Here is a 55,813-nt window from a genome sequence, read left to right as displayed (position 1 = left end):
GAAGTTTCGTCTTTCCGCCAACAGGCCCGGTGGTCGGCCGCGGCCGGTTGCTCCTTCTGTACAGACAGGCGCCAGCTACCGAAATGTCTGGGGTGGCTCCGGAACTGCTGTTGCTGCGGTCACTCAGGCAGGGGAAAAGGCCCCGCCGGTCAAGAAGCCCAATGGAAAGCCCCCGATGGTCACTTAAAGCCGTAAGCAGGGTCCGTACCAGTCGCCGGCTTGAAGCCAAGTAACTGAAAGAAAAGAGAAAACTCAAATGCGGCTGGCTATGTGCAACCAGCAGAATGCACGACCCGGCTTTCAGCCGGTTGCAATACGCCTTGCCGCTGCGCTTCGCGGGGTGGGTTGTGTTGGCTCTGATCTACGGATCATCGGGGGAACTCGTCCGTTCAGCGCGCCGAGAGATTCGCGAGGAACTCGCCGAAGCCGCCGGAGGCCCGGTAATCGGCGCGCGCGCTGGTAGTGACGCAGGTCTGATGGGTCCAGACGATCCGCGCGCCGCTTCGCTCCAGGTCACGAACCAGGCAGACATCCTCGTTGCAGGGCAGGGGACGGAATCCCCCGGCCCGCTGATAAGCTCGGGCGCAGATGCCGAGGTTGGCTCCGTGGATGTGGCGATGGTCCTCGCGGCACTGGTAATGCTCTTCATGGCGAAGGCGCACCTGCTCGTCGTGGCCCGACCAATCCGATACCTGCACCGTGCCGCAGACGGCCTCGGCGCCGAAGGCCAGCTGGCGAACCAGCCAGTCATCGCTGACGCAGGTGTCGGCATCGGTGCAGGCGAGCCAGCGTGCGCCCTGGGCGAGCAGCCACGCGGCGCCGGCCCTGCGCGCATGACCGACATTGCGCTCGTGGACTTGCAGCACGGCGACGCCCAGCGAGGCGGCGACGGATTCGCTATCGTCGGAACAGGCGTCCAGCACCGCGAGGATGCACACCGGCTCGCCCTCCAGGCCGGGATGCAAGGCTGCCTGGTGCAGGGAGCGCAGGCAGGTTCCCAGCAGTGCGGCCTCGTTGTGCGCCGGTACGAGAATGCCAATCATCCGGGGGCCTCGTTGGCCCAGAGTTCCAGGCGGAAGTCGGTCTCCAGATGCTGCACACTGGGCGCAAACCCCATCGCCAGGGTGATCGCCTCATGGACCTCGTCGCCGGTCAGCGTGCAGCCTTCGATCGGGTGCCGCCAGTGACAGGCCAGCAGTACGCCGCCCTGCGCCAGGCTCGCCGCCGCTTTCCGGCAAGTCCGCTGCCAGGCTTGCCCTCCCAGGTAGTAGCCCAGCTCACCCAGCACGATGAGTTCGAACCTCGCCTGCGGCCATTGCTCGGGCAGTGCCTGCCGCACCACGCGCACATTGCCTAGTCCAGCAAGGCGCTGGCGAGCCAGCGCGACAGCCTCCCCGCTGTAATCGGCGCACAGCAGATGGTCGACCCGCCGGGCCAGCTCGAAACTGGTTTCGCCGTTGGCACAGGCCGGTTCGTAGCCGCTGCGAAATCGCATGCGGGGGAGACAGGCGAGCAGCAGGTCGCGCTTGCGCTTCTCGTACCAGGAGGTTCGGAATGACCAGGGGTCCGGGTCATCGCGGTACAGCCGGTCGAAATGCTCGGGCGGCAGGGGGCGTTTCTCGGCGTTCACAGGAAATACACCTCGAAGGGCTGCAGTAGGGTCTCCAGCAACCGGGCGCTGAGGATCGGCGTGCTGCCTTGCAGTTGGCTGGCGTGGGCTTCGAGAGCCTGGCGCTTGCGTCGCAGCGCTTCGTCGTCAAGGTCCAGGCGCCGTGCGCGGCCCCAGGGCAGGCGCGGGTCACCGGGAAAGGCCCAGTGCCACGCCCAGATCGGAGTTTCGAAATGCCGGGCGCCGCACTCTGCCGCCAATTGCGCACAGGCGAGCCCGACCTGTTCGTGATCGCAATGGCCGTCCTCTCGCCAGGTACTGACCAGTCGATCGCCCGGGCGCAGCAGGGCGCGCAACGGGTCGCGAAGCGCTGCTGCGGTGACGCCGCCATCGGGCAATCGCAAGCGTCGCCACTGCCATTGGCCGAGATCGATGCCGAGGCGGGCGAGGGCGCTGCGGCTTTCGACGATTCGTGTCTGCCGCAGCGTGTCTGCTGTCCAGTGTGAGGAACCGGGATGGCTGGCTTCGCCATCCGTCACGGAAACCAGCAGGCCCGCGGAGTCCTGTGCCGCCAGGCTGGCAAGAAGCCCTCCGCAGCCCAGTACTTCATCGTCAGGATGCGGGGCGACGACGACCAATCGGCGCCCCGGCGGCACCAGTTCTTCGCAGCGGAGGCGCGGCAGTCGTTCGAGCTGGATGCATGAGCGCCACAGCGAAGGTGGCGTGCCCTGGGTTCCGGCTATGAGGTTCTGCGCCTGGCTCATAGTGCCCAGGACTCGATTTCGAGACGCTTCAGGTGCCTGCCCAGGTGGGCCAGGTCGCGCTCTCCGTGGCTCTGCCGGAGGAAGACCGGCAGGTCTGCGGCCAACTGAGCGAAGCGTCGGTCGCGGCAGAACGGCGTTGCCCCGAGTGCCCGGCCGACATGCCATTGCACGGCTTCGACAGCGCCTTCGACCTGGGCGCGAACCCGGCGGGCGGCCAGCTCCGAGGGAGCGGCGGGGTTCTCGTCAATCCACCCGGCGCATTCGCGAAGTGCCCCGGCGGCCCCGGCCAGGGCTGCATCGACCGCTCCCAGGTGCGCCATGGCATGGGGATCCTCGCTACGGCCCTGGCGAAGATAATCCGCCAGGCGACCCGCGGCGCCATACCAGCAAGCGGCGATGCCTGCGCCGCCATGCCAGAAGCCTGGACGTTCCAGGTACTCCTGCGGGCCGCCGACGCAGCGGGCCAGCGCCTGGTCGAAGGTCACCGCCACACTGCCCGTGGCTGCCATTCCCACGGCGTTCCAACCGCTGCTTCCGACGCTTACGCTGGGCTGGGCGAGGGGGACGGCGACCAGCTGGGTACGCTGCTGCTCATCTTTCACCGTGACCAATGCGTGCTCCGCCACGGCTGCGCCGGAACACCAGGGTTTGCTCCCGCTGATGCGTACATGGCCCGCCTCGCGAGCCACCACCTCGACACAGGGACTGGGCGGATCTGCCGCCCAGACGGCCCAGATTCCGCACTGGGGCTCGCCATCCAGCTCTGCCAGAATGGCCAGGGCGTCGGTGTGTCCCTCGTAGAGCTTGAGCAGGGATAGATCGCTGCCCGCCACAGCCGCCAGGGCTTGCCACCGCTCGAGGGTTGCGCCACTGGCGGGCAAGGGCAAACGATCAAGTCCGTCGTCGATCAACTGGCGCAGCGCGGCGCCGACAAAGGGCACCTGCTGAGAAGCATCCTGCGGCAGTTCGAAGTCGCGCAGCAGACGAGACAGGGCGTGCGAGCGGTCGTGTTTCATGGCATTCCCCCTTTCGGAGCCTCTATGCCATGCCGACCTCGCGTTGCGGTTTGCGGTTCAAACCGATTTGTCCTGTGCTTTGCGGCCAATTCGGCGGCGCGCGGCCGGTATAGCGATGGCTGCCAAAACGCGCCCAGCAATCCGTACCGCTCGGGTGTTTTGCACAGGCCGCAAGGGCGGATCGGGCGTTCTGCTGATTGCACCGTGCGATCAATTCCTGGCCCAGCCGCTCTATCGCGTCCTCCTACGCTCAGGGACGAACCGGGCGTGGAACTTGCTGAATCAGTCTGGCACTTCACCCGAAGCTGCCGGAACCGGGCCACCCCCGGTCCCGCGCTGGATGCGCACGGCCCAAATCGTTCCGTGCGCACCTGGAGCAGAGTCGACCGCCCCGGTGCGAAGCTGCTCCAGCCTTCCGTGGCCAATGGCCAGGAGCACTCCATGAACTACGAAGATCGCGATACCTATGGCATGTACAAGAATCGCCCCGTCGCCGTCGAGGCCGACTCCAGTCGTGGGCCGGGCCCGCGCCTGATGGGCGCCGACACCCTGATCGGCAACGATGTCTACAACACCCGCGACGAAGACCTGGGCGGCATCAAGGAGATCATGCTGGATACGCAGAGTGGCCGTGTCGCCTATGCGGTGCTGTCCTACGGCGGGTTCCTCGGCATGGGCGAGAAACTCTTTGCGGTGCCCTGGAGCGCGCTGCGCCTGGACACCGTCAACAAGCGCTTCGTTCTGGACGTCGACAAGGAACGCCTGTCCAGTGCGCCAGGGTTCGATAAACACGACTGGCCGGACATGCAGGATCCGACCTGGAGCCAGCAGATCCACGACTATTACGGCACCAAACCCACCGACGACCCGCGTTTCTGACGTTTGTCGCCTGGCCGATGCGCGGTGTTTCGCATCGGCCGGGAACAATGGCAACGCAGAGCTTCAAGACCGATCGCTACACCACTGGCAGTGCGGGCTCAGAGCAGATTTCTGAACTCCCCAGGCTGCCACGTCTCTACCCGGCCAGGCCCCACTTCAGCGGAGTGCATGCCATGATCGGACCAGGATCGCGCGGTGATTTGCCTGCCCACTCTCAGCCCCAGCGGGGCGCCCCCTCAGCGGCGGGTCAACGGAAAGCAGTTCCCCCTTCGCACGACCCCACGCAACCAGCAGCAGGGAAGAAGGGCGGGGCGGGCTTTTCACGCTTTGCCCAGGCCCTTTCGCAATGGGCCGGCCGCCCACTGACCTTCGCCCTGGCCTGCGTGCTGCTGGTGGCCTGGGCACTCAGCGGGCCGTTCTTTCACTTCAACGATACGTGGCAGCTGGTCATCAATACCTCGACCACCATCATCACCTTCCTCATGGTCTTCCTTATCCAGAGCACCCAGAACCGAGACACCGACGCGCTGCACATCAAGATCGACGAGTTGCTGCGTACCACCCACCACGCCCACCGCGTGCTGATGGGGTTGGACGACATGGGCAGCGAGGAATTGCAGAAGCTGCGCAAGACCTACGAGGAGATCGGTGAGGAGAATGTGCAGGACGGTTCGCCACAGAGGGTGGCCGAGCATGAGGAAGAGGATCCGCGTGGGCCGGGCAGTTCTTGAAGCCGGTGAGTCGCCTTCAGCCCTTGGCTGTCGTCGTCATTTGTTGAGTGAGTCAATAGATGGCGGAGCGGCGCTTCGGCAGATCACCTCAAGTCTGCTCAGACCTGGGTCAACGCCATGAACCGTTGTGAAGACATGGCAGCCGATACCGTGGTCAGCCTAAGAGTGGGGTTGGCGTTCTGATTGAGCAGACAGAGAGAACGCCTGGAGTACTGCGAGTATCCACATATCGAATTTAACATAATATACATTATGCGAAGTTACCTATGGCGCTACCGGGCTCGAGTGTCACGAATTTCAATCCGCAAAATCCCCCGCCTGGACAGTTCTGCTGCCTTTCTTTCGATTCCGGCTCAATCCATGTCGGTTCACGCCGATGCGACTCGATTCTCTTGTTCCTGCGCTTCGCGTGTCACTGATGTCGATGCTCATGCTGCCTCTTGCCAAGCCGCATCTGATTTTCAATGCACAGGTATCCGTTCAGGGTTTGCAAATCATTCGAGCAGACGCTCAGGCAGCGAAAGTCTGATGCGAGTATTAAAGCCGCCTCCGGATCATGCCGCACGAGTCAGGCGCCACCCATTCCACTGCAGCCGACTTCGTCTTGCCAGTCGTCAGTAACGCGTTACCGAATCTCCTTGCTCATTCTGGTAACGCGTTACCTGTCCTTTTGCAGAGCCTATCCAGCCAGCGCCGCCAAAACCCCGCGCAGCCTTTCCAGCGTCGCCGGCGTGCACGCCTGCGTCGGCTCGCGCACCTCGTTGGCAATCAATCCTTGCAGTGCCAGCGCGCCCTTGACGGCTGACGGATTGGGCTCAGCGAAAGCGGCCTGCATCCAGGGCAGCAAGCGGTAGAAAATGGCTCGGGCAGCGATGACATTTCCTTCCTCCATCTGCCGGAACATCTGCATGTAGAGCTCGGCACCCACATGGGCCGACGCCGAGATCGCGCCGGCACCGCCCAGGCACAGGTTGGAGAATATCTGCAGGTCCTCGCCTGTGAGCACGTCGACGTGTCCGTCGGCGATCAGCGCCATGGTGGTTTCCGGGTCACCGCCGCAGTCCTTGATCGCGGCAATGTTGGGATGGCGGACGATGCGGCGCAGCGTTTCGCGCTCGATGCGCACACCGGTGCGGTACGGAATGTCGTAGAGCACAACGGGCACGCTGGCTGCGTCGGCGATGGTGTGGAAGAAGGATTCCAGGCCGGCCTGCGACGGACGAATGTAGTACGGCGCCGGCACCAGTACAGCAGCCACCGGGCGGCGCTGGATGTCCTCCAGGCAGGCCAGGAGCTCAGGCTGATTGTTGCCTGCCAACCCCATGACCACCTGCCGCGACGGTACCCATTGCAGTACCGCGTCGAGGATTTCCAGCTGCTCCGAGTGGCTCAAGGCGGCCGCCTCGCCGGTGGTGCCGCAGACGACGAAACCGCTGACGCCCTCCTCCAGCAGCTTCGCTACCAGACGCTGCAGGGCCGGAAAATCGACGGCGCCGCCACGAAAAGGCGTGGCCAGTGCCACCCAGACTCCACGAAAACTCGACATGCAAAAAACTCCTGTTGGCTGACCGTCGGGTCGCCGTCAGGGAGGGTGCGGAAATCAAGCGGGAGGGAGGTTCGACCTTGCGCCTTGTGTCCTGTCAGCCCATCTGACGGGACAGCGCCCCGGTCAAATGAGCGACTGTTTCTTCGATTTCTTCGCAACGACGACGCACGCGCCAGCCTGGGCAAGGAAGCCCGAAGCGGAAAGCGAATGATCGTGAGTGGGAAGCATGGAAATGCCGTTGCGCTAAATGTCTGGCAGATACTGCTGAAGGAGCGAGGGAGCTGTCAACTCCCCCGCCCCGTTTCCATCGCATCAATCCTTGCCGCAGCGACTCTCGTCGTGCTGCAGGCTGGCTTGGCTCACCTGGCTGCCTGGCGGCACGCTGCGAGTCAGCCAGACGTTGCCGCCGATGGTCGAGCCCTTGCCGATGGTGACGCGCCCCAGGATGGTGGCGCCGGCGTAGATGACCACTTCGTCTTCGACGATCGGGTGGCGTGGTTCGCCCTTGTGCAACTGGCCGCTTTCGTCAGCGGTGAAGCGCTTCGCACCCAGGGTTACCGCCTGGTAGATGCGCACCTGTTTGCCGATGATCGCGGTTTCTCCGATTACCACGCCGGTGCCATGGTCGATGAAGAAACTGCTGCCGATCTGCGCGCCGGGATGGATGTCGATGCCGGTGGCCGAGTGCGCCAGCTCCGAGATGATCCGGGCCAGCAATGGCAAGCCGGCGTTGTACAGGTGATGCGCAAGGCGGTGGTGGATAATCGCGACGACGCCCGGGTAGCACAGCAGAACCTCGTCGACGCTGCGCGCGGCAGGGTCGCCCTGATAGGCGGCGAGCACGTCGGCATCCAGCAATTTGCGCATTTCCGGGAGCGCACGGGCGAAGTCGCGTACCAGCAGCACGGCATGCTCGTCGATCCGACCATCTACTACGTCACCGCGCTGCCGCGCGCTGTAGCGCAGTTCCAGGCGGGCCTGCACCAACAGTGCATTGAGGGCCGCGTCCAACGTATGGCCGACAAAGAAGTCTTCGCTTTCCTCGCGCAGGTCGTTCGGGCCGAGGCGCATGGGAAACAATGCGCTCGCCAGGCGTTCGACCACTTCCTCGATGGAGTGCCGCGAAGGCAGTTCACGACCGCCCTGTTCCGGATGTCGCCCAGTGCGGGATCGCCACTCGTTACGGGCTCCGCGCAGGTCCTCGACGATCTGCGCCAGTTGCCAGTTCACCGGGCCATTCTCGTTCAGTCGATTGGCGTCGTTCATCGCTTGCTGTGTTCCTTGGTATTCAGAGGCTTCGATCACGAATGCCTATCCTGATCGGTCGCGCCTCCGAGGACAAATCGCCGGAAGGCATAACCTAATGCCTTTTTCGCAGCACCAAGTGCTGGCACAGCAACAGTCGATCAACAGTACTGCTGCCGCAGCAACACCTACCCGGCGGCGAATCCCCCGGAATCCGCGGGGCGCAGCGCTGGCACAAGCCTTGCTGCCCCGCAGGACCGCAGCGCAGCCGCCCTCGTACCTTCCTGCCCGAATCGAGCGCACCAACCGTGCCGGCTGCCGGGTCGCATTCCAATGAAGACTTGCCACGCGTGCACCGACAGGGCGACGCCCTACTTCGATGATGGCAACGAGGACACCCCTATGAGTCTGGATATTTTCTGGTTCCTGCCGACTTCCGGCGACACCCGCTACCTGGGTCATTCCGGCAGCGGCCGCCCGGCGACCAACGAGTACATGCGGCAGATCGCGGTCGCCGCCGACCAACTCGGTTACGACGGTCTGTTGATTCCCACGGGCAGCAGTTGCCTGGACCCCTGGGTCACTGCGGCCAGCCTGGTGCCGGTCACGCAGCGGATCAAGCTGCTGGTGGCGCTGCGCACCTCGCTGGGCAACCCGACAGCCTCCGCGCGCCAGGCCGCCTCCCTGGACCAGGCCAGTGGCGGTCGGCTGCTGCTCAACGTCGTCCCTGGCGGAGACAGCACTGAGTTGGAGGCGGATGGCGTTTTCCTCGGCCACGACGAACGCTACGCCGCCTCGGATGAATTCCTCACCATCTGGCGTCGCCTGCTGTCGGGCGAGACGGTGGACTTCGAAGGCCGGCACCTGAAGGTAAAGGGTGCGCAGAACTTCTTCCCTCCCGTGCAGAAGCCCTACCCGCCCCTGTACTTCGGCGGCTCCTCCCCTGCCGCCCATGAACTGGCCGCCAGGCATGTGGATGCCTACCTGACCTGGGGCGAGCCACCCGCCGCCGTGGCCGAGAAGATTGCCGACGTGCGCGAACGGGCAGCACGCCTGGGGCGCACGGTGAGATTCGGCGTGCGCTTGCATGTGATCGTGCGGGAAACCAACGAGAAGGCCTGGGCCGCCGCCGACGAACTGATCAGTCACCTGGATGACGCCACCATCGCGGCCGCGCAGTCGAACTACGCGAAGATGGATTCGGTCGGCCAGCAGCGCATGGCCGCGCTGCATGGTGGCGACCGCAACAAGCTGGAGGTTGCGCCAAACCTCTGGGCCGGCGTCGGCCTGGTCCGAGGCGGTGCCGGCACCGCACTGGTAGGCGACCCGCAAACCGTCGCGGCACGCCTGCTGGAATATGCCGCGCTGGGAGTCGACAGCTTCGTGCTGTCGGGCTACCCGCACCTGGAGGAAGCCTACCGTTTTGCCGAGCTGGTATTCCCGCTGCTGCCTGGCAAGGGGCGTGTAACGGTGGATGGCGTGCTCACCGGGGGCGCCTTCGACGTACGCGCCGGGCGCGAGGAGGCCAAGGACGCTGCCGCCTGATCGGTCAGCTCAAGTGTCGGTCCGATGACCAGTATTGCCCCTGAGCGATCAGGGGCTACTCTTGTCAGCCATTCCACAGATCGACCCTGCCAGGGAAGCCGCACGACCATGCAATGGCTGATCGAGTATCAACTCAACGGCAAGGACCGCCACCTGCTCATGCGCGCGCGGAGCATTCCCCATATCAAGGCGATCGCCTTCTCCATCTATGTTCGTGAATTCCCCGAGCAGCCCCGCCCGCTGCACTCCTCCGCCGAGGTCGAGTCCTGGCTGGGCGCCCGCGGCATTACCATCTGCGACGTCCGCCTGGTCTCGGCGCGGACCTGAGGCGGCGGCCTAGTCTCCCGCCCTGGCAACACGGTAGGTAACGTCCTGCACGTTGTGGGCTTCCACATTGCGGCGGATGGTGTGGTAGCGCTTCTGGTAGCCGCGCAGATCGTGGATCGGGATATGCAGATGGCGCGCCACGTGGCTCCATGCCCGCGCTTCGCTCATGGACTCGTCCTCGGCTTCGAACTCGAATTCCCGCCCGTCTCGCACAAAGCAGACGTGATAACGCCTGGTCAGGGATTCGTCCTGCATGGTGCCTCCGGATTCTGGCTCTCTCCCAAGCACTGACCGGGCGACCGTAGCGGCGGTTCAAATCGATCGTTCGAGCTGGATCAGTCCATGACCACCCATGAAATGGTGCCTCCCTCGCCGGACGCATGGTGCAGCACGAGATCGATCCGGTGGGCGGCGTGAAGCAGGGTTTCCGCGTCGTGTTCCAGCAACTGCGCCGCGGCCATCAGCGCCGATGCTGTATCGGCAGTGCCGGCCTTGAGCGCGGCCTCGCGCAGCACCTGGACAACGCAGGTCTCGTTGAAAGCCGAGGCCATTAGCACCTTCCGCAGTCGTTCCACGTCAGCCTCCCTTGGCCCTGTGCGCCTGTGAGGAATAGCTCCATTTGACCCAGTGCGTCGCCTCGGCCGACGATTGGCGCGGCTTGCGAGCTCGGCTATTATTGGTAACGCGTTACCATGAAAGGCGGATCAATACGGTAACGCGTTACCAACCCCCTGACGAGGCCCGCATGAAAGACGCCAAGGACAGAGCCACTCGCGACGCTTTCGAAGCCCCGAGCAGAGGCCGCCCCCGCAGGGAAGGCGCCATGACCAACGCCGAAAAGCAGGCCGCCTACCGCAAGCGCCGCGCGGAATCCGGCGGCGGTGCGGTCATGCTCAACAACGAAGAAATCTGGCTGATCTGCCACGCCCTCGATGGCAAGGTCTGGGAGGCGGACGCCGAACAGCGGCAGAAGCTCATCGCCCGGCTTCGCAAACGCGTGGTGTGAGCGGTGTGCCAGCAGGCGAACTCCGCTCGGCCGTGCTCCCCCATATAACGAGCGGCCGCCCGATTCATGCCTGATCGTTCTTAAAATCAGTCGAACACCGCTGATCGATTTGTTTCGGATGAAGTGAATGCACCGCATTCGCCCATTCACTTCCCACGGAGTAGTTCCCCATGGCCGAACACAGAGGTGGTAAAGGCAACTTTGCGGAAGACCCCCAGCGGGCATCCGAGGCCGGCAGGAAAGGCGGCCAGCATAGCGGCGGCAATTTCAAGAATGACCCGGCGCGTGCATCCGAGGCGGGTCGCAAGGGAGGCCAGCGCAGCCGCGCTGATCACTGACTGGCAGAGGGTGGTCTCCGGCGCTCGCCGGCACGATGAATCCACCCTGCTCTCTTCAACGAAAATGGCGCCCAGGGACGGGCGCCGTTTTCGCTGGCCGCCATCGGTGCGGCGGGACCCCGGTCACTGAGTGCAGAGCACCTCGCTGACCTGGATATCGGAGCGCGAATCGCGCCCGATCGGCCCATGCAGTGCGCGGACGAATTGTTGCGCCTGCTGGCGGCTCAGGCTCTCCTGCACCAGCACAGTGCTCATGGGTTGGCCGTTGCGGCGGTAGCGGATCAGGTACGCGTGCATGGCGATCTCTCCTCGGTTGGCTGGTGGCGGACGAAACTCGCAGGAGCAACTATAGGCACAGCTCCGGCAAAGAGCGGGATCGGTACCGTTTCGGCATGGACCTGATACTGGGAGTCGCAATACTGGCAGTCGTTCAAGGTGTGTGGCAGACGCTCCCGATAGGGCCGTCCGCGCGCAATTCCTGAACCTTCGATGGGACTGCCGCTCACAATTCACGGCAGCCCCTTGCAGGCTCAGTCGGTACGAATCTGCCAGGCGCCATCGATTTCCGGCGGCTCGCAGTCGCAGCGAGGTCCGTCTGGCCCGGACCGGCAAACGCACCCGCAAATGGCGCCGGGCACGGGCCAGGCTGCTGTGATTCGCGAAAGGAGGTTCAGATGCCCTCAGTTCGATAGACCAACCGTCGCCATGCCGGCGTGGCGCTGGCGATGGTCCTGCGCGACATGCCGCTGGAAAACCCGCTGATCCTCGCTCTGCCCCGCGGTGGCGTGCCCGTCGCCAAGGAGGTCGCCCGAGCGCTGGGCGCGCCGCTGGATGTACTGCTGGTGCGCAAGATCGGCGCACCCGGCAACGAGGAGTACGCCCTGGGCGCCATTGTCGACGGCCCCGAGCCAAACTGGGTGGTGGACGAACAGATGCTCGAGCAGCTTGATCCGCCGCCGGAATGGTTTGAACAGCAGGTGCTGGAGCAGATCCGCGAACTGGAGCGGCGCCGTTTGCTGTACCGCGGCGCGAAGGCGCCAGCGCAACTCGAGGATCGCGACCTGATCGTCGTCGATGACGGCCTGGCGACTGGCAGCAGTGTGCGCGCCGCGCTCAAGTGCCTGCGTGCGCAGCACCCGCACAAGGTGGTGCTCGCCGTTCCGGTGGGCCCGGCGGAAACCGTGCAGAAGCTGCGTGACGAGGTGGATACCCTGATCTGCCTGGACACGCCGTCACCGTTCCGCGCAATGGGTGATCACTACCGGGACTTCCACCCGCTCAGTGACCAGGAAGTGATCGACCTGTTGGCCAAGTAGGCGCGTTAGAGCTTGCTCGCGAACCGTTCAAGCGCGGAGCCGCCGGGATACTCGTTCACGAGCCGGCTCGCTCCTGCAGTGGATGGACAGGCTGAAGGGCTCAGGCGCTTTCGCGCTCCAGCACCCGGCAGCCGAGCAGGTTCAGGCGTTCCACCTCGCCATCCAGTGGCACCACACCGATGGACTGCAGCACGCGCAGCGCTGCGATCTCGCCGATCTCGCGGGCTGGCGGCTTGATGGTGGACAGGTTGGGCAGCAGCATCGGCGCGAAGGGATAGTCACCGAACCCCAGCACCGCGCACTCATCAGGAATCTTCAGCCCTGCGCGCTGCCCCGCGAGCAGGCCACCGGCAGCGAGATTGTCGTTGGCGAAGACGATCGCCTCGGGACGTTGCGACCCTCGTGCCATCAATGCTTCCATGGCCTGCCGCCCAGCCTCGAAAGGCGCGCTCTCGGTGGGTACGAACATCCAGGGCTCGCCACCCATTTCGCGCAAGGAATCGGCATAGCCGTCGCGGCGGTCCAGGGCGCTGAAGTCTCCTGGCGCGCTGTTCTGCACGAAGGCGATTCGCCGGTAGCCCTTGCCGTGCAGGTAGTGCACGGCATCCACGCCGACCTGGTAATGGGAAAAACCGACCTGGATCGGCGCGCGCCCAGCCTGGTAATCCCACACCTCCACCACTGGCATGTCCGCCGCTGCAATGAGCTTTTCGGTGGCCGGCGTATGGAAATGGCTGGTCAGCACCAGCGCCGCCGGGTTCCAGCCGAGAAAGGCGCGTACGGCGTTTTCCTCCCTGTCTTCGGAGAAGTAGCTGGACGCCAGCAGCAGTTGGTAACCGTGCGCGGCCAGGGTGTCGCTGAAGGCCTGGATGGTGTCGGCGAAGATCGGCCCGGAAATGTTCGGCACCACCATCCCCACTACCCTGCCCCGCGCCGAGGCCAGCCCGCCGGCAACCTGGTTGGGCACGTAACCCAGCTCCCCCACTGCCGCGGCGATGCGCTCGCGCAGGTCATCCGACAGCTGCGCCGGCTGGTTGAAGTAGCGCGACACGCTGATGGCGGAAACCCTCGCCAGCTCCGCCACGGCGGTGAGCGTCACGCGCCCTGCCCCACGGCGTTTGCGCGGTATCTGGTTGGCCAATTCGGCGCTCCTGTTTCTTTAAGTCAGGAATATAAACGTAATTTTTAATTATTTGACGATCTATCTAGTGATTCAGGATACTCGCCAATGTTAGCGCTAACAATACAAACTGTCCGCAACGATTCCAGCCACTCGCACGAGCGAGCGCTCGTGACAGTCCCGTAGAGAAAAGCGCCCCGAAATGAGAAACGAGGGCGGACCAGGGCACGAAGGAGTGGCTATGCAATCGCAACAATGGGGGACGCTCGGCCGTCCGCAATTCACCGGCCGACGCAGCGCGCTGGCCCTGGGCATCGCCAGTGTGATCGGCGCGCTGGCCTGCAGCGTGCAGGCAGCCGAAACCACGAGCAGCGACACCCAGTCCGCCGACTCGGCGCCGACGCTCAAGGCAGTGACCGTCACCGCGACCCGTCGCGAAGAGTCGCTGCAGAAGGTCCCCGTCGCGGTCTCGGTGATCGACGGCGAACAGCTGGAGCGCGACAACCGCAACAACGTGTCGAGCATCGTCCAACAGGTGCCGACCCTGAATTTCCGCACCGGCGCCTCGAACAAGGACACCTCGCTGTTCGTGCGTGGCGTGGGCACCATTTCCACCTCCCCCGGCGTCGAGCCGAGCGTGTCGACGGTGATCGACGGCGTAGCGCTCGGCCGGCCCGGCCAGGCGACCCTGGACCTGCTTGACGTCGAGCGCATCGAAGTGCTGCGCGGCCCACAGGGCACGCTGTTCGGCAAGAACGCCTCGGCCGGCGTGCTCTGGGATTGAGCGGGCCGTTCTACCTGTCCAGCCGTGAGTACGCTGGAGCGAATCCCGAGTTCATCCGCCAGGTAATGGACAGCCTCAACCAGGCCGAAGCCCTGACCCGTAGCGACGAAACCGGCAGCGTAGCGATCATGGCGCGCGTCACCGGCCTCTCTCCGGACGTGATCGCGGAAACCTTCAAGCATCGCCCGCCCTCGCCTATCCGTCCGCTGGAGGATGCAGACATTGCCGCACAGCAGCGCACCGCCGACCTGTTCCTCGCCGAGCGCATCCTGCCCCGCACCGTCGACGTCAGTGCCGCACGCTGGAGGCCCTGACAGCTTCCGCCCTTTGTAGGAGCGAGCTTGCTCGCGAACGAAGTTCCCGGCGAGTCGGGCGCTTGGCCGTTCGCGAGCAAGCTCGCTCCTACAGGTGCAATTCCGCTCCTACGCACATGCGAGATTCATGTAAATGGTTATCTAATCGGTTACTTTATATTTCTTCCAGTTATTAGATAGACCAATTCATTCCTTCTCCGCAGCCCCGCCGCACTGCCACACTCGGCTTCGCCGGCGGGCGACCCTCGCCGCTCTACAGCGGGCTTCTCCCACCCTCGAGCGCCCGCTCTCGATCACCCCGGGACCCCGTCAAACGAGCGTGGCCCGACAAGGAGCTGGATGTTCATGAAGAAACTCACTGCCGTTACCGCCCTCGCCCTGGCCGTCCTCTCGGGGCTGGCTCACGCCGACCGCCTGGAAGACATCAAGAAGGCCGGAGTGCTTCGCGTAGCCGCCTTCGACAGCAACCCGCCGTTCGGCTTCGTCGACGCCAGAAGCAAGCAGATCGAAGGCCTCGACGTGGATTACGCCAAGGCACTGGCCGACAAGCTCGGCGTCAAGCTGCAGGTACTGCCGACCAACCCCGCCAACCGTATTCCGCTGCTGACCGCGAACAAGGTCGACCTGGTGCTGGCCAACTTCACCATCACCCCCGAGCGCGCCGAGCAGGTGGATTTCAGCATCCCCTATTTCTCCTCCGGGCAGCAGTTCATCGTGCGCAAGGGCAGCCTGAAATCGCCGGAAGACCTGAACAAATGGCGCGTCGGCGTCGACAAGGGCACAGTGAACGAAGGCGTTTTGCGGGAGAAATTCCCCGGCGCCAAGGTCATCGCCTACGACGACACACCGTTCGCCTTCACCGCCCTGCGCAACGGCCAGGTCCAGGCCATCACCCAGGACGGCCCCAAGCTGATCGGCCTGCTGGCCAACGTGCCGGACAAGGACAAGTACGAAGTCCCGCCCTTCACCATCTCCAATGACCTGATTGGTGTGGGCATCCCCAAGGGAGAGAAAACCCTGACCGAGTTCGTCAACCAGAGCCTCACCGAACTGGAGGCTGATGGTAAAGCCCAGACCATCTACGACACCTGGTTCGGCCCGACCACCAAGACGCCCCTGGCGCGCCTTTACAAGATCGGCGACAAGAGCTGATCCGCGCCGACCTTCCGCACCACCCCACGCCCCGGCTCGCCGGGGCGTGTCCGTTTCTTCCACTGATGGATTCGTGACATGTTCGGCGAACTGCTCGCCCCGACCTACCTGCGCTGGTTGCTCGACGGCTTTCTGCTCACCCTTGCTATCTCCCTGTTCTGCTGCGTACTTGCCACCCTGCTCGGCGCGCCGCTGGCCATTGCCCGGCAGGCGAAATCGCGCTGGCTGTCGTGGCCGGCGCGGGCTTATCTCGCGCTGTTGCGCAACACGCCGCTGCTGGTGCAGCTGTTCTTTTGGTATTTCGGCGTGCCCGCCCTGCTCCCGGAGGAGCTGGTGTTCTGGCTCAACTCACCCCACGAGCTGGGCTGGCTCGCATGGCCGTCGTTCGAGTTTCTCGCCGCCGCGTGGGGGCTGACGCTCTACACCACGGCGTTCATTGCCGAGGAGTTCCGCGCCGGTATTGCCTCGGTCAGTGCACAACAGCGTGAAGCCGGCATGGCGCTGGGCCTTCGCCCGATACAGGTTTGGCGCTGGGTGATCCTGCCGCAGGCGCTGCGCACTGCACTGCCCCCGCTGATGGGCCAGTACATGAACGCCCTGAAAAACTCCTCGCTGGCCATGGCCATCGGCCTGGCGGAGCTGTCCTACGCCTCGCGACAGGTGGAGACGCAGACCTTCAAGACCTTCCAGGCGTTCGGCATCGCCACCCTGCTGTACATCGGCGCCATCGCGCTGATCGAGGCGCTGGGCCAGGCGATCCAGCAGACCCGCCGCTATCGCCAGGGGGCCTGACATGGATTTCTCGGTGATCTCGGACAACCTGTCCTATTTCCTCATCGGCGCCTACCCGGACGGCCCGCTCGGCGGCGCGGCACTCACGGTGATCCTTGCCCTGGCCTCCGGCCTTGCCTCAGCGGTGATCGGCCTGGCACTGGGCATCGCGTTGTCGGTACTGAGTGGCAAACCGCGCCTGCTGCTGGTGGCGTTCCTCGGTTTCTTCCGCGCCATCCCGGTGCTGATGCTGATCTTCTGGGTCTACTTCCTGCTGCCCATCGTTCTGCACATCGACGTGCCTGCACTGGGCACGGTGGTCTGCGCCCTGTCGCTGATCGGCGGGGCCTATCTGGCGCACTCGGTGCACGCGGGTATCGAAAGCCTGCCCAAGGGCCAGTGGGACGCCGCCCGCGCGCTGGGCCTGCGCCCATGGCAGGTGCTCACCCTGGTGATCCTGCCGCAGGCGCTGCCGATCATGCTGCCGTCCTTTCTCAACCAATGGGTCTCGCTGATCAAGGACACTTCGCTGGCCTATGTGATCGGCGTGGGCGAGCTGTCCTTCGTCGCCACCCAGGTGAGCAACCGGGTGATGGTGCATCCCACGGAAGTCTTCCTGTTCGTCGCCCTGCTCTACTTCCTGCTGTGCTCGGCGCTGGACCTGACGGCGGCGTTGGTAGCGAGGCTGCGGCCGGCTTATCGCAAGCCCGTGTGAGCCTCAGTATTCATCGTGCCGGCGCCACCACATGCCCTGCTCGTTGCGCCCGCGTGGCGCGCGGTCGAGCCACTGGAACAGGCCCCAGAGGGCATCCAGGCCGCGGGCGTAGGTGGAGTAGCAGTGATAGATGTGGTCGCCTTCGCGAACGAAGCTGCTCATGCCGGGCAGATCAAGGGTAAAAGTCGCCACATCGGTGCCGCAGCAGGCGGCGGTTTCCACGACGGGTGCCGGTGCCGGCCCCTTGGCCGGGCCTTCGCGGCGGAAGTTGTAGTCGACTTCCCCGCCGCGCTGCTGTGCTTCGGTGAAGGATACGTTGAAGTCGTAGTTGAAGCCGCTGCCGTGGGATGACGCCCAGGGGAAGCTCCAGCCCATGCGTCGCCGATACCCGAGCAGCCTTTCCAGCGGTGCGCGGGACACCGCCACCAGGCTGACGTCGTGGTTCGCCAGGTGGCTGGCGTAGCCGTCGAAACCGTCGGCGATGTTCGAGCAGGACGGGCAGCCGGCGCGGTAGTCCGGACCGAACATGAAATGGTAGACCAGCAACTGCGAGCGGCCGGCAAACAGCTCCTGAAGGCTTGCCGGGCCCTGTTCGGTGTCGAAGCGGTAGTCCTTGTCGATCAGCACCCAGGGCAGCGCCTGGCGCTTGCGGGCCAGCTCGTCGCTGCGCCGGGTCAGCGCCTTTTCCTCGGCCAGCAGCTCCAGGCGTGCGGCCAGCCATTCTTCGCGGGTGCCGATGGAATGGGCAGTCATGGCAGTTCTCCTCCGCCAGCGGCGGTTCGGTGGGCATGGCTTAGACTAGGCAGCGGGCCGACGTCGACGGGAGTGACAAAGGTGGCGGGATTTCCATGGATTCGCTGATCACCGCGGCTGCCCGCGCTTTGGCAGCGGGCGATCCGCTGGGCGCGTTGAACCGCGTGGCACTGCGCGAAGACCCGCCGGCTCTCGCCCTGCGCGGCATTGCCATGGCGCAACTGAACGACTATCCCCGCGCCCGAGCCCTGCTCCGCCGTGCCGGCCGCGCGTTTGGCGCCCATGAGCCGATGGAGCGAGCGCGCTGCCGGGTTGCCGAGGCGGAAGTGGCGCTGGCCAGCCGCGAACTGAATTGGCCGGCCGAGCCGATGGAAAACGCCGCGAAGACTCTGGAGGCTCACGGCGACGAGGGAAACGCGGCCCAGGCGCGATATGTGCTGATTCGCCGAGCGCTGCTGGTCGGCCATCTTGACGAGGCAGAAGGCCGGCTGGCGGCGCTTGATCCAAGCGCCATCCCGGCACCATTGCGTGCTGTGCACTGGCTCATCGTCTCGGGCCTTGCCGTGCGCCGGGTGCGTGCCGGCGAAGCGCGCGCGGCGCTGCGGGCTGCGGCCCTGGCGGCCAGGGAAGCCGGAATACCGGCGCTGTGCGCCGAGGTCGAACAGGCCGGGCGACTGCTCGATGCACCGGCCGCACGACTGATCTCGCCGCAAGCGGATCGCCTGTTGTCGCTGGAGGAAGTGGAAAGTCTGCTGGGCTCGGACGCTTTGGTGGTGGATGCCTGCCGCAGCCGCTTCGGCCCTGTGGCGCTGGCCAGCCGGCCGGTGCTCTTTGCCCTGGCCCGCGCGCTGGCCGAAGCCTGGCCTGGCGATGTATCACGCGCAGACCTGATAGCCCGGGTGTTCCGCACCCGCCACCCGGACGAAACCCACCGGGCGCGCCTGCGGGTGGAGATGGGCCGCTTGCGCCGCCTGCTGCAGCCACTGGCGCGGCAGCCTCTGGCACGGATAGCGGCGACGCCGCGCGGGTTCGCGCTGTATCCCGAAAAGACCACCCGCCTGATTGTCCTCGCGCCGCCGCTGGAGGACTCCCACGCCGACGTACTGGCGTTGCTGAGCGATGGCGAGGCCTGGTCCAGTTCGGCCCTGGCCATGGCGCTCGGCAGCAGCCAGCGCAGCGTTCAGCGCACGCTCGAAACACTGGCCAGAACCGGGCGGGTACAGGCGTTGGGCCAGGGCCGGGCGCGGCGCTGGACGCTGCCGCCTGCGCCGGGATTCGCGACGACCTTGTTACTCCCCGCGCCCTTCGGTGCCTGAATAGGCTGAAGGCTCCAACCCACAATGTGCAGGGCGACACCATGACCACCCACTACAAGCAATCTCCGGCGCAGGTGCTACAGGAATACGGTCCCTTCCCCGGCATCAGCACCGTCCACGGACTGACCTTCGACGGCCAGCACGTCTGGTTCGCCGTTGGCGAGCGCCTGCAGTGCCTCGACCCGAAGAGCGGTCATCTGGAGCGCTCCATCGAAGTCTCCGCCCATGCCGGTACTGCGTTCGATGGCACCTACCTGTACCAGATCGGCGAAAGCATCATCCAGAAGATCGACCCGGCCAGCGGCAAGGTGCTGGCGAGCATTCCGGCACCCGGCAAGGGCGGCGACTCCGGCATGGCCTGGGCGGAGGGTTCGCTCTGGGTCGGCGAGTACCGCGCCAGGAAGATTCACCAGATCGACCCGGAAACCGGTGAAGTCCTGCGTACGATTGATTCAAATCGTTTCGTCACCGGCGTGACCTGGGTCGAAGGACAACTCTGGCATGGCACCTGGGAGCCGGAGTCGACCTACAGCGAGCTACGCCGCATTGACCCGCAGTCCGGCGAGGTTCTGGAGCAGCTGGACATGCCCGAGGGCGTGCACGTTTCTGGCCTGGAAGCCGACGGCGCCGAGCGTTTCTACTGTGGCGGCGGCAACAGCGGCAAGGTCCGCGCGGTGCGTCGGCCGCGCTGAGGCGCGCCAGCGAACGCAATCTGGGCTAGTGTTGGCAGCTCACTGGATTTGGCCGCACTGGCCCGGAGACCGAGCATGGATTGGCTGGAACACCGCATTCCCCCGCCCCTGGTGGCGATCATCAGCGGCCTGCTGATGTGGCTGGCGGTACGCCCGATTGCGCCCCTGGGTGGCCGCCTGTGGCTGGCGCTGCTGGTGGTGCTGGCCGGGGCGGCGGTCTGTCTGGCTGGCGTGGCGTCTTTCCGTCGTGCACGCACCACGGTCAATCCGCTGAAACCGGAGAGCGCCTCGTCCCTGGTGGTCGCCGGCATCTACCGGCACACCCGCAACCCAATGTACCTGGGCTTCGCCATCATCCTGCTGGGCTGGTGCGTGTTCCTTGGGTCCGCACTGGCGGTGCTCGGTGTCGCAGCCTTCGTGCTGTACATCGGCCGATTCCAGATCCGCCCCGAGGAAAGGGCGTTGCGCGAGCTGTTCGGCGCGGAGTTCGAGGCTTTCTGCGGTCGGGTGCGACGCTGGGTCTGAGGGCCTCGCGGCAGATTGCCATTGCCTTGTGACCGGGAGAGATGAGATATTTGCAAATGCTAAACATTCTCATCAAAGAAACTTTCATCAAGGTTTATCGTGTCCCCTTCGCTTCTGCTGGTGGAGGACGATTCCCGTCTTCGCCTGGACCTCGAACGCCATTTCTGTCAGCGCGGTTTTGCCGTCACCACCTGCGCCAACGGTGACCAGGGCCTCGTCGCCGTTCACCAGAACGACTTCGACCTGATTGTGCTGGACATCATGCTACCCGGCGTCGATGGTCTTTCCCTGCTCGACACCCTGCGCAGCCATCGCACTACGCCGGTCATGCTGATGTCCGCCCTGGGCGCGGAGCAGGACCGCATCACCGGCTTCACCCGTGGCGCCGACGACTACCTGCCCAAGCCCTTCAGCCTGGCTGAACTGGACGCGCGCATCGATGCGCTGCTGCGCCGGGCCAACCTGGACCGTGCCCGCGAGGTGCCTCGCCCGCAGGGTTCGCTGGAGTTCGACGATGAGCTGCAGGACGTTTCCCGCAACGGTGAGCACGCAGGGCTGACGCATTCCGAGTATCGCCTGCTGGCCACGCTGAACGCCCACGCCGGCGAGGCACTGAGCAAGAGTTTCCTCTACCAGAGCGTGCTGCACCGCGCGTACACGCGCCTCGATCGCGGGCTGGACGTGCACGTCTGCAACCTGCGCCGCAAGCTGGCCGCCATCGGCGCGCTGCAGGTGCAGATCCAGGCGGTGCGCGGCCAGGGCTACATCCTGGTGGACGCGGAACGCCACTGATGCGCCGTCATCCCCTGCTATGGAAGATCGCCGCGCTGCAGGTCGGCTTCTGCCTGCTGCTGACCTGGCTGATCTGGACCTGGGGCCTGTCGCTGGAGCGCAGCACCTACTTCCTGGGCGAAGCCGATCGCGACTACCTCGCGCGCTATGCCGAGCAGGCGGAAATGGTCTTCGAGCAGCACGGCGCCGAAGGTGTCGAGCGCTTCCGCCGGGAGTTGGCCGCCGCTGAAGACACCTGGGTGGCGGTGATCGGCGACCACCTGCAGAGCCTGGGCACCACGCCACTGACGGCGGCGGAATCCAGCCACCTGACGTTCATGCGCAAGCTCGACTGGCCGATGAGCCGACGCCTGCAGGATGAGCTGCCCTACGTCAGCATCGAGTTTCCCGCACATCCCGAACGCGGCCGGCTGGTCATGCAACTGCCCGAGCGGCTGCTACCTGGCGGCCTGACGCCCTGGACGCACCTGTTCAGCCACGGCGTGGTGCCGACCCTGCTGGCCGCCCTCCTCGGCCTGCTGATCTACCGCCACCTGGTGCTGCCGCTCAATCGCCTGCGCGCCCGTGCTGACGCCCTGCGCGCCGACGATCTGGACAGCGATATGCCCGGCACGCCACTGGCCAATCGCCGCGATGAGCTGGGCGAGCTGGCACTGGCCTTCGATCACATGGCCGAGCGGCTACGTCACAGCCTTGCGCAGCAGCGACTGCTGCTGCGCACCCTGTCCCACGAGCTGCGCACTCCGCTGGCGCGCCTGCGCATCGCCCATGACAGTGACCTGCCGGCGGAGCATCTGCGCGAGCGGCTGGGCCGTGAGATCAACGATATGCAGCGCCTGCTGGAAGACACCCTCGACCTGGCGTGGATGGATACCGAGCGCCCGCAGCTCGAACGTGAGCCGGTGCTGGTGCTGTCGGTGTGGGAGGCGCTGCGCGAAGACGCCTGCTTCGAAAGTGGCTGGGAAGTCGAACGTCTGCCCTGCTCGCTGGGCACCGACTGCAGGGTGCAGGTGCACCTGAACAGCTTCGCCCAGGCCATCGAGAACCTGCTGCGCAACGGTATCCGCCACTCCCCGCGCAACGGCAAGGTGCGTCTGGACGGCTGGCGCGAAGGCGGTTTCTGGCATCTATGTGTCAGCGACGATGGCCCCGGCGTCGCCGAACCTGACCTTGAGCGCATCTTCCAGCCCTACCAGCGGCTACAGCCGTCCGAGTCCAGCGGTTTCGGCCTTGGCCTGGCCATCGCCCGGCGCGGTATCGAGCTAGCGGACGGCCGCCTGTGGGCCGAAAACGGCGCGAAGAATGGCCAGGCCGGGCTCTGCCTGCACCTGCTGCTGCCCGCAGCGCCGAGCCAACAGTCCATCGCAAGTGTTTAGAAAGTTAATGCGCTTTACTGGCAAATAGCAGTCATTATCATTTGTGATCTCTCAGTAATCGTCCTCCTCTGGAGATCACCGATGTCGTCTCGTCCGATGCAGTTCCTTCCGCCCTTCCTGCTGCTTTCCAGCTGCCTGCTGTCCTTCGCCGTACAGGCCGCCAGCGCCGATTCCGATGTCGTCGAGTTCGACAGCGAAACCATCGTCGCCACCGCCGCGGAGGAAGCCAAGCAGATGCCGGGCGTGTCGATCATCACCGCCGAGGACATCAAGAAGCGCCCGCCGGCCAGCGACCTGTCGCAGATCATCCGCACCATGCCGGGCGTCAACCTGACCGGCAACTCCACCAGCGGCCAGCGCGGCAACAACCGCCAGATCGACATCCGCGGCATGGGCCCGGAGAACACCCTGATCCTGGTAGACGGCAAGCCAGTCGCCAGCCGCAATGCCGTGCGCTACGGCTGGCGCGGCGAGCGCGACTCGCGCGGTGACACCAACTGGGTGCCGGCCGACCAGGTGGAGCGCATCGAAGTGCTGCGCGGCCCGGCGGCAGCGCGCTACGGCAATGGCGCGGCGGGCGGCGTGGTGAACATCATCACCAAGCAGGCCGGCAAGGAAACCCACGGCGACGTCACCGTCTACAGCAATTTCCCGCAGCACAAGGACGAAGGCGCCACCCAGCGCATGACCTTCGGCCTTAACGGCCCGCTGACCGACACCCTGAGCTACCGCGTCTACGGCAACGTCGCCAAGACCGACTCGGACGACTGGGACATCAACGCCGGCCACGAATCCAACCGCACCGGCAACCAGGTCGGCACCCTGCCGGCCGGCCGCGAAGGCGTGCGCAACAAGGACGTCAACGGCCTGCTCAGCTGGCACCTGACGCCCGAGCAGACCCTCGACTTCGAGGCCGGTTTCAGCCGCCAGGGCAACATCTACACCGGCGATACCCAGAACACCAACAGCAACGCCAACGTGAAGTCCATGCTCGGTCACGAGACCAACCGCATGTACCGCGAGAACTACTCGATCACCCATCGCGGCGAGTGGGACTTCGGCAGCTCCATGGCCTACCTGCAGTACGAGAAGACCCGCAACAGCCGCATCAATGAAGGCCTGGCCGGCGGCACCGAGGGTATCTTCAGCAACACCGATTTCTACACCGCCACCCTGCGCGACCTCACCGCTCACGGCGAAGTGAACCTGCCGCTGCACGCCTGGCGCGACCAGACCCTGACCCTGGGCAGCGAATGGGTGCAGCAGAAGCTCGACGACCCCAGCGCCAACACCCAGACCACCAGCGAAGGCGGCTCGGTGCCGGGCCTGGCCAGCAGCAACCGTGACACCACCTCGCAGGCACAGATCTTCTCGCTGTTCACCGAGGACAACATCGAACTGTTGCCCGGCACCATGCTGACTCCGGGCCTGCGCTGGGACCACCACAACATCGTCGGCGACAACTTCAGCCCGTCGCTGAACCTGTCCCACGCGCTGACCGACGCCGTTACCCTGAAGGCCGGCATCGCCCGCGCCTACAAGGCGCCGAACCTGTACCAGCTCAACTCCGACTACCTGCTCTACAGCCGCGGCCAGGGCTGCTACGGCCAGAGCACCAGCTGCTACCTGCAGGGCAACGAGGACCTCAAGGCGGAAACCAGCGTCAACAAGGAGCTGGGCATCGAGTTCAACCAGGACGGCCTGATCGCCGGCCTGACCTACTTCCGTAACGACTACAAGAACAAGATCGAGTCGGGCCTGTCGCCCATCGATCAGGCCAGCGGCGGCACCGGCAGCTACGCCAACGCGGCGATCTACCAGTGGGAAAACGTGCCCAAGGCGCTGGTCGAAGGCCTGGAAGGCACCCTGACCATCCCGCTGATGGAGCAGCTGAAGTGGAGCAACAACTTCACCTACATGTTGCAGTCGAAGAACAAGGAAACCGGTGACGTGCTCTCGGTGACGCCGAAGTACACCCTGAACTCCATGCTCGACTGGCAAGCCACCGACGCCCTGTCGCTGCAAGCCAGCGTCGCCTGGTACGGCAAGCAGAAGCCGAAGAAGTACGACTACCACGGCGACCGCGTCACCGGCAGCGCCAACAACCAGCTCTCGCCCTACGCCATTGCTGGGCTGAGCGGCACCTACGTGTTCACCAAGAACCTGAGCTTCACCGCCGGGGTGGACAACGTCTTCGACAAGCGCCTGTTCCGCGAGGGCAACGCCCAGGGCGTGAATGGCATCGAGGGCGCCGGCGCGGCCACCTACAACGAACCGGGCCGCACGCTGTACACCAGCCTCACCGCGTCGTTTTGATTAGAGAAAAGCCTGATGAGATTTCGCCTCCTGGCCCTGGCACTGGCATTCGCCGTGCCGGGGCTGGCAGCGCACGCCGCGCCTGCCCCCGACCAGAAAATGGACACGACCCTGCTGCAACGCAGCGACCTGGCCTACCGCTTCAGCGAGCTGAAGCTCGATTCCGCCGATGGCCAGCGTCACTACCAGCTGTGGATTGCCCGGCCGAACCACCCTGCTCCGGCCGCTGGTTATCCAGTGGTGTGGATGCTCGATGGCAACGCCGCCGTCGGCGCACTGGACGAAAAGCTGCTCAACGACCTGAACAACGGCAAGGCGCCATTGCTGGTTGCCGTGGGTTACCAGACGCCCCTGCGCATTGACCGCGCCGGCCGCACCCGCGACTACACCCCGCCGCGCCCGCAACTGGCCGAGCAGAAGGACCCGCTCACCGGCGACCCCAGCGGCGGCGCCGATGCCTTTCTCGACCTGATGCGCGACCGCATGCTCCCGGCGGTGGCCGCCCAGGCGCCCATCGACCGTTCGCAGCAGACGCTCTGGGGCCACTCCTACGGCGGCCTGCTGACACTCCACGCGCTGCTCACGCGCCCGCAGCAGTTCAGCTTCTACGCACCGGCCAGTCCTTCGCTGTGGTGGGGTGATGGCGCCATCCTCCAGGAGCAGGAAGGCTTTGCCCAACGCATGGCCGGGCATTCTGCGCAGCTGCTGCTGATGCGCGGCGGCAAGGAGCCCTTCAAGCCACGCGAGGACATCACCCCCAGCGCGCCGCGCGCCGCCCAGCAACTGGTAGAAAGCGTGGGCAAAGTGCCCAGCATGCAGGCGCGGTTCCACGCCTTCGACGGCATGAGTCATGGGCAAACGCTGGAGGCTTCGCTGCGCTATCTGCTGCAGACGCGGTTTGGGCAGTGACCTGAGGCACCGTGCCAGGTTGTAGGAGCGCCATCGACGCTCAGACTGCCGCGGCAATCTGCTCCCGCAACCACCGGTGCGCCGGGTCGCGGTGCGAGCGTTCGTCCCAGAGCATCGACATCTCGTATCCCGGCACTTCCACCGGCGCCTCCACCACGCGCAGCGCCGGGTTATTGCGCACCAGCCGCGCCGGCACCATGGCCACCAGGTCGCTGCTGGCCAGCGCCGAGATGACGAAGAGGAAATGCGGCACCGACAAGGCCACGCGCCGGCTCAGGCCGACCGCCGCCAGCACTTCGTCGGTCACGCCGCTGAAGCCGCCGCCATCGGGCGACACCATCACATGCTCCAGTTGGCAGAACTGCGCCAGGCTCGGCTTGCGCTTCAACCTCGGGTGCCCGGCACGCCCGGCCAGCACGTAGCGCTCGCTGAACAACGTGCGCCGGCGCATGTTCGGCGGGCTGCCCTCGGTAGTGTGGAACGCCAGGTCGATCTCGCCCTGCTCCGCCTGCCGGGCGATGCGCGGCGGCGACAGCTCCAGCAGGGCCAGGCGAGTGCCTGGTGCGCTGCCGCGAATGGCGCTCAGGGCCGGCAACAGGATGGTGGATTCGCCGTAGTCCGTCGCGGCGATGCGCCAGGTGTTGTCCGCCATGGTCGGATCAAAGGGTGCTGATGGCGCCACCGCCTGCTCCAGGGCCTCCAGGGCAATGCGCAGGGGCTCGCGCAGGGATTCTGCCCGCGCCGTCGGGCGCATGCCGCGGGGGCCGGGCAGGAGCAGCGGGTCGTCGAAGATGTCGCGCAGCTTGGCCAGGTGCACGCTGACCGAAGGCTGGGAAAAATTCAGCTGCTCGGCGGCGCGCGTGACGTTGTGCTCGCGCAGCAGCACGTCGAGGGTCACCAGCAGATTCAGATCGAGCCTGCGCAGATTATTCATTGATATACCTGGGATTCCGGATATTCATTTCAACTATACCCCGGCAATCCGCATCCTGCGCCCATCCCCTCTCACCGGATGACTCACAGGAAGGCATTCATGAACGTACTGATCGTCTACGCCCACCCCGAACCACGTTCGCTCAATGGCTCACTGAAAGACTTCGCCGTGCGCCACCTGCAGGCGGCCGGTCATGCCGTGCAGGTCTCGGACCTGTATGCGATGAACTGGAAGGCCCCGCTCGACGCTTGCGACAGCCTCGACCGCGATCCCGAAGCGCGTTTCGACCCCTCGCTGGACTCCAAGCGCGCCTACGCCGCTGGCCGGCAGAGCATCGATATCGCCGCCGAACAGGAAAAGCTGCGCTGGGCCGACACCGTGATCCTGCAGTTCCCGCTCTGGTGGTTCAGCATGCCGGCAATCCTCAAGGGCTGGTTCGAGCGGGTCTACGCCTATGGCTTCGCCTACGGCGTCGGCGAGCACTCCGACGCCCGCTGGGGCGACCGCTATGGCGAAGGCAACCTCGCCGGCAAACGCGCCATGCTGGTGGTCACTACCGGCGGCTGGGAGTCGCACTACAGCCCGCGCGGCATCAACGGCCCGATCGACGACCTGCTCTTCCCGATCCACCACGGCATGCTGTATTACCCCGGCTTCGACGTGCTGCCGCCATACCTGGTCTACCGCACCAGCCGGGTGGATGGCGAGCGCTACAGACAGATCGAACAGGAGCTCGGCGAGCGCCTGGACACGCTCCAGACCGCGGCTCCCATCCCCTTCCGCCGGCAGAATGGCGGCGACTATGAAATCCCGGCGCTGACCTTGCGCGATGAGATCGCCCCGCAGGCGAATGGCTTCGACGCGCACCTGAAGTGAGAGCGCACGGGCACACGGACTGCTTGCAGAACCCTGCTGCATTCAAGTGCAGCCCCGATGGGGGGAGGCTTCCGGGGCACGTCCTGCCTGACTCTGAAGGCTTGCGGCGGCTGCCCCGCAAACAGGCACAACGCACCACCATGGAACCATTTAATTCAGAAAAATTACTTATTGAATTATTTGATTTACACGCTTAACCTCGATTGCAGATTCCTTCAGACGGGATCGCAGGCTTCTTCAAAACAAGAACGAGGGGAGCAGCAATGAAAGCAAAGTGTGTAGCGAGTTTCGCCCTGGCGGCAGCCTTCACGACCGGGGCCACCTGTGCCTGGTCCGCTGACTGGACGGTTGGCGCCAACGTCGGCAACGTGCCTTGGGAGTTCCAGGATGCCAAGGGTGAGATCGTCGGTTTCGAAGTGGACGTCGTACGCGAAGCCGCGAAGCGCGCCGGCAAGTCCGTGGAGTTCGTCAACATCCCCTTCAATGGCCTTTTCAGCGCCGTTCAATCACAACGCGCGGACCTGGCCATTTCCTCGATCACCATCACCCCCAAACGCCTGGAGTCGGTTGGATTCGCCCAGCCGTACTACGACAGCGACCAATCCCTGTCGGTGCTCAAGACCTCCTCCATCAAGAGCCTGGACGACCTCCCCGGCAAAGTCGTCGGCGTCGATACAGGTTCCACGGGGGACATGTGGGTCGGCCAGCACAGCGCGCAGTACAAGTTTGGCGATGTATCGCGCTACGAGGGTCTGTCACCGGCCATGCTCGATCTCGCCTCTGGTCGAATCGACGGCTATATCAGCGACATCCCCGCAGTTCTCTACTACATCAAGGACAAGCCGCAGTATGCCGTGGTCGCGCACATCCCTACCGGTGAGCGCTACGCGATCATGCATGCGAAGAACTGGCCGGCCTCCGCGCAGCTCAACGACATCATCAGCACGATGAAGCAGGACGGTTTCATCGCCGACCTGCACAAGAAGTGGTTCGGTGCCGATGCGACTGCCGGCTCCAGCACCCTGGAAGTGGTCGACGCGCCTCGCTGAAACCATCCCTGCCATGCGGCGGCAACCAACGGCGCCGCTTCGCTCAGGAAGTCCCGATGGAACTGCTACATACCTTCTTCAACTGGGGCGTCTTCGTCGATGCCCTGCCGGTGATGCTGCGTGGGCTGGGCGTGACGGTCATGCTGGGTATCCTCAGCATTGTGCTGGGCCTGGTCGGCGGCCTGGCCCTGGCGATGATCCGGCTCTACGCGCTCACACCGCTGCGCGCACTGGCGCGGGTCTATATCGATGTGCTGCGTTCAATCCCGCTACTGGTGCTGCTGGTGCTGATCTACTACGCACTGCCCTTCATGGGGATTCGCCTGTCGTCCTTCGCCGCGGCCACTGCAGCCTTGTCCATGGTTTCCTGCGCCTATGCCGCGGAAATCTTCCGCTCGGGCATCGAGGCCATCCCCCGTGGCCAATTCGAGGCCGCTGCATCGCAGGGCATGGGCTTCTTCCACACCATGCGCGACGTGATCCTGCCGCAGGCAATGCGCATCGTCATGCCACCGATGACCAGCAACTGCATCAACGTGATGAAGGACACAGCGCTGGCCTCGGTGGTAGCGATGCCGGACCTGCTCAAGCAGGCGACCCAGGCACAGGCGCTGGCAGCCAACCCGACACCCCTGGTCGGTGCGGCCGTCATGTACCTGCTGCTGCTGTTGCCGCTGGTGCAACTGGTTGGCTGGGTCGAACAGCGCAATCACAGCGGGAGCAAAGCAGCATGAAGCCGATCATCCAGGTCAAGCGCATGTCCAAGCACTATGGGGAGTTCCAGGCGCTGTACGGCATCGACCTCGACGTCGTCGAAGGCGAAGTGGTGGTGATCCTGGGGCCTTCCGGCTCCGGCAAGTCCACCCTGATCCGCTGTATCAACCTGCTGGAGAACTATCAGCAGGGCGACATCCTGGTCGCCGGCGAACGCGTCGAGGCAGGCCCGCGCCTCACGCACATCCGTAGCGAAGTCGGCATGGTGTTCCAGGGGTTCAATCTCTACCCGCACCTGAGCGTACTGGACAACGTGGCATTGGCGCCGATCCGCGTACGGAGGATGTCGCGCCGCGACGCCCACGCCCGCGCCCGTGTGCTGCTGGAGAAGGTCGGCATGGCCAGCCACGCTCACAAATTGCCGGGGCAACTTTCCGGCGGACAGCAACAGCGCGTAGCAATCGCCCGGACCATGGCGATGGAACCGAAGGTCATCCTGTTCGACGAGCCCACCTCTGCACTCGATCCCGAGATGGTCGGCGAGGTACTGGATGTCATGCAGGCGCTGGCCCGCACGGGTGTAACCATGATCGTGGTTACCCACGAGATGGGCTTTGCGCGGCGCGTTGCCGACCGGGTGATCTTCATGGAAAGCGGGCGCATCGTCGAAGAGAACGAGCCCGAAGCGTTCTTCACCCAGCCCCGTGAGCCGCGAACCCAAGCCTTCCTGCAAGCCATTCTGCACCACTGAAGCTTGCATCACCGAACAATGGAGCACCGATGTGAATCTGCCTTCTGCCCCTCGTCATAACGCGCTCGACATGGATTACGTGCGCGCCCAGTTCCCCATGCTGGCCGATGGTTTCGCCTATCTCGACAACGCCGGTGGTTCGGCCGTGCTCGGCCGCGTGGCCGACCGGGTGCGAGACTACCTGCTCAATAACAGCGTGCAACTGGGTGCCTCCTACAGTGGCTCSSCGCTGGCTGGCGAGCGGGTCCTGGAAGCACGCCGGGCCATCGCGCAACTGATAAACGCTCGTCATCACGAAGAAGTGATCATGGGTGGCTCGACCACCCATCTGCTGCAGATTCTCTGCCGCGCACTGACCCCGAGCATCGGGCCAGGCGACGAAATCATCGTCACCAACAGCGACCACGAAGCCAACATCGGCCCCTGGGTGCGACTGGCCGAGGAGCGCGGCGCAACACTGAAGTTCTGGAGCGTGGACAGCGCCAGCCAGGAGCTGGAACTGGCCGACCTGGACCGCCTGCTCAGCCCGCGTACCCGCTACGTCAGCATGACCCATGCGTCGAATATCCTGGGTAGCGTCAATCCGGTAGCCGAGGTCGCGCGACGTGTCCATGCGGTCGGCGGAAAGCTGTGTGTCGACGCCGTCGCCTATGCGCCGCACCGTCTGGTGGATGTCCAGGCCAGCGCGGCGGACTATTACGTCTTCAGCTTCTACAAGGTGTTCGGCCCTCATTTCGCCGTGCTCTGGGGCCAGCGGGATGCATTGCTCGAGTTGCCGAGCCTGAATCACTTCTTCATCGGCCGTGAGGTGCTGCCCTACAAGCTGCAACCGGGCAACCTCAACTACGAGCTGTCGTTCGGCTGTGCCGGCATCAACGACTATCTGCTGGATATCGGTGCTCGGCTCGGCGCCCAAGGCAGCCCCCGGCAGATCATGCAGGCGGCCTTCGACGCGTTCGAGCAGCAGGAGGACCTGCTGGCCGAGCGCCTGCTGCAGTTCCTCCGCGAAAAGCCTGGGGTGCGTATTATCGGCAAGGCGCAGGTGAAAGACCGCGGGCGCGTACCTACCATCAGTTTCGTTGCCGACGGCCTATCCTCGGAAAGCATCGTGCGCGCCATCGACGAGCACCGCATCGGCATCCGCTTCGGCGACTTCTACGCCCGTCGCCTGATTGAACATCTCGGGCTGACGCAGCATGGCGGAGTGGTGCGGGTTTCCATTGCCCACTACAACACCGTCGAGGAGATCGACCGACTGGTCGACCATCTCGACTGCGCGCTCGATCGCCTGCGCTGATCGACGTCCTCCACCTGACCGAGCCTCTTATGTCTGCCCCGAAGAATCTCACGGAACTGCGTGCCGCCATCGTCGCCCAGCAGGCCGACCTCACCCAGCGCATGCGCGACGCCGCACGCTACCTGACCGACCATCCCCATGACGTTGCGCTCAATACCGTTGCGGCGCTCAGCGAGCAGTCGGGGATTGCGTCGACGGCCTTCATCCGCCTGGCCAAGGCGCTGGGATTCAATGGCTTCAGCGAGCTGCAGAAGCTCTTCAAGGAGCCTTTGCAGCAAGCTGGCCAAGGCAGCTTCAGCGAGCGCATTCGCCACCACAAGGGCGAACAGTTGCTGGAGGATCCAACCGATGTCGGCGGCATCCTGCGCGAGTTCAGTCGCGCCAATATCGTCTCGCTCGAACACCTGGCCGAAGGCACGCAGCAAGCCGCCATCGAAGAGGCTATCGAGCTGCTGCAAAGCTCTCGCACCGCCTTCGTGATCGGGATGCGCCGCTCCCTTCCGGTAGCCAGCTATCTGAGCTATGCGATCAGCCGCGGTGGCCGTCCATCGGTGCATATCGGCGGTTTCGGCGGAACGCTGCGCGAACAGGTCGCCGCGATTCGAAGCGACGACGTGCTGGTGGCGGTCAGCTTCCCACCCTATGCCAGCGACACCGTCGAGGCCTGCCAGCAGGCCCTTGCCGCCGGTGCCAGGGTATTGGCAATCACTGACAGCCTGCTCAGCCCGATCGCCCAGGGAGCTTGCGTGCTGATTGAAGTCAGTGATGCCGAACTGCTCGGCTTCCGCTCACTGACTGCGTCGTTCTGCGTGGCGCAGACACTGGCGATGGGCCTGGCCTTCAGGGACCGCCAGGCTCCGGACGGCAGTATCGATCATCAGGTACTCGAAGACATCGACTGCTGACCCCCCTTTTTCTCACTTTTCACGGTGCGGCCCTGTGGCCGCTGCCAGGAGTAACTCTGGATGAGCAACCCTGCCCGCAATCTTGTCGGCTATGGCCGCCAGCGCCCCACCGGGCGCTGGCCGAACGGCGCGCGCTTAGCGATCAGCCTGGTGATCAACTACGAAGAGGGCTCCGAGCGTTCCCTGGCCATGGGCGACCCGGACCAGGAGTCGATGACCGAATGGGGCAGCTATCAGTGCCCGCCCGGCGTGCGCAACCTTGCCATGGAGTCGATGTACGAATACGGCTCGCGGGTGGGCATCTGGCGCATCCTGGATATCCTGCAGGCGGCCGACGTACCTGCCACGTTTCACGCCTGTGCCCTTGCCTTCGAGCAGAACCCCGACGTCGCTCGCGCCGCCGTCGAGCTCGGCCACGAAATATGCAGCCACGGGTATCGCTGGGAAGAAGTCTTCCGCCTGAGCGAAGCCCAGGAGCATGAACACATCCGCCTGGCCATCAAGTCATTCGAGCGTACCTGCGGCAAGCGCCCAGTGGGTTGGTACTGCCGCTATGGCGCCAGTGTGCATACCCGTCGCCTGGTCGCCGAAGAAGGCGGGTTCCTCTATGACTCGGACGCCTACAACGACGATGTGCCGTACTTCGTCGAAGTCGAGGGAAAACGTCACCTCGTGGTGCCCTACACCTCGGACGTCAACGATTTCCGTTACTGGAACACGCCGGGACTGAATCAGGCCTCCGACTTCCTCGAATACATGAAGGAAAGCTTCGATGTGCTCTACGAGGAATCGGCTCAGGGACTGCGCATGCTCTCCATCGGCTTGCATCCACGCATGGTCGGCCGCCCGGGCCGGGTAATGGCGATCAAGCGTTTCATCGAGTACGCACAACAGCACAGCGACGTCTGGTTCACCACCCGCGAGCAGATCGCCCGAGCCTGGCTGGAGCGTTCCTGACATGCCCGGCTCCGGCGCTGGAAGCACTACGCCGCTCGACCTGGTCATTCGCAATGCACGGGCGGTGACCGCCGCCGACGAGTTCTTCTGCGACATCGCCGTGCACGACGGCAGCATCGTCGCGCTCGGCCTGGAGCTGCCCGCAGGGACAGCCGAGATCGACGCCGCCGGGCGCTACGTGACGCCCGGCGGTATCGACAGCCATGTGCATTTCGACCAGCCCACCGGCGACGGCTCGCGAATGGCCGACGACTTTCTCAGTGGCACGCGTTCGGCAGCCTGTGGCGGCACCACCTGCGTGATCCCCTTCGCCTGCCAGCAGAAGGGCCAGTCGTTGCGAGCCGCGGTGGAGGACTACCACCACCGCGCCAACGGAAAGGCAGTCATCGACTACGCCTTCCACCTGATCGTGACCGATCCCACGCCAACGGTGCTGCGCGATGAGTTACCCACGCTGATCGAAGAAGGCTACAGCTCTTTCAAGATCTACATGACCTATGACGCGCTCAAGCTCGACGACCGACAGATTCTCGAGACCCTCAGCGTCGCGCGTGAGCACGGCGCAATGGTCATGCTGCATGCTGAAAACAGCGACTGCATCGGCTGGCTGACCGAGCGCCTGCTTGCGGCCGGACGCACGGCGCCTCGCTACCATGCGACTTCGCGGCCGATGCTGGTGGAGCGCGAAGCCACGCACCGTGCCATCGCGCTGGCTGAACTGGTGGACGTTCCCATCCTCATCGTCCATGTCTCCGGACGCGAAGCCATCGAGCAGATTCGCTGGGCGCAGGGCCAGGGCCTGCGGGTGTATGCCGAGACCTGCCCACAGTATCTGTTCCTCACCGCCAAAGCGCTGGGCTGCGACGACAGCTTCGAAGGGGCCAGATGCATCTGCAGCCCGCCACCGCGCGATGCGGCGAACCAGTCGGTGATCTGGACAGCTTTGCAGAATGGCACTTTCGAGGTGTTCTCCTCCGATCATGCGCCCTTCTGCTACGACGGCCCGGACGGCAAGCGAGCCCACGGCGAGGACGTCTCGTTCGAACGCATCGCCAACGGCATTCCCGGCGTGGAAACGCGCATGCCGCTGCTCTGGTCCGAAGGTGTCCTGACAGGTCGCATCACTGCGCAGCAGTTCGTTGCCCTGACCTCCAGCAATGCGGCGCAGCTCTATGGGCTTGCGCCACGCAAGGGCACTATCGCCGTGGGTGCCGACGCCGACCTGGTGATCTGGAACGACGGCCTGGACCTGCGCCTGGACAATCGGATGCTGCACCACAACGTCGACTACACGCCTTATGAAGGCATGCCCCTGAGGGCCTGGCCGGCCCTCACACTCTCGCGCGGCGAAGTGGTCTATGACGGCGAGCCACGCCTGGAACCAGGACGCGGCCGGTTCCTGTGCTGCGACCGGCCAGCGCCGGCACGGCATCGCCAACGCAGCGACCCGCTGCCCCTCTGAAGCTAATTTCGCCGCGAGGCTCCTCATGGCTGAACACGCGGCTCTGCCTCGAAGGCGCTGCGCAGCAACTCGACGAACTCCGGCGCCGGCGGGATTTCAACATCACCGATGCGGCTCACCGGTACCGCCGGCGTCCAGGAGTTCATCACCACGGCACCGGTCAGGCGCGGCAGGTCCTGCTGGTCGATGGCGCGGGTGACCTGGCGCACGCCCTGCCGTTCCAGTTGCCGCTGGAGAATGCCCATGGTGGTGCCGGTAAGCATTTTCGCCCGCGGCCAGACCACGGTTTCACCGTCCCAGAACGCCAGATTCCAGATGGTCGCTTCGCTGAAGCGCCCGCGATGGTCGGTGAACACCGCATCGTCGAAGCCGGCGACCACCGCTTCGCGCAGATACCAGGTCTTGGCGATCTCGCCAACGTGCTTGATCTCCGGCAGCACCCGTTCGTGCCCGGCAATAGCGAGCGCCAGCGGTCCCTGCGGGCCATCTGAAGGCGGCGCGGTGCGCACCAGCAGCTCGGGGCGATGCTCAGGGCCGGCAACGGTGAACTCCCCGGCGGGCGAGTAGACCGTCGCCATCAGGGATACGTCTGCTGGCGCCTGCTCCAGTGCGGTACGTAAGGCGGCACGAATCTCCTCATCGGAGTGGCTCTGGCCGAACAGCCGCTGCGAAGCGTTGCGCAGGCGCTCCAGGTGCAGGTCCAGGCCGCGAGTGCCGCCGCCACGAACCTGCATGGCGGTGAAATGCGCATAGCCGGCGAAAGCCAGGGGCGCGAGGTCGTCGGCGCTGGCCGGCTGGGCATTGCGCTGGGTGATGTAGGGATGGATGGCGGCTGACATGGCGTGGCTTCCTCTGCTCGGTTATCTTCAAATTAAACATCAGGTGAGATCACTATCGGCCTTTGACGAAGCCAGGAGAAACGAGTATTTCTCGACGGATCATCAAGCAGGATTTGAAGATCGATGAGTCGCCCCTTTCCCGGTATCCGCAGCCTGCGCACCTTCGAGGCGGCTGGCCGTCACCTCAACTTCACCCGCGCGGCGGAAGAAGTCGGCCTGACGCCGGCCGCGGTCAGCCACCAGATCAAGGAGCTGGAAGACCAGCTCGGCCTCGGCCTCTTCGTGCGTACCAGTCGCAGCATCCAGCTGACCCCGGCGGGCGCGTTGCTGCTCGAAGCGGCAGTCGAGTCCCTCGGTCTGCTGCACCGCGCCACCGTGCGTGCCCGACGGCTGGTGCGGACGTCGGAACAACTACGGGTCTCGTTGACAGCCCGGTTCGCCACGCACTGGCTGCTGCCGCGTCTGCCGAAATTCCGCGCACTGCATCCGGGGTTGAAGCTCAGTTTCGACGTCAGCGACGAGTTGCGGGATTTCGCCGTCGACGACATCGATCTGGCCATCCGCTTCGGCAGCGGACACTACCCCGGCCTGGTCGCGGAGCGCCTGTTCGATACCCAGATAGTGCCGGTGTGCTGCCCGAGCCTGCTCAGCGAAGGCCCACCCTTGCGCGAGCCGCGCGACCTGCAGGCCCATACCCTGTGCCATGTGGTGTGCGAGACCGAAGGCGCCGCCTGGCCGGACTGGTCGCGCTGGATGGCGGCAGCCGGCGTGGAAGACTTCGACGCCGGCAACTGCGTGACCTTCGAGGACACCAGCCACGTGGTGCAGGCCGTGCTGGAAGGCGGCGCGGTCGGGCTGGCCGATCAGGCCATGGTTGCCCGCGAACTGGAGCAGGGCCTGCTGGTGCAACCGTTCGAGCTGGGCGTGCGCGTCGCTGAGGATTACGCCTACAACCTGGTGTATCCGCAGGCGAGCACGGACGACCCGCGCGTCAAAGCCTTCCGCGAATGGATTCTCGGGGAAATGGCCAGCGGCTGATCCTGGCGGTCCGCTTGCCAAGGCCGGATTTTCCTGCGAAAACGCACGCCCTCGCGGCGCTGACGCCGCACCGCATCACTGGAGAACGCCATGAGCAACGAACTGCAGATCGAAGATATCGTCGTCGGCGACGGCAAGGCTGTGGTCAAGGGCGCCCTGATCACCACCCAGTACAAGGGCACCCTGGAAGATGGCACCGTCTTCGATTCGTCCTACGACAAGGGCCGCCCCTTCCAGTGCGTGATCGGCACCGGCCGGGTGATCAAGGGGTGGGACCAGGGCCTGATGGGCATGAAGGTCGGCGGCAAGCGCAAGCTCTTCGTCCCGGCGCACCTGGCCTACGGCGAGCGGCAGGTCGGCGCGCACATCCAGCCCAACGCCAACCTGCTGTTCGAGATCGAACTGCTGGAAGTCCTTACCCGCGACGATTGATCTTCAGGCGGGCGCGGCTTCTACATTGCGCCGCATGGCCAGGATCGCCGTCGGTCCCTGCGCCTTGCGGGTGAACCAGAACACCCGGCTCACGCCGCGGGTGATCGCCACGTAGGCCAGGCGCAGTTGCTCGTCCTGCTGGGCCTGGTCATAGCTGCTGGCGAAGAAACCCGAAGCCGCATACAACGCGCTGCGCAGTGGGTGCTTCTCCGGCGGGGCGCAGTCGTCGACGATGATCGCCACTTCCGCCTGCAGGCCCTTGGCGCGGTGGATGGTCATGCCCTTCACCGGCAGCTTGCGGTCCAGCTCGCCGAGGATCGTTTGCAGGGTTTCATTGCGCCGGCTGAGCAGCAGCACGGCGGTCTTCTCCCGCGATCCTCGTGCGGCAACGTGCTCGCACTGCTTGCGGATCTCCTCCAGCAGGATTGGCAAGCTGCTGCGCGCATCGAAGCGCTGCACCAGCTTCACCCCATGATCACCCGCCTCCGCCGACTTGAACGCGCGGCAGGTCTTGGCCTGCTTGTTGGCCACGCCCACCAGCACCCGCTCGCCGTCGCGGATCACCGGGTCGATGCTGCGGTAGTTGGTTTCCAGTAGCAGCACGCGGCTCTTGCGCCGGCCCTTGCTGGGGAAGTGGCGATCGAAGTCCATGAACAGCTCCGGCGAGCTGCCACGCCAGGCGTAGATGGACTGCCAGTCGTCACCAATGGCCATCAGGCTGACGGCTTCGCCGCGCTTGGCGAGATCGCGATGCAGAGCCTGCAGCCACTGCACGATCTGCGGCGAGACGTCCTGGAACTCGTCGATCAGCAGGTGCTGGAACGGCGCCAGGGCTGCGGCCGGCAGCTTGCCGTCGCCGAGCTGGTCGGTGAGGCGCTGGAAGGCCAGGTTGAAGGTCAGCAGGCCCTGTTCCTGCAGCGCGTTTTCGAAGGCCACCCAGAACCGTTGCAGCGCCTCGACGAACTGCCGTTCGCGCGCCGGACAGCCGAGCTTCTTCGGCTGCAGCTGGGCGATGCGCAGGCCGATGCTCTCGATGAACCCGGCCTGGGCATAGAAGGCTTCGAACAGTGGCAGCGCGGTGAACTCTCCAGATAACTTGAATGCATCCAATGGCGCCTTGCCGATGCGCGGCGGCTTGCCGTCCTCGCCGGCTTCAGGCGGTGGCGGCAGCTCCAGCAGCTGATGCGCCAGGACACGGAATTCGTGCTGGTCGGCATAGCACTGCTGGTAGACCTGCTTGAGCAGCCGCTGTTGCGCCGGGCGCAGGCGTCCCGCCAGCAAGGGGTTGTCCAGTTCGTCTGCTGGAGTGCGCTCGTCCAGTTGCTCGAACCAGCGAGGATTCTTCAGCGCGACTTTCGCCAGCGTGCCCATGGCCGAATGGAAGGTACGCACACACTGACGCGCCTGGGCAGCGTCGAAGGGATGGCCCCAGTAGCCGAGCACGTTCACCAGTTGCTCGCGCAGCTGGGCGCAGGAGGCGTTGGTGAAGGAAATCACCGTCACTCGCTCGGCCTCGATGCCCAGGTGGCACAGCATGTAGACGACGCGCAGGACCAGCGTCGTCGACTTGCCGGAACCGGCGCCGGCGAAGATGCGGGTCAGCGGTTCGGGCGCGAGGATCATCGCCCACTGTTCGTCCGAAGGCTGGCTGATCACGCCGTGGGCGGCGGCCTGGGCCACTCGCTGGCGCATGTCCAGGGCGAGCTGTTCATCGGGCGCCTTGGCGGTGCCGTAGATACCGGCTGCGGCCGGAGTTCGCGGGCGCCTGGGCGCGGGCCCCTCGCCATCCTTCTTGGTTTTCGCCGCGCGCTTGGCAGGTGCCTTGGCTTTGCCCTTGGTCTTGCCACGTCCACGGGGCTGCGGCTGCGCCGCTTCGCGTTCGGCGCGCAGGTATTCGGTGGTGCGGGGGAAATAACGCGCCAGGGCCTCGGCGAGCAGGCGTTTGTAGCGTTCGACAGCAGACTCCATGGGCCCTACCAGATCAATTACAGCGTTGAATCATAAGCGCTTTCGGACAGTGACAGGCAAGTGATCGGGCGGTTCCGCAAGGTCTTGGAAAATTGATAACCATTAGCGATTGGATTAGAGTCGGGCTCCCGCTTTTTCCGGCCTTGCCGCCCTGATGGATGACCCCATGTTCGAACTGGAAAATGTCAGTTTCAGCGTCCCCGGTCGCACCCTCCTGCAACCGCTGAGCCTGCAACTGGCCGACGGCAACATGATCGGCCTGATCGGCCACAACGGTTCGGGCAAGTCCACGCTGCTCAAGCTGCTGGCCCGCCAGCAGCAGGCCAGCAGCGGCAGCATCCGCCTGGACGGCAAGCCGCTGCAGGACTGGGGCAACCGCGACTTCGCGCGGCAGGTCGCCTACCTGCCGCAACAGCTGCCGCAGACCGACGGCCTGACCGTGCGCGAACTGGTCGCCTTCGGCCGGTACCCGTGGCATGGCGCGCTGGGCCGCGTGACCGGCGAAGACCGCAAGCAGATCGACCGCGCGCTGGAGCTGACCGACACCCAGGCCTTCGCCGACCGCCCGGTGGACCTGCTTTCCGGCGGCGAACGCCAACGCGTCTGGCTGGCCATGCTACTGGCGCAGAACAGCCGCTACCTGCTGCTGGACGAACCGACGTCGGCGCTGGATATCGCCCACCAGGTCGAAGTGCTCTCCCGCGTCCACGAACTGAGCCGCGAGCTGGGCCTGGGCGTGCTGGTGGTGCTGCACGACATCAACATGGCGGCGCGTTACTGCGACCACCTGATCGCCCTGCATGGCGGCCGCCTGCTGGCACAGGGCTCGCCCGCCGAACTGATGCGCGGGGACACGCTGGAAGACATCTACGGCATTCCCATGGGGGTGCTGAGCAATCCGGTGGATGGCTCGCCGATCAGTTATCTGCGTTAAGCCCCTATTGGGGGCGAACCGCCCCCTGCCAGCCTCCCCGGCGAGCGCATCTGCCGCGATACCCGTGCTGCGGGGGCGTGGATATCGATGGGTATCGCCGCGTTCCACGCCATCCTGCGTCCGTGCGCCAGCGTGATTCTCGGGTGAGCGGAAACGCCGGCCGCGGGCATGGGCGGCTGCGACAGGGATGTTCGATTACAGATCGCTGGTTTCCGCCGGCGGCTCGTCGATCAACGGGCAATTATCGCAATTGCCCATCTCCCCCAGCCGATAGCGAATGCAGCAGGTCCGCCGCTGCCGCCAGAGCCCGTCGGGGCGCTGCGCGCAGGACACCTCGACATACTGGATCGGCTTGAACAGCGGATTGCGCGTGCCATCCGGCCGGCGCTCGGTCTCCAGCAGCTCGCGACCGTGCCCCAGCATCGGAGCCAGCGGCGCTAGCTTGCCCATCTCGCCGATGAACCACTCGAAGTAATTCCCGGCATTGCTCCACAGCACCCTGGGCGACAGGCGCACCTCGGCGGCGAGGCGCTGCACGAAGGGGTGCAGGTGACCTTCCAGCAGATGGGCGAAGCGCTGGAACGGATCGCCCGGCAGCGCCGCGAACGGCCCACCCTCCCCCGGCAATTTGAAAGCCTCGGGAATGCCCTGGGCATCCAGCACCACTTCCACGTCGTCGAAGTCCAGCGGCAGCGTGCGGCCGAGCACCAGCGCGGCGGCAACGGCCGGCGGGATGATCCGCACCAGGTACCACTTCGACCACTGCGAGGCCAGGGCGCGGCGATCGCCATCGGCGTGGGACGGGTCGAAGCGGCGCAGCACGCTGTCGAGCCTCTCGCGTTCGAGCAGCGTGCGGGCCGGTATCGAAGGGCGAGGATCGTCGCGAGTCACCAGCACCTCGCGGTAACTGGCGAACTCGCCGAAATACAGCGGCGCCAAGGCTGCGATCACCGGCAGCCCTCGGTCACGCGGCCCTCGATCCGGCAGAGCAGCGCTGTCAGCACAGGGCGCACCGCTCGAAGAAGGTTTCCCGGCTCTGCACCATCAGCGCGGCGCGCTTGTGCGGGAAGTTGAATTCCTTCTCGCGCCAGAAGCCCAGGCGCTGCATGTGGCCGATCATCTTCGCGTTGTCGGCGCGCGGTTCGGCGACGATGCGCTGGGTACGCGGGTCGTCCAGCAGCAGGTAATGCACCAGGGCGGTCATCCAGCTTTCCACCTTGTGCGGCCCGCGATGGGATTCCTCGCCCACCAGCATGTGGATGCCGCGGTCGTAGTCACCCACGTCGTAGAACGGCGCGATGCGGTCTTCCTTGGCCCAGTAGGCTTCGTAGTAGGCGAAGGGCTCGTCGTCGATGCAGCCGATCAGGGTGGTGGTGTGCGGGTCGGCAGCGGCTTTTTCCAGGTAGGCACGGTGCTGTTCGAGGGTGCCGCCCTCCTGCCAGAACTCCAGCACGCGCGGGCTGTTCTGCCAGCGGTTGAAGCGCTCCAGGTCCAGCGCGATGTCCAGGGTGCGCAAGGAAATCCATTGGCCCAACTTTGCATCGAAGCGGCGATAGACCTCACCCTGCGGCTTGGGCGCGCGCAGCGGATGACGGCGACCGCTGCTGATGCGATAGACCTGCGGGTAATCGGCACTGGCGATGCCCTTGTGCCAGGCAGCAGGCAGCTGCCAGAAGGCCGCACGCTCGATCTGCAGGTGCCCGCCGACTTCATCGCGGCTCACCAGGCCCTGCTCCAGGGCCGCGGCGGGTACGTTGGCGACAGCGAACTGCACGCGCTCACACTGCGCGTCGCCGGCAAAGCTCCAATAGGCCAGCGCCCAGAGGGCATCGCGGGTGACGGCACCGTTGAGCTGCCAGCACTCGCCCTCGCGTTGCGCAGTCAGCAGCGGTTCGCCACCGAGCAGCAAGGTCAGGCCTGTGGCACCGCGGTCCGCGGACAGTTGGCGGCCATCGGGCAGCGGCAGGGAAAAAGTGGGCGTCATGATGGATAACCTTTCGTGAATGCAACGACCCCGCCCGTATGACGAGCAGGGTCGGCAGGAATTTAGTCGGCCCGGAAGAAATCTCCGGGCCGTTGGCTTCAGGCGCTTTCGGCCGCCAGCGGACGCGAGGGCTTGTGTGCCGATTCCTGCGGGGGCAGGTGCTCGAACATCGACGCGGCGATTTCCTCGGCGCGCATCGGCAGCACCGACAGCAAGGTGTCGCTCAGGCCGTGGCTGTCCTGGGTGAAGCCCTGCAGGTAGATACCGGCGTGCAGACGCTCGTCGGCCAGCACGCGGTAGTCGCGGCCCACCTCGAAATCGCCGAGGTAATCCTGCAACGGTGCGAGCAGCTCACGGTGCGATTTGCGCTCGTAACCGGTGGCGAGGATCACGGCGTCGTAGCGATGGGTTTCCACGGCGCCGGTGGCGCTGTCGCGCAGGGTCAGCTCGATGCCATCGGCGTCGGCCTTGGCGGCTTCGACGTTGCGGCGGCAGAGGAAGGCGTGGCGATCCGCGCCCGCCACCTTCTGGCGGTAGAAGATGCCGTAGATGCGCTCGATCAGGTCCAGGTCCACCACCGAATAGTTGGTGTTGTGGAATTCCTGGATCAGCTTCTCGCGCTCGGCCTTGGGCTCGTTGAACACCAGGTCGGTGTAGCGCGGGGCAAAGATTTCGTTGACGAAGGGGCTGTCGTCGGCCGGTTTGAGCACGGCCGCGCGCAGGACCATGTCGACCTGAACCGAGGGGAAGCTGTCGTTCAGGTCGATGAAGGCTTCCGCCGCGCTCTGGCCGCCGCCGATCACCGCGATGCGCATCGGCTCGTTCTGGTTGCAGCGCTGCTTGGCCATGCACTCCAGGTAACGGGCGTGGTGGAACACGCGCGGATCGTCACGCAGGTGGTTGAAGGCGGACGGGAAGCGCGGCGTGCCGCCGGTGCTCACCACCACGCTGCGGGCCAGGCGGAAGCGCTCGTGGCCGCGGGCATCGGTGGACAGCACCTTGACCAGTTCGATGCCGTCCGGGCCCTGCACCGGCTCCACGCGGCTGACCGTCTCGCCGCAGACGCGTTGCTCGGCGAACTGGTCGCTGACCCAGCGCAGATAGTCGTTGTACTCCATGCGGCACGGGTAGAAGGTGCCCAGGTTGGTGAAGTCGATCAGCCGCCCCATCGCATGCAGGTAGTTGACGAAACTGTACGGGCTGGTGGGGTTACGCAGGGTCACCAGGTCCTTGAGGAAGGAAATCTGCAGCTCGCTCTGCGCCACCAGGGTGTTGCCGTGCCAGCGGTAGTCGGCCTGCTTGTCGAGGAACAGGGCATGGTAATGGCGGCCCTCGCGTCGCGCCTGCTCCTGCAGGGCGATCGCCAGCGCCAGGTTGGAGGGGCCGAAACCGATGCCGAGCACGTCGTAGGTCGGGGTGATCATCTGAGTCATGGTGCCAATGTCCTGTGTCGCGATGGCCGTGGGGCATGACGGCGCGGGAACCGGTGGCCTACTGCTCGGCCCTGCCAGGAGCGCCCCGCCGCTTGGCGGCCGGCACTCGATCCTGCGTGTCGCCCATGATTTGCGCTGTCGATAGCGCGTTATCTGGAGAGACGAGACAGGCTTCGGGAAATTTAGAATGATTCTCACTAAGTCATGAGAATTTCAGAATGACGAAGAGCTGAGTGGCACCTGGAATCTGCGTGCGGGCCCGCAGAAATTAATTGTCGGCGCGGGCCATACGTCTGTGTATGTAATTGCGATTGGTGCGGTGCGGTTCGCGAGCAAGCTCGCTCCTACAGGCAGGGTTCGCGCGCTCTTTGTAGGACCGAGGGGGACGCCCAGTCCTTGCTCGCAAACCAGAGATGACGGGGAGGAATGAGGTGTGACTAACCCTGCACGCCCCAGGCCCTGAGCCGCAGCCGGCAATGCTTCATCGCGTTGACGATGTGCTTCTCCACCATGTCGCGGGAAATGCCCATGGTTTCGGCGATCTCGATATGGCTGCAGCCCTCGACCTTGCGCAGCAGGAATGCGCGGCGACAGTTCTCGGGCAGCTCGCCAAGGGCGCGCTGGAGCAACTGCAACTGCTGCTGCCGGCTGGCCTCTTCCTGCGGGCAGCGCTCGTCGAGGCAGCCTTCGCGATCGAGGGTTTCCAGCTCTTCAGTGCGGCGCACGCGCCCGCGCCGGTGCAGGTCGATACTGAGGTTCACCGCCGTGCGATAGAGAAATGCGCGAGGTTGTTCGATATGCTCGTCACCCTTGCGGTCGAGCAGGCGCAGGAACGCCTCCTGCGTCACATCGGCAGCCGCCTGGCGGTCGCCGAGGCTGCGATTGAGGTACAGGACCAGTTCCTTGTAATACCGGATGAACGCGCTTTCCACCCCGTCGGGCATCCTATGAAAAACAGTCGAGGCTGCAGGCGCCTGCTGACAGTCCGAGTCAGGCTTATTTATAATCACTCGCATCAACACGAAAAGAAAGTGTGATATCGGCCGCAAACGGCCTCACCGAGATCCCTGATGACCAGCTCCCCCGCCCCGTTCGACGATGACCGCATCAGCGCCGAAGCCGCGCACTGGTGCGCGCGTCTGCACGATGCCGAGTGCAGCGATGCCGAGCGCGCCGATTTTGCGCAGTGGCTCGAAGTCGACCCGCGACACGAGGAGGAGTACCAGGCGATGCTGGAGATCTGGCAGCTCTCGGAACTGCTGCCGCCTACTCCGCAGATCCAGCCGAACCTTGTCGTCAGCCCGGCACCCCATCGCGCACGCAGCCAGCGTCGTCCTCGTAACGGCAGGCGTATTGCCGCCGTGGCCGCTGGCCTGCTGGTCGCCATCGGCGCGGTCTGGTCGGCGGGCTGGTCCGCCGGGTTGCTGCCCTCGCGGGTCGGCTATTACGCTGCGCAACCCGCGCCGCGCATGGTCGAACTGGCCGACGGCTCGAACGTCGAGCTCAACAGCAATTCGCAACTGGTCTTCGCCAACTTCCGCGACCGCCGCAGCGCCTGGCTGAAAAGCGGTGGCGAAGCCTACTTCCAGGTCGCCCACGACACGCTGCAGCCCTTCTCGGTGTGGACCGACAACGGCAGCGTGCGGGTCACTGGCACCCGCTTCAACGTCTGGACCGACTCCCGCCAGATGCTGGTCACCCTGCTCGAAGGCTCGGTGGTGGTCAGCCCTCCCGACAGCGTCGACGGCAACAGTGCGCAACTCACACCCGGCATGCAGGCCCGCTACCTGAAGGGCAGCGAGCGCATCGAACTGGCCCAGGTAGCCCCGGCCGGAGCCATCGCCTGGACCGAAGGCAAGCTGGTGATCGACGATCTGACGCTTCAGGCCGCCATCCCGCTGATCAATCGCTATCTCAAGCAGCCGGTATTCCTCGACGACGCCACGGTCGCGGCCATGCGCATCGGCGGCATCTACCGCACGGACGACCTGCAGGCGCTGGTGGATTCGCTGCCCAAGGTCCTGCCGCTGGAGCTGCGCAAGGACAACCAGGGCCGTACGGTTCTCGCCAGCCGCTACGTTCAGCTCTGATAGTCGCCATGCGGGCATGCCGGGTAGCGGCGTGCCGTGCGGGATCGCGAGCAAGCTCGCTCCTACAAAAAGCACCCAAGTCCCAGGCCAGACTGTTGGAGCGAGCTTGCTCGCGAACTCCAATGCGACGAAATCCGCAGCTGCCGACAGACTCCGACACCTGGTGCCCGCTCCTGAAAGAGGCCGCGACCAGGCGTCCCACCCATACGCGCCCTTCCTACTTGCGAAACTTTCGCAAATTCTCTTCAGTTTTCTCCTGGCTCATTCGTCTTGATAGGAACGATTCGGATTTGCCGATGATCTCCTGATTCGCGCGCCGTCTCGTCCCGTTGTGCGGCCTGCCCTGTGGCAGGCCGGGGCCAGGAAAAGACGATGCCAACACCCGCTCCAAGCGCCTTGCGCGAAATGCTCAAACTGCTGCGGCCGCACTGGCTGCCGCTGACTGCCGCCACCCTGCTGGGGATTCTGGGCGGCTCGGCCATCACCGCGCTGCTCGCCACCATCAACTACAGCCTGCACTCCCAGGGCGGCATGCCCGCCGGCCTGCTGCTGGGTTTCGCCGGGCTGTGCGTACTGGCGCTGCTGGGCTCGATCATTTCCGACATGGGCACCAACTACGTCGGCCAGCACGTGATCGCTCGGCTGCGCAAGGACCTGGGCAGCAAGATCATTTCCGCGCCCATCGAACAGATCGAGCGCTACCGCAGCCACCGCCTGATTCCGGTGCTGACCCACGACATCGACACCATCAGCGATTTCGCCTTCGCCTTCGCGCCGCTGGCCGTCGCCCTGACCACCACACTCGGCTGCCTGGGCTACCTGGCCTGGCTGTCGCCGCCGATGTTCCTCGCCACCGCCATCGCCATCGTCGTCGGCAGCGCCGTGCAGTACGTCGCGCGGGCCAAGGGCATCAAGGGCTTCTTCGAGGCCCGCGACAAGGAAGACGAGCTGCAGAAGCACTACCGCGCCATCGCCGAGGGCGCCAAGGAGCTGCGCATCAGCCGCCCGCGCCGCTTCCAGCATTACAGCGAGCGCCTGCAGGGCACCGCCGACGAGATCTGCGACATCCAGCTGCGCTCGATCAACCTGTTCAACGTGGCCAAGGGCTTCGGTTCCACGCTGTTCTTCATCGTCATTGGCGTGGCGCTGGCGTACCAGTCGCTGTGGCCGAGCACCGACCAGGCGACGCTGTCCGGCTTCATTCTCGTGCTGCTGTATATGAAAGGCCCGCTGGAAGGGCTGATCGGCCAACTGCCGGTGGTGACCCGCGCGCAGGTCGCCTTCCGCCGCATCGCCGAACTGTCAGTGCGCTTTTCCTCGCCGGAGCCGAACCTGCTGCTGGCCGACGACGGCCGACAGCCGCTGGAGTTCCAGTCCATCGAGCTGCGCGACCTGGCCTACCACTACCCCACCGACGACGGCACCCGTGGCTTCGGCGTCGGCCCGCTGAACCTGAAGGTGAATCGCGGGGAAATCCTCTTCATCTCCGGCGAGAACGGCTGCGGCAAGACGACGATGATCAAGCTGCTGCTCGGCCTCTACGCCCCGCGTGACGGCGAACTGCTGCTCAATGGCGAAGCGGTCGGCGATAGCGGCCGCGACGACTACCGCCAGCTGTTCACTACCATCTTCGCCGACTACTTCCTCTTCGAGGACCTGCTCAGGGGCAGCCAGGACATCCCGGCAGAGGCCGGCCGCTACCTGGAGCGCCTGGAAATCGCCCACAAGGTCAGCCTGCAGGGCCAGGCGTTCTCGACGACCGACCTGTCCACCGGCCAACGCAAGCGCCTGGCGCTGGTGCAGGCGTGGCTGGAGAAGCGCCCGGTGCTGGTGTTCGACGAATGGGCCGCGGACCAGGACCCGGAATTCCGCCGCATCTTCTACACCGAGCTGCTGCCCGAGCTGCGCGCCCAGGGCAAGACGCTGATCGTGATCTCCCACGATGACCGTTATTTCGACGTCGCCGACCGCCTGCTGCGCATGCGCGCCGGGCAGATCGTGGAGATCGAGGACCACCGCACTGCGACCCCGCCCGGCCCTTCCGGCGTGGCGCTGCACTGACCGTCGGGCGGCCCGGACGGCCGCCCTTTCACCCGGTCGTCGTTGAACAACAAAAAAGATCGAACGGAATTTTCCGGTTTTTTCCAACCGGCGCGTCACATAAAGCTGAATCATTCTTATTAGAAACTGCATTACAAGATCACGCTGACAAGATCATAGGAGCTAACAAGTGAGTCGCACCCGCAATGCGCTGCAATCCCGGCACCCGGTGAAGCCCCTGGCCCGCCTGGTCCGCGCCACCGCCCTGGGCATGGTTCTGACCGCCACCGCCGTAGAGGCTGCGCCGGTCCGCATCGATATCCCGGCCCAGTCGCTGGCTTCCGCCCTGACCAGCCTGGGCGCGCAGTCGAACCTGCAGATCGTCTTCAACCAGACCCAGGTGCAGAACCTGCGCGCCCCCGGTGTACGCGGCGAGATGGAGCCCACCGCGGCGCTGGAGCGCCTGCTGCAAGGCACCGGCATCAAGTACCAGGTCGAAGGCAGCCGCGTGACCCTGCTGGGCGCCGATGCCGCCAGCGGCGACACCCTGAACCTGTCCGCCCAGGTCATCACCGGCGCCATCGAAGGTGAAGACAGCTATGTGCCGCGCACCTCCAACAGCGGCAGCAAGACCGACACCCCGCTGCTGGAAATCCCCCAGTCGATCTCGGTGATCACCCGCAAGCAGATGGACGCCCAGGGCGCCCAGACCGTCACCGAGGCGTTGCGCTACGTGCCCGGCGTCAAGGTGGAAGCCTATGGCCTGGACCCCAAGGGCTTCGACTGGATGTACATCCGCGGCTTCAATGCCCAGGCCACCAGTGACTACCTCAACGGCCTGCGTCAGCAGAACAACAGCTACGCGTTCTTTCGCAGCGAGCCCTATGCCTTCGAGCGCATCGACGTTGTCCGTGGCCCGTCTTCCAGCCTGTTCGGCATGGGTGATGCCGGCGGCATCGTCAACCGCGTGAGCAAGAAGCCCACCGCCAATCACATCAACGAAGTGGAACTGACCGGCGGCAACCATGACCGCAAGCAGGGCCAGTTCGACCTGGGCGGCGCGTTGGACGACCAGAACCAGTTCCTCTACCGCGTGGTGGGCCTGGCCCGCGACGCCAACACCCAGGCCGAATACGACGACGGCCACGAGGTCGAGGACGACCGCTACTACATCGCCCCGTCCTTCACCTGGGCGCCGGACGAAGACACCAGCCTGACCGTGCTCACTGACTTCCTGCGTGACCGCAACTCCGGCTCGATCTTCGACTACAGCGTCAACGGCCACCCCACCGGCACCCTGCTCGGCGATCACAGCTACAACCACTTCAGCCAGGACCAGTACACCCTGGGCTACGAGTTTCGCCACCGCCTGAACGACACCTGGGAATTCCGCCAGAACGCCCGCTACGGCCAGGTCGACCTGGTGTTCGCCAACCTGCTGCCGCAACTGCAGGTCGGCCGCAACATCATCCGTACCGCTGACCGTTTCGATCAGCACATGGACACCTTCAACCTGGATAACCAGTTCCAGGCCAACTTCGACACCGGCGCGTTCAAACACACGCTGCTGATGGGCGTCGACTACAGCTGGCAGGACGCCGACATCGCTCGCTGGCGCACCCTGGGCCCGTCGCTGAACCTGGACAACCCGCAGTACGGCCAGAGCGTGCAGCGCCCGACCAAGGACACCACCCTCCCCGGCCAGGCCATCAACTACGACCAGACCATCCAGCAGGTGGGCGGCTACATCCAGGACCAGGTCAAGTTCGACGACCACTGGATCCTCACCGCCGGCGGCCGCTACGACTACGTGCGCAACGACCTCGACAGCCATACCAGCGCGCACACCATGCAGAAGGACAACGCCTTCACCGGCCGCGTCGGCCTGACCTACCTGACCGATTTCGGCCTGGCGCCCTACGTCAGCTACTCGGAGTCCTTCGTACCCAACACCGGCATCACCGCCGACGGTGGCGCCTTCAAGGCCAGCGAAGCCCACCAGTACGAAGCGGGCGTGAAGTTCCAGCCGGACGAAACCCTGCTGATCACCCTGGCCGCCTACGAGCTGACCAAGGAAAACATCCTTACCACCCAGCTCAACGCCAACGGCGTGCCGACCGGCTTCAGCGAACCGACCGGCGAGCAGCGTTCGCGCGGCATCGAGGCCGAGCTGAAGGCCAAGCTGGATCAGAACTGGGACCTGCTGGCCTCCTACACCAAGGCCAAGATCACCAGCAGCAACGACGGCAACGAGGGCAATCGCCCGGCCAACGTGCCCGAGCACATGGCCAACGGCTGGCTGAACTACACCTTCCACGAAGGTGCGGTCGACGGTCTCTCCATCGGCGGCGGCGTGCGCTACACCGGCTCGCTCTACGGCAACAACGCCAACACCTACCACGTCGACAACTACACCCTGTTCGACGCCGGCGTGAGCTACCCGCTGAACAAGAACGTGACCCTCTCGGTGAACGCCCAGAACCTGCTGGACGAGGAATACGCAGCCACCTGCGACAGCCCGATCTCCTGCTACCCGGGCCTGCGCCGCACCGTCATGACCAGCGTGAAGTACAGCTGGTAAGGCACGGGTGGAAGCGGCCCCGCGCCGGTTCCGCCTGCTGCTTCCGGGCTCCCTGTTCGCAGGGGGCCCTTTGTTGTTTCAAGAGCCTGCTGTTTCAGAAGCCTGTTGTTTCACGCGAGGAGTAGTGCATGTCCCTCACCCGTCGCCACCTGCTGCAGGGCCTCGCCCTGGGCGGCCTGGCCTGCGCCTGCGGCCTGCCGGTTTTCGCCGGTGAGCGCCTGACGCGGATCGTCGCGCTCAACTGGGTGGCCGCTGAGACGCTGCTGACCCTGGGCGTACCGCCGCTGGCGATTTCCGACGACCGCTATTACCGGGTGCGCATGCCGACCATGGCTCTGCCGGAAAGCGTGCGTGACGTGGGCCCCTACTGGGAACCGAACCTCGAACTGATCCAGCAACTGCAGCCGCAACTGATCCTCAGCGACCCGATGACGCCGACCTTGCAGCGTCGACTCAACGGCATTGCGCCGACCGAAAAGGTCGCTATCTACCCGGCTGCCGAGGGTGCCTGGAAAGCCACTACCGACTTCATGAACGACCTGGCGCGGCGACTCGGCGTCGAGCAGGCGGCTGCCGACTACATCGCCGCCGGCGAACAGCGCCTGGCCGAACTGCGCGCAGAACTGGCCAAGCGCAGCCTGCCGCCGGTGTGCGTCGCCGTACTCAACCAGGACGGCCGCCACGCCGCTGTCTACGGCAGGAACAGCATGGTGCAGGACGTGCTCGACCGCCTCGGCGTCGAGAATGCCTGGCAAGGGCCGGTCGGCCCGGTGGGGCTGGCCATGGTCAGCATCGAACGCCTGGCCGAGCGCCCGGATGCGCACCTGGTCTACGTCGACATCCCCACTACCTCGGCGCGCCTGCAGAGCCTGCGGCAGCCCAACGACCTCTGGGCCAACCTGCCCGCCGTGCGCCAGGGGCACACGCTGACGCTGGAGCGCTTCTATCCCTACGCCGGCGCTGCCTCGGTGCTGGACCTGGCCGAACGCATCGCCGCTTATCTGGACAATGCCACGGAGGTCGCCCATGCCTGAATCGACCCTCGGACTCGCCGCACCACGCCGCGGCCTGCCGATTGGCCCGGCGCTCTGTACGCTGCTGCTGGCGCTCCTCGCCGCACTGCTGGTATTCCATGGCCTGCAAGGCGCCCTGCCCCGCGAACTCTGGTGGCAGGCCTTGTGGTCGCCGGACCTGGACGACGTGCGCCAGGTGCTGCTGCACTTCAGCTTCTTCCCGCGCCTGACGGTGAGCCTGATGGCTGGCGCCGCGCTGGCCCTGGCCGGCACGCTGTTCCAGCAGATCCTCCGTAACCCGCTGGCCGAGCCGGTGACGCTGGGCGTTTCCGCCGGCGCCAACTTGGCGCTGTCGGCCGCCACCATCTTCGCCCCGACGCTGCTGGTGCATGGCCTGGAGGCCGTCACCCTGACCGGCGCCGCGCTCGCCACCGCCCTGCTGTTCACCTTTGCCTGGGGCCGCACGCTGTCACCGCTGCGTTTCATCCTCGCCGGCATGGTCATCAGCCTCTATTGCGTGTCGCTCAACGCGCTGCTGGTGCTGTTCAACCACGACTACCTGATCGACCTGCTGCTCTGGCAGGCCGGCTCGCTGAACCAGAGTGGCTGGGACGGCGTGCTGTACCTCGCCCCGCGCCTGGCGGTGGCCATGGTCATCGCCCTGTTGATGGTGCGCCCGCTGGCAGCCCTGGGCCTGGAAGATGAAGGCGCGGCGGCGGTCGGCGTCAACCTGCGCCGTACCCGCGTATTGGGTCTGGCCGTGGCCGTGGCGCTGAGTGCCTTCGTGACCAGTGCCGTGGGTATGCTCGCCTTCGTCGGCCTTGCCGCGCCGGCGATTGCCCGGCTGTGTGGTGCCCGCACGCTGAAGCAACGGCTGATCTGGGCGCCACTGCTGGGCGCTGCGCTCCTCTGCGTGGTGGACCAGATCGCCCGCGAGCTGTCGCGCTTCGCCGGGGAAATTCCCGCCGGCATCCTCACCGGCATTTTCAGCGTTCCGCTGCTGCTGTGGCTGCTCAGCCGCCAGCGCAGCGGCGGGATCATCCCGCGCCCGGCGCCAGCCAGGCCGCAGCGGGAGCGTCCGTGGCGGCTGATCATCGGCATGGCCATCCTGCTCGCCTTGCTGACGCTGCCGGCGATCTACTTCGCGGTAGACGCCAACGGCTGGCACTGGGGCGACGCCGGTCTGAGCGACGCCATCGCGCAATGGCGCCTGCCGCGCGTACTCGGCTCGCTCGCCGCCGGCGCCATGCTGGCCGTCGCCGGACTGCTGGTGCAGCGCCTGACCGGCAACCCCATGGCCAGCCCGGAAGTCCTCGGCGCCACGTCCGGCGCGGCCATCGCCGTGCTGGTGCTGTTCCTGGTGATGCCGCAGCCGCAGGCCTACATGGTGCCAGCCGCCAGCATCGGCGCGCTGCTGACGCTCGGCCTGCTGCTGTGGTTCGCCTGGCGCGAGACGTTCAACGCCGAGCGGCTGCTGTTGACCGGCGTGTGCCTGACCACCTTGTTGCACTCGTTGAGCACGTTGCTGCTGGCCAGCGGTGACCCGCGCATGACCGCGATGATGAGCTGGATGACCGGCTCGACCTATCAGGTGGATGTGACGTCCGCGAGCACCGGCCTGGTCGTCGGAGCGTTGATGATCGGTATCAGCCTGCTGCTGGCTCGCCCGCTGGACCTGCTGACCCTGGGCAACGGCACCGCGACTGCGCTGGGCTTGCGGTTGCGCGGGAGTCACCTGGCAATCCTGCTGACCGCTGCGGTGTTGACCGCCACCGCTACCATCATCGTCGGCCCACTGAGCTTCGTCGGTCTGATCGGCCCGCACATCGCCCGCCACCTCGGCGTCCGTCGCGCCGCGCCGCAATTGCTGCTGAGCGCGCTGGCCGGAGCCGTGATCATGGTGGTGGCGGACTGGCTGGGGCGGAACATCGCCTATCCCTGGCCGGTCTCTGCGGGCCTGCTGGCGGCGTTCATCGGTTGCCCGTACTTCCTCTGGCTGATGCATCGGGAACGGCGGGGCTGAACGCAGCACGCCCAAGGTCATGCAGGGCGTGCAACCGCGAACCGTTGTCCGCCTTACGGTCAGGTCCCCTGCAGAGCGCGAGGACGATTGCTGCGGTCTTCGGCTCCGGCAGCGACGGCCCGCTGCAGCTGGAAATCGAACTCGATCTCGGCGAAGCGCCCTTCCACACCGCGCGCCTTGGCCGCCGCCGCGTCCTCGACGAAACGCACCTCGCCGATCAGCCCGTCGCGGGTGGCATAGGCRAAGTCGTCCCACAGGTACTGGTCGCCGGCGAGATTGATCTGTGTGGTCAGGTGGCGATGGCCCGGCGCGGAGATGAAGAAGTGGATGTGCGCCGGGCGCTGGCCRTGGCGGCCSAGTTGRTTSAGCAGCTCCTGGGTCGGGCCGTCCGGCGGGCAGCCRTAGCCGCTGGGCACGATGCTGCGYGCCTGGTAGCGGCCTTCGGCGTCGGTGACGATGCGCCGGCGCAGGTTGTACTCGGACTGGGTACTGTCGAAGTASGAGTAGGTGCCCTTGGTGTTGGCGTGCCAGAGGTCGACCACGGCRCCRGCCAGCGGYTTGCCRTCGAGGTCGAASACGCGRCCGGAGAGGAACATCACGGTGCCGGCGTCTTTTCCGTCATCCATSCGCGCCTCGCCTTCGGACAGCGGCGCACCCGCTACRTACAACGGGCCTTCGATGGTGCGCGGGGTGCCGCCTTCGATGCCGGCGGCAGCGTCCTGGGCGTCCAGCAGCAGGTCGAGGTAGTGCTCGATGCCCAGGCCGGCGACGACCAGCCCGGCCTCCTGGCGCGCGCCGAGGCGGTTGAGGTAGTCCACGGCTTTCCAGAACTCGTCGGGGGTGACGTTCATGTCYTCGATGAGCCTGGCGGTRTCCTGCAGGATGCGCAGGACGAGGTTCTTCACCCGCGGGTTGCCGGCMTCGTTCAGGGCGCCGCTGGCTTCTTCGAAGAAGGTCTGGATGTCGGCAGTCTGGGAAATCTTCAGGGTCACGTTGATCACCTCGTTCTTGTTGTTTTCGGAGTCAGCTCGCGCAGCGCACGGCCTCGCGGTCGACGCGGTGGAAGACGCGGTTGAAGTACACCAGGCTGTCCTGGCGCTCGCGCACGGCGACCTTTTCCAACTCGACGAACATCACGGTGTGCGAGCCGACTTCCTTGCAGTCGCTGATGCGACCCTCGAGGCTGACCAGCGCCTGGCGCAGCACCGGCAGGCCGGCGTAGCCGTCGTCCCAGAGGTCCCAGGCGAAGCGTTCTTCCATCGATACCTTGGTCATCCCGGCGAAATGCTTGGCCAGCTCTTCCTGCTCGCCACAGAGCACGTTGACGCACAGGTGGCCGTTGCTGCGGAATACATCGTGAGTGGCGCTGCCGCGGTTGACGCAGACCAGCACCGTGGGCGGCGAGTCGGTGACCGAGCAGACCGCGCTGGCGGTGATGCCGCAGCGGCCTTCCGGGCCGTTGGTGGTGATGATGTTCACCGCCGCCGGCAATTGCGCCATGGCGTTGCGGAAATCGATCTGGGTCTGGCTGAGGGTGTTGGCCATGTCTTCGCCCCTTGTGCTGGAGTGGCCGGCACGCCCGGCCTTTCTTGTATGTGGCCAGCGTAGGGCAGCGCCAGGGCGCGAAACATTCAGACGATTACCACCCCAGAGGGTGGTGGCCGCTAGTCATCTAGGTGGTTTCTTTATCGTCAGCCTCGGCGACTATGGGTATGCTCCGGGACATGCCATTGCGGCGACCGGGCCAAAGCCCGGCGTACGCGGCCTACGTGCAGCTCTACAACGATAAAAAAAGAAAGTGGCAACGCCTGATGGATGCTAGAAAACCCGTGGTCTACATCGTCGACGACGACAAGGACCTGCGCACCTCCCTCGCCTGGCTGCTCGAATCGGTCAGCATCGAATCGCTGTGCTACGGCGGCGCCGAGGAGTTCCTGCGCGAATACGACCCCAAGCTCCCCGCCTGCCTGGTGCTCGACGTGCGCATGCCCGAGACCAGTGGGTTCCAGTTGCAGGAAATGCTCAACGACAAGGGCATCGCCCTGCCGACCATCTTCGTCACCGCCCACGGCGACATCCCCATGTCGGTGAAGGCGATGAAGAACGGCGCGCTGGATTTCGTCGAGAAGCCCTACAACCCGCAGCAGATGCTCGATCGCATCCAGGCCGCACTGAAAAGCGCGGTACAGGTACACGCCGGGCAGGAGCAGAAGCAGGTCCTGCAGCACAAGCTCGACCTGCTTACCGGGCGGGAACGGGAAATCCTGATGATGGTGGTGGACGGCAAGGCCAGCAAGGTCATCGCCCGCGAGCTGAACATCAGCGTCAAGACCGTCGACGTGCACCGCACCAAGATCAAGGAAAAGATGGGCGTGAGCAGCATCGCCATGCTGGTACGCGAAGTGCTCAACGTGCCGCTGGAAGAATCGCGCCCCTGACCGGGGCGCTCTCCCTTAATTCGTTTCGACGCGCTCGCCGCACAGGTCGAGGGCGAACAGGCGCTCCGTCTCGGCCGGCGCCAGGCCGCTGCCGATCAGGCTGAACAACTTGCCCAGCGCCGCTTCGCGGGTCATGCCTCCGCCGGAAACCAGCCCCGCATCGCGCAGGCGACTGCCCGCGGCATAGACGTCGAACGC

General features: G+C 65.3%; 55 protein-coding genes and 2 pseudogenes (1 of these 57 running past the window's edge). 36 read left to right on the top strand and 21 right to left on the bottom strand.

Annotated elements, in window-relative coordinates:
• Positions 1-389: 389 nt before the first annotated feature.
• From A9513_RS19085 to A9513_RS19070, 4 genes are read right to left on the bottom strand one after another with little or no spacing between them, the layout of a single operon-like run.
• Positions 390-1,043, bottom strand: a complete 654-nt coding sequence (locus A9513_RS19085) for a glycosyltransferase family 2 protein (protein WP_065085281.1) — start codon at positions 1,041-1,043, stop codon at positions 390-392.
• Positions 1,040-1,630, bottom strand: a complete 591-nt coding sequence (locus A9513_RS19080; protein WP_255302877.1) for a class I SAM-dependent methyltransferase — start codon at positions 1,628-1,630, stop codon at positions 1,040-1,042. The genes A9513_RS19085 and A9513_RS19080 overlap by 4 nt, the downstream gene beginning before the upstream one ends.
• The gene (locus tag A9513_RS19075) at positions 1,627-2,373 is read right to left on the bottom strand and encodes a PIG-L deacetylase family protein (protein ID WP_065085280.1); all 747 of its coding nucleotides are present in this window, start codon (positions 2,371-2,373) and stop codon (positions 1,627-1,629) included. Before A9513_RS19075 ends, A9513_RS19080 begins: the two co-directional genes overlap by 4 nt.
• The gene (locus tag A9513_RS19070; RefSeq protein ID WP_065085279.1) at positions 2,370-3,389 is read right to left on the bottom strand and encodes an acyl-CoA dehydrogenase; all 1,020 of its coding nucleotides are present in this window, start codon (positions 3,387-3,389) and stop codon (positions 2,370-2,372) included. The genes A9513_RS19075 and A9513_RS19070 overlap by 4 nt, the downstream gene beginning before the upstream one ends.
• Positions 3,390-3,830: 441 nt before the next feature.
• Here A9513_RS19070 and A9513_RS19065 point away from each other — a divergent pair, with 441 nt between their 5' ends.
• Both A9513_RS19065 and A9513_RS19060 read left to right on the top strand, forming a co-directional pair.
• Positions 3,831-4,268, top strand: a complete 438-nt coding sequence (locus A9513_RS19065; protein ID WP_065085278.1) for a PRC-barrel domain-containing protein — start codon at positions 3,831-3,833, stop codon at positions 4,266-4,268.
• 317 nt (positions 4,269-4,585) lie between these two features.
• Positions 4,586-4,999: pseudogene (locus A9513_RS19060) on the top strand (low affinity iron permease family protein); the annotation flags it as partial.
• Positions 5,000-5,678: 679 nt separating this feature from the next.
• Here the strand turns inward: A9513_RS19060 and dapA are convergent.
• Positions 5,679-6,545, bottom strand: coding sequence for a 4-hydroxy-tetrahydrodipicolinate synthase (gene dapA / locus A9513_RS19055; RefSeq protein ID WP_065085277.1), 867 nt, complete (start codon positions 6,543-6,545; stop codon positions 5,679-5,681).
• A gap of 312 nt (positions 6,546-6,857) precedes the next feature.
• Positions 6,858-7,811 (bottom strand): serine O-acetyltransferase EpsC, encoded by a 954-nt coding sequence (gene epsC, locus A9513_RS19050; RefSeq protein ID WP_089285771.1) that lies wholly within the window; start codon positions 7,809-7,811, stop codon positions 6,858-6,860.
• A 381-nt stretch (positions 7,812-8,192) separates the two neighbouring features.
• Between epsC and ssuD the strand changes: the two genes are divergently transcribed.
• Together ssuD and A9513_RS19040 are read left to right on the top strand one after the other, a co-directional pair.
• Complete coding sequence (gene ssuD, locus A9513_RS19045; RefSeq protein ID WP_024767193.1) at positions 8,193-9,335, top strand: FMNH2-dependent alkanesulfonate monooxygenase; 1,143 nt, start codon at positions 8,193-8,195, stop codon at positions 9,333-9,335.
• Positions 9,336-9,443: 108 nt separating this feature from the next.
• Entirely contained in the window at positions 9,444-9,662 is a 219-nt protein-coding gene (locus A9513_RS19040) for a hypothetical protein (protein WP_065085276.1), read from the top strand.
• A gap of 9 nt (positions 9,663-9,671) precedes the next feature.
• Here the strand turns inward: A9513_RS19040 and A9513_RS19035 are convergent, their stop codons facing one another.
• Together A9513_RS19035 and A9513_RS19030 are read right to left on the bottom strand one after the other, a co-directional pair.
• On the bottom strand, positions 9,672-9,917 hold the full coding sequence (locus A9513_RS19035; protein WP_024767195.1) for a hypothetical protein: 246 nt from the start codon (positions 9,915-9,917) through the stop codon (positions 9,672-9,674).
• Between the two features lie 80 nt (positions 9,918-9,997).
• Positions 9,998-10,237 carry a hypothetical protein gene (locus A9513_RS19030; protein WP_141678459.1) on the bottom strand — a complete coding sequence of 80 codons (240 nt, stop codon included), beginning with the start codon at positions 10,235-10,237 and terminating at the stop codon, positions 9,998-10,000.
• 248 nt (positions 10,238-10,485) lie between these two features.
• On the opposite strand from A9513_RS19030, the gene A9513_RS19025 reads away from it, so the two are divergent.
• Together A9513_RS19025 and A9513_RS35090 are read left to right on the top strand one after the other, a co-directional pair.
• On the top strand, positions 10,486-10,668 hold the full coding sequence (locus A9513_RS19025; RefSeq protein WP_065085275.1) for a hypothetical protein: 183 nt from the start codon (positions 10,486-10,488) through the stop codon (positions 10,666-10,668).
• A gap of 170 nt (positions 10,669-10,838) precedes the next feature.
• Positions 10,839-11,006: a general stress protein gene (locus A9513_RS35090; protein WP_081754103.1), complete on the top strand. Its 168-nt coding sequence runs from the start codon at positions 10,839-10,841 to the stop codon at positions 11,004-11,006.
• 123 nt (positions 11,007-11,129) lie between these two features.
• Here A9513_RS35090 and A9513_RS35655 read toward each other — a convergent pair whose 3' ends face one another.
• A complete protein-coding gene (locus A9513_RS35655; RefSeq protein WP_099051252.1) occupies positions 11,130-11,303 on the bottom strand; it encodes a hypothetical protein in 174 nt (57 codons plus the stop codon).
• A gap of 428 nt (positions 11,304-11,731) precedes the next feature.
• Here A9513_RS35655 and A9513_RS19020 point away from each other — a divergent pair, with 428 nt between their 5' ends.
• Positions 11,732-12,322 (top strand): phosphoribosyltransferase, encoded by a 591-nt coding sequence (locus tag A9513_RS19020; protein ID WP_065085274.1) that lies wholly within the window; start codon positions 11,732-11,734, stop codon positions 12,320-12,322.
• A gap of 100 nt (positions 12,323-12,422) precedes the next feature.
• Here the strand turns inward: A9513_RS19020 and A9513_RS19015 are convergent, their stop codons facing one another.
• Positions 12,423-13,463 (bottom strand): LacI family DNA-binding transcriptional regulator, encoded by a 1,041-nt coding sequence (locus A9513_RS19015; RefSeq protein ID WP_065085273.1) that lies wholly within the window; start codon positions 13,461-13,463, stop codon positions 12,423-12,425.
• Between the two features lie 220 nt (positions 13,464-13,683).
• On the opposite strand from A9513_RS19015, the pseudogene A9513_RS19010 reads away from it, so the two are divergent.
• From A9513_RS19010 to A9513_RS18990, 5 genes and pseudogenes are all read left to right on the top strand, one after another.
• Positions 13,684-14,217 (top strand): annotated as a pseudogene (locus A9513_RS19010) (TonB-dependent receptor plug domain-containing protein); the annotation flags it as partial.
• Positions 14,218-14,222: 5 nt separating this feature from the next.
• Entirely contained in the window at positions 14,223-14,540 is a 318-nt protein-coding gene (locus A9513_RS19005; protein WP_038803657.1) for a hypothetical protein, read from the top strand.
• A 345-nt stretch (positions 14,541-14,885) separates the two neighbouring features.
• The gene (locus A9513_RS19000; protein ID WP_024767201.1) at positions 14,886-15,692 is read left to right on the top strand and encodes an ABC transporter substrate-binding protein; all 807 of its coding nucleotides are present in this window, start codon (positions 14,886-14,888) and stop codon (positions 15,690-15,692) included.
• Positions 15,693-15,770: 78 nt separating this feature from the next.
• Positions 15,771-16,484 (top strand): amino acid ABC transporter permease, encoded by a 714-nt coding sequence (locus tag A9513_RS18995; RefSeq protein WP_024767202.1) that lies wholly within the window; start codon positions 15,771-15,773, stop codon positions 16,482-16,484.
• A 1-nt stretch (position 16,485) separates the two neighbouring features.
• On the top strand, positions 16,486-17,178 hold the full coding sequence (locus A9513_RS18990) for an amino acid ABC transporter permease (RefSeq protein ID WP_038803658.1): 693 nt from the start codon (positions 16,486-16,488) through the stop codon (positions 17,176-17,178).
• Positions 17,179-17,181: 3 nt separating this feature from the next.
• On the opposite strand, the gene A9513_RS18985 is transcribed toward A9513_RS18990, so the two are convergent.
• Positions 17,182-17,931 (bottom strand): thioredoxin family protein, encoded by a 750-nt coding sequence (locus A9513_RS18985; RefSeq protein ID WP_024767203.1) that lies wholly within the window; start codon positions 17,929-17,931, stop codon positions 17,182-17,184.
• 95 nt (positions 17,932-18,026) lie between these two features.
• Here A9513_RS18985 and A9513_RS18980 point away from each other — a divergent pair, with 95 nt between their 5' ends.
• The 7 genes from A9513_RS18980 to A9513_RS18950 all read left to right on the top strand — a co-directional run bounded on the left by A9513_RS18980 (position 18,027) and on the right by A9513_RS18950 (position 25,857).
• Complete coding sequence (locus A9513_RS18980; RefSeq protein WP_038803659.1) at positions 18,027-19,247, top strand: hypothetical protein; 1,221 nt, start codon at positions 18,027-18,029, stop codon at positions 19,245-19,247.
• 41 nt (positions 19,248-19,288) lie between these two features.
• On the top strand, positions 19,289-19,939 hold the full coding sequence (locus A9513_RS18975) for a PQQ-binding-like beta-propeller repeat protein (protein ID WP_037007571.1): 651 nt from the start codon (positions 19,289-19,291) through the stop codon (positions 19,937-19,939).
• A gap of 75 nt (positions 19,940-20,014) precedes the next feature.
• A complete protein-coding gene (locus A9513_RS18970; RefSeq protein WP_024766496.1) occupies positions 20,015-20,464 on the top strand; it encodes an isoprenylcysteine carboxylmethyltransferase family protein in 450 nt (149 codons plus the stop codon).
• A 99-nt stretch (positions 20,465-20,563) separates the two neighbouring features.
• The gene (locus A9513_RS18965; protein WP_065085270.1) at positions 20,564-21,256 is read left to right on the top strand and encodes a response regulator transcription factor; all 693 of its coding nucleotides are present in this window, start codon (positions 20,564-20,566) and stop codon (positions 21,254-21,256) included.
• Positions 21,256-22,632: a sensor histidine kinase gene (locus A9513_RS18960; protein ID WP_065085269.1), complete on the top strand. Its 1,377-nt coding sequence runs from the start codon at positions 21,256-21,258 to the stop codon at positions 22,630-22,632. The genes A9513_RS18965 and A9513_RS18960 overlap by 1 nt, the downstream gene beginning before the upstream one ends.
• 81 nt (positions 22,633-22,713) lie before the next feature.
• Entirely contained in the window at positions 22,714-24,948 is a 2,235-nt protein-coding gene (locus A9513_RS18955) for a TonB-dependent siderophore receptor (RefSeq protein WP_065085268.1), read from the top strand.
• 15 nt (positions 24,949-24,963) lie between these two features.
• Complete coding sequence (locus A9513_RS18950; protein ID WP_065085267.1) at positions 24,964-25,857, top strand: alpha/beta hydrolase; 894 nt, start codon at positions 24,964-24,966, stop codon at positions 25,855-25,857.
• 40 nt (positions 25,858-25,897) lie between these two features.
• On the opposite strand, the gene A9513_RS18945 is transcribed toward A9513_RS18950, so the two are convergent.
• A complete protein-coding gene (locus A9513_RS18945; protein WP_065085266.1) occupies positions 25,898-26,791 on the bottom strand; it encodes a LysR family transcriptional regulator in 894 nt (297 codons plus the stop codon).
• 99 nt (positions 26,792-26,890) lie between these two features.
• On the opposite strand from A9513_RS18945, the gene A9513_RS18940 reads away from it, so the two are divergent.
• The 8 genes from A9513_RS18940 to hydA all read left to right on the top strand — a co-directional run bounded on the left by A9513_RS18940 (position 26,891) and on the right by hydA (position 34,802).
• On the top strand, positions 26,891-27,667 hold the full coding sequence (locus A9513_RS18940) for an NAD(P)H-dependent oxidoreductase (RefSeq protein ID WP_065085265.1): 777 nt from the start codon (positions 26,891-26,893) through the stop codon (positions 27,665-27,667).
• Between the two features lie 263 nt (positions 27,668-27,930).
• On the top strand, positions 27,931-28,716 hold the full coding sequence (locus A9513_RS18935) for a transporter substrate-binding domain-containing protein (protein ID WP_065085264.1): 786 nt from the start codon (positions 27,931-27,933) through the stop codon (positions 28,714-28,716).
• 56 nt (positions 28,717-28,772) lie between these two features.
• Positions 28,773-29,450, top strand: a complete 678-nt coding sequence (locus A9513_RS18930; protein WP_065085263.1) for an amino acid ABC transporter permease — start codon at positions 28,773-28,775, stop codon at positions 29,448-29,450.
• Positions 29,447-30,181, top strand: a complete 735-nt coding sequence (locus A9513_RS18925; RefSeq protein WP_024766487.1) for an amino acid ABC transporter ATP-binding protein — start codon at positions 29,447-29,449, stop codon at positions 30,179-30,181. Before A9513_RS18930 ends, A9513_RS18925 begins: the two co-directional genes overlap by 4 nt.
• 31 nt (positions 30,182-30,212) lie before the next feature.
• On the top strand, positions 30,213-31,478 hold the full coding sequence (locus tag A9513_RS18920; RefSeq protein WP_255302876.1) for a cysteine desulfurase-like protein: 1,266 nt from the start codon (positions 30,213-30,215) through the stop codon (positions 31,476-31,478).
• A 29-nt stretch (positions 31,479-31,507) separates the two neighbouring features.
• Positions 31,508-32,383, top strand: a complete 876-nt coding sequence (locus A9513_RS18915; RefSeq protein WP_065085261.1) for a MurR/RpiR family transcriptional regulator — start codon at positions 31,508-31,510, stop codon at positions 32,381-32,383.
• A 60-nt stretch (positions 32,384-32,443) separates the two neighbouring features.
• Positions 32,444-33,340, top strand: a complete 897-nt coding sequence (locus A9513_RS18910; RefSeq protein WP_065085260.1) for an allantoinase PuuE — start codon at positions 32,444-32,446, stop codon at positions 33,338-33,340.
• A 1-nt stretch (position 33,341) separates the two neighbouring features.
• A complete protein-coding gene (gene hydA / locus A9513_RS18905) occupies positions 33,342-34,802 on the top strand; it encodes a dihydropyrimidinase (protein ID WP_065085259.1) in 1,461 nt (486 codons plus the stop codon).
• Positions 34,803-34,825: 23 nt separating this feature from the next.
• On the opposite strand, the gene A9513_RS18900 is transcribed toward hydA, so the two are convergent.
• Positions 34,826-35,641: an aminotransferase class IV family protein gene (locus A9513_RS18900; RefSeq protein WP_065085258.1), complete on the bottom strand. Its 816-nt coding sequence runs from the start codon at positions 35,639-35,641 to the stop codon at positions 34,826-34,828.
• A gap of 123 nt (positions 35,642-35,764) precedes the next feature.
• On the opposite strand from A9513_RS18900, the gene gcvA reads away from it, so the two are divergent.
• Positions 35,765-36,679: a transcriptional regulator GcvA gene (gcvA, locus tag A9513_RS18895; RefSeq protein WP_065085257.1), complete on the top strand. Its 915-nt coding sequence runs from the start codon at positions 35,765-35,767 to the stop codon at positions 36,677-36,679.
• A 90-nt stretch (positions 36,680-36,769) separates the two neighbouring features.
• Positions 36,770-37,111: an FKBP-type peptidyl-prolyl cis-trans isomerase gene (locus A9513_RS18890; protein ID WP_065085256.1), complete on the top strand. Its 342-nt coding sequence runs from the start codon at positions 36,770-36,772 to the stop codon at positions 37,109-37,111.
• A gap of 3 nt (positions 37,112-37,114) precedes the next feature.
• Here the strand turns inward: A9513_RS18890 and A9513_RS18885 are convergent, their stop codons facing one another.
• Positions 37,115-39,079, bottom strand: coding sequence for a DEAD/DEAH box helicase (locus A9513_RS18885; RefSeq protein WP_065085255.1), 1,965 nt, complete (start codon positions 39,077-39,079; stop codon positions 37,115-37,117).
• Positions 39,080-39,245: 166 nt separating this feature from the next.
• On the opposite strand from A9513_RS18885, the gene A9513_RS18880 reads away from it, so the two are divergent.
• Positions 39,246-40,013 carry an ATP-binding cassette domain-containing protein gene (locus A9513_RS18880; RefSeq protein ID WP_024766478.1) on the top strand — a complete coding sequence of 256 codons (768 nt, stop codon included), beginning with the start codon at positions 39,246-39,248 and terminating at the stop codon, positions 40,011-40,013.
• 195 nt (positions 40,014-40,208) lie between these two features.
• Here A9513_RS18880 and fhuF read toward each other — a convergent pair whose 3' ends face one another.
• The 4 genes from fhuF to A9513_RS18860 form a co-directional block, all read right to left on the bottom strand.
• A complete protein-coding gene (gene fhuF / locus A9513_RS18875; protein WP_065085254.1) occupies positions 40,209-40,964 on the bottom strand; it encodes a siderophore-iron reductase FhuF in 756 nt (251 codons plus the stop codon).
• A gap of 46 nt (positions 40,965-41,010) precedes the next feature.
• Positions 41,011-41,997 carry a GNAT family N-acetyltransferase gene (locus tag A9513_RS18870; RefSeq protein WP_065085253.1) on the bottom strand — a complete coding sequence of 329 codons (987 nt, stop codon included), beginning with the start codon at positions 41,995-41,997 and terminating at the stop codon, positions 41,011-41,013.
• Positions 41,998-42,095: 98 nt separating this feature from the next.
• On the bottom strand, positions 42,096-43,430 hold the full coding sequence (locus A9513_RS18865; RefSeq protein ID WP_024766475.1) for a lysine N(6)-hydroxylase/L-ornithine N(5)-oxygenase family protein: 1,335 nt from the start codon (positions 43,428-43,430) through the stop codon (positions 42,096-42,098).
• Positions 43,431-43,867: 437 nt separating this feature from the next.
• Positions 43,868-44,362, bottom strand: a complete 495-nt coding sequence (locus tag A9513_RS18860; protein ID WP_226044983.1) for a sigma-70 family RNA polymerase sigma factor — start codon at positions 44,360-44,362, stop codon at positions 43,868-43,870.
• A 138-nt stretch (positions 44,363-44,500) separates the two neighbouring features.
• Here A9513_RS18860 and A9513_RS18855 point away from each other — a divergent pair, with 138 nt between their 5' ends.
• From A9513_RS18855 to fhuB, 5 genes are all read left to right on the top strand, one after another.
• On the top strand, positions 44,501-45,520 hold the full coding sequence (locus A9513_RS18855; protein WP_024766473.1) for a FecR family protein: 1,020 nt from the start codon (positions 44,501-44,503) through the stop codon (positions 45,518-45,520).
• Positions 45,521-45,892: 372 nt separating this feature from the next.
• Positions 45,893-47,581 (top strand): cyclic peptide export ABC transporter, encoded by a 1,689-nt coding sequence (locus tag A9513_RS18850; protein ID WP_024766472.1) that lies wholly within the window; start codon positions 45,893-45,895, stop codon positions 47,579-47,581.
• 169 nt (positions 47,582-47,750) lie between these two features.
• On the top strand, positions 47,751-50,141 hold the full coding sequence (locus A9513_RS18845) for a TonB-dependent siderophore receptor (RefSeq protein ID WP_065085252.1): 2,391 nt from the start codon (positions 47,751-47,753) through the stop codon (positions 50,139-50,141).
• A 128-nt stretch (positions 50,142-50,269) separates the two neighbouring features.
• Positions 50,270-51,175 carry an ABC transporter substrate-binding protein gene (locus A9513_RS18840; RefSeq protein ID WP_024766470.1) on the top strand — a complete coding sequence of 302 codons (906 nt, stop codon included), beginning with the start codon at positions 50,270-50,272 and terminating at the stop codon, positions 51,173-51,175.
• Positions 51,168-53,177, top strand: coding sequence for a Fe(3+)-hydroxamate ABC transporter permease FhuB (gene fhuB / locus A9513_RS18835; RefSeq protein ID WP_024766469.1), 2,010 nt, complete (start codon positions 51,168-51,170; stop codon positions 53,175-53,177). The genes A9513_RS18840 and fhuB overlap by 8 nt, the downstream gene beginning before the upstream one ends.
• Positions 53,178-53,236: 59 nt before the next feature.
• Here fhuB and catA read toward each other — a convergent pair whose 3' ends face one another.
• Together catA and hpaC are read right to left on the bottom strand one after the other, a co-directional pair.
• On the bottom strand, positions 53,237-54,169 hold the full coding sequence (gene catA, locus A9513_RS18830; RefSeq protein WP_065085310.1) for a catechol 1,2-dioxygenase: 933 nt from the start codon (positions 54,167-54,169) through the stop codon (positions 53,237-53,239).
• Positions 54,170-54,200: 31 nt separating this feature from the next.
• A complete protein-coding gene (hpaC, locus tag A9513_RS18825) occupies positions 54,201-54,722 on the bottom strand; it encodes a 4-hydroxyphenylacetate 3-monooxygenase, reductase component (protein WP_024767261.1) in 522 nt (173 codons plus the stop codon).
• Between the two features lie 266 nt (positions 54,723-54,988).
• On the opposite strand from hpaC, the gene A9513_RS18820 reads away from it, so the two are divergent.
• Positions 54,989-55,615 (top strand): response regulator transcription factor, encoded by a 627-nt coding sequence (locus tag A9513_RS18820; RefSeq protein WP_024767262.1) that lies wholly within the window; start codon positions 54,989-54,991, stop codon positions 55,613-55,615.
• A 15-nt stretch (positions 55,616-55,630) separates the two neighbouring features.
• On the opposite strand, the gene A9513_RS18815 is transcribed toward A9513_RS18820, so the two are convergent.
• Positions 55,631-55,813, bottom strand: the final stretch of a protein-coding gene (locus tag A9513_RS18815) for an asparaginase (protein ID WP_065085251.1). It continues 813 nt past the right edge of the window; the window shows 183 of its 996 coding nt (coding positions 814-996); its start codon lies beyond the right edge, outside the window; it ends in the stop codon at positions 55,631-55,633.

This window comes from Pseudomonas sp. AU12215 (genome assembly GCF_001675465.2).
Classification (GTDB): Bacteria; Pseudomonadota; Gammaproteobacteria; order Pseudomonadales; family Pseudomonadaceae; genus Pseudomonas; species Pseudomonas nitroreducens.
The sequence above is the reverse complement of the archived record's forward strand: the minus strand, read 5'-3'. Positions and strand labels throughout refer to the sequence as shown.

Excerpts from the sequence above, each read along its gene's own strand:
- A9513_RS19000 (WP_024767201.1), top strand. The coding sequence starts at position 14,886 with ATGAAGAAACTCACTGCCGTTACCGCCCTCGCCCTGGCCGTCCTCTCG.
- A9513_RS18955 (WP_065085268.1), top strand. The coding sequence starts at position 22,714 with ATGTCGTCTCGTCCGATGCAGTTCCTTCCGCCCTTCCTGCTGCTTTCC.
- hydA (WP_065085259.1), top strand. The coding sequence starts at position 33,342 with ATGCCCGGCTCCGGCGCTGGAAGCACTACGCCGCTCGACCTGGTCATT.
- A9513_RS18940 (WP_065085265.1), top strand. The coding sequence starts at position 26,891 with ATGAACGTACTGATCGTCTACGCCCACCCCGAACCACGTTCGCTCAAT.
- A9513_RS18990 (WP_038803658.1), top strand. The coding sequence starts at position 16,486 with ATGGATTTCTCGGTGATCTCGGACAACCTGTCCTATTTCCTCATCGGC.
- A9513_RS18855 (WP_024766473.1), top strand. The coding sequence starts at position 44,501 with ATGACCAGCTCCCCCGCCCCGTTCGACGATGACCGCATCAGCGCCGAA.
- A9513_RS18880 (WP_024766478.1), top strand. The coding sequence starts at position 39,246 with ATGTTCGAACTGGAAAATGTCAGTTTCAGCGTCCCCGGTCGCACCCTC.
- A9513_RS18870 (WP_065085253.1), bottom strand. The coding sequence starts at position 41,997 with ATGACGCCCACTTTTTCCCTGCCGCTGCCCGATGGCCGCCAACTGTCC.
- A9513_RS18970 (WP_024766496.1), top strand. The coding sequence starts at position 20,015 with ATGGATTGGCTGGAACACCGCATTCCCCCGCCCCTGGTGGCGATCATC.
- A9513_RS18885 (WP_065085255.1), bottom strand. The coding sequence starts at position 39,079 with ATGGAGTCTGCTGTCGAACGCTACAAACGCCTGCTCGCCGAGGCCCTG.
- A9513_RS18935 (WP_065085264.1), top strand. The coding sequence starts at position 27,931 with ATGAAAGCAAAGTGTGTAGCGAGTTTCGCCCTGGCGGCAGCCTTCACG.
- fhuB (WP_024766469.1), top strand. The coding sequence starts at position 51,168 with ATGCCTGAATCGACCCTCGGACTCGCCGCACCACGCCGCGGCCTGCCG.
- A9513_RS18975 (WP_037007571.1), top strand. The coding sequence starts at position 19,289 with ATGACCACCCACTACAAGCAATCTCCGGCGCAGGTGCTACAGGAATAC.
- A9513_RS18850 (WP_024766472.1), top strand. The coding sequence starts at position 45,893 with ATGCCAACACCCGCTCCAAGCGCCTTGCGCGAAATGCTCAAACTGCTG.
- A9513_RS19035 (WP_024767195.1), bottom strand. The coding sequence starts at position 9,917 with ATGCAGGACGAATCCCTGACCAGGCGTTATCACGTCTGCTTTGTGCGA.
- gcvA (WP_065085257.1), top strand. The coding sequence starts at position 35,765 with ATGAGTCGCCCCTTTCCCGGTATCCGCAGCCTGCGCACCTTCGAGGCG.
- A9513_RS19025 (WP_065085275.1), top strand. The coding sequence starts at position 10,486 with ATGACCAACGCCGAAAAGCAGGCCGCCTACCGCAAGCGCCGCGCGGAA.
- A9513_RS18925 (WP_024766487.1), top strand. The coding sequence starts at position 29,447 with ATGAAGCCGATCATCCAGGTCAAGCGCATGTCCAAGCACTATGGGGAG.
- A9513_RS18915 (WP_065085261.1), top strand. The coding sequence starts at position 31,508 with ATGTCTGCCCCGAAGAATCTCACGGAACTGCGTGCCGCCATCGTCGCC.
- A9513_RS18910 (WP_065085260.1), top strand. The coding sequence starts at position 32,444 with ATGAGCAACCCTGCCCGCAATCTTGTCGGCTATGGCCGCCAGCGCCCC.
- A9513_RS19065 (WP_065085278.1), top strand. The coding sequence starts at position 3,831 with ATGAACTACGAAGATCGCGATACCTATGGCATGTACAAGAATCGCCCC.
- hpaC (WP_024767261.1), bottom strand. The coding sequence starts at position 54,722 with ATGGCCAACACCCTCAGCCAGACCCAGATCGATTTCCGCAACGCCATG.
- A9513_RS18960 (WP_065085269.1), top strand. The coding sequence starts at position 21,256 with ATGCGCCGTCATCCCCTGCTATGGAAGATCGCCGCGCTGCAGGTCGGC.
- A9513_RS19075 (WP_065085280.1), bottom strand. The coding sequence starts at position 2,373 with ATGAGCCAGGCGCAGAACCTCATAGCCGGAACCCAGGGCACGCCACCT.
- A9513_RS18980 (WP_038803659.1), top strand. The coding sequence starts at position 18,027 with ATGGATTCGCTGATCACCGCGGCTGCCCGCGCTTTGGCAGCGGGCGAT.
- A9513_RS18985 (WP_024767203.1), bottom strand. The coding sequence starts at position 17,931 with ATGACTGCCCATTCCATCGGCACCCGCGAAGAATGGCTGGCCGCACGC.
- ssuD (WP_024767193.1), top strand. The coding sequence starts at position 8,193 with ATGAGTCTGGATATTTTCTGGTTCCTGCCGACTTCCGGCGACACCCGC.
- A9513_RS19085 (WP_065085281.1), bottom strand. The coding sequence starts at position 1,043 with ATGATTGGCATTCTCGTACCGGCGCACAACGAGGCCGCACTGCTGGGA.
- A9513_RS18945 (WP_065085266.1), bottom strand. The coding sequence starts at position 26,791 with ATGAATAATCTGCGCAGGCTCGATCTGAATCTGCTGGTGACCCTCGAC.
- A9513_RS18890 (WP_065085256.1), top strand. The coding sequence starts at position 36,770 with ATGAGCAACGAACTGCAGATCGAAGATATCGTCGTCGGCGACGGCAAG.
- A9513_RS35655 (WP_099051252.1), bottom strand. The coding sequence starts at position 11,303 with ATGCACGCGTACCTGATCCGCTACCGCCGCAACGGCCAACCCATGAGC.
- A9513_RS18840 (WP_024766470.1), top strand. The coding sequence starts at position 50,270 with ATGTCCCTCACCCGTCGCCACCTGCTGCAGGGCCTCGCCCTGGGCGGC.
- A9513_RS18950 (WP_065085267.1), top strand. The coding sequence starts at position 24,964 with ATGAGATTTCGCCTCCTGGCCCTGGCACTGGCATTCGCCGTGCCGGGG.
- A9513_RS18865 (WP_024766475.1), bottom strand. The coding sequence starts at position 43,430 with ATGACTCAGATGATCACCCCGACCTACGACGTGCTCGGCATCGGTTTC.
- A9513_RS35090 (WP_081754103.1), top strand. The coding sequence starts at position 10,839 with ATGGCCGAACACAGAGGTGGTAAAGGCAACTTTGCGGAAGACCCCCAG.
- dapA (WP_065085277.1), bottom strand. The coding sequence starts at position 6,545 with ATGTCGAGTTTTCGTGGAGTCTGGGTGGCACTGGCCACGCCTTTTCGT.
- A9513_RS18820 (WP_024767262.1), top strand. The coding sequence starts at position 54,989 with ATGGATGCTAGAAAACCCGTGGTCTACATCGTCGACGACGACAAGGAC.
- A9513_RS19040 (WP_065085276.1), top strand. The coding sequence starts at position 9,444 with ATGCAATGGCTGATCGAGTATCAACTCAACGGCAAGGACCGCCACCTG.
- epsC (WP_089285771.1), bottom strand. The coding sequence starts at position 7,811 with ATGAACGACGCCAATCGACTGAACGAGAATGGCCCGGTGAACTGGCAA.
- A9513_RS18995 (WP_024767202.1), top strand. The coding sequence starts at position 15,771 with ATGTTCGGCGAACTGCTCGCCCCGACCTACCTGCGCTGGTTGCTCGAC.
- A9513_RS18900 (WP_065085258.1), bottom strand. The coding sequence starts at position 35,641 with ATGTCAGCCGCCATCCATCCCTACATCACCCAGCGCAATGCCCAGCCG.
- A9513_RS19020 (WP_065085274.1), top strand. The coding sequence starts at position 11,732 with ATGGTCCTGCGCGACATGCCGCTGGAAAACCCGCTGATCCTCGCTCTG.
- A9513_RS19070 (WP_065085279.1), bottom strand. The coding sequence starts at position 3,389 with ATGAAACACGACCGCTCGCACGCCCTGTCTCGTCTGCTGCGCGACTTC.
- A9513_RS18930 (WP_065085263.1), top strand. The coding sequence starts at position 28,773 with ATGGAACTGCTACATACCTTCTTCAACTGGGGCGTCTTCGTCGATGCC.